This is a genomic window from Carboxylicivirga marina (genome assembly GCF_016612505.1).
Lineage (GTDB): Bacteria > Bacteroidota > Bacteroidia > Bacteroidales > Marinilabiliaceae > Carboxylicivirga > Carboxylicivirga marina.
This window is the reverse complement of record NZ_JAENRR010000004.1, coordinates 57,672-115,342: the sequence shown is the minus strand read 5'-3', so window position 1 is coordinate 115,342 and position 57,671 is coordinate 57,672. Positions and strand designations below refer to the sequence as shown.

The window sequence follows — 57,671 nt, the reverse complement described above, 5'->3', positions numbered from 1 at the left end:
GATAATTGAACTCTGCAAACCCTGCATAGGCTACTCTTTTAATTGTATAATAAGTATTGAATGTTTATCATTCCGTGTTGCCGCAAGCTTATTCTGCATCGTCGAATCGTCTGGCGACGTTGCCGAGCTTTTCGGCTTAATGGAATAGGTCTGCGGCTCTATTGAATTGTTATCATTCTTTGTTGCCGTGGCTATATTCTATGTCGCCGCATGTCGCGGCACTATGGAATAATGATTCGGCACTACTGCCGCAAAGCTATTCGGAGGAGCCGAAGCCTGCGGCTAAGTGGAATAATTGTTCGTCAGAGGTACCGCAAAGGATTTGTATTGTATTAATATTAAAAAAAGCACTGCCGAGACTCAGTGCCTTTAGATGATTAATTGCGGAATTTCCGCATCTTTTTTACAATTTCACTGTCTTTGCCTAACATGCCCGAAATCAGGTCGGCGGCATCAGAAGCTGCTTTATAGGCAATATTCAGTTTCTCATTGGACAGTTTAGTGGCATCTTTTGCAGCAGCTTGTGCTTTTTGTTGCTGTAATTCGGCCTGGTCGCATGCTGTTTTGTTATCGCTTAACTCACTTATTTTATTATCAGCTGTATAGCCTTTTGTTGCTAAGGTGTCTTTTTCCTCTGTTAGTAATTCAATCATTTGAGTAACAAAGTCTCTCTTTTTGGATTCGTTAATCATAGTCTTCGTTTTTAGTTTTTGTTTAAGTTAATTATGTCTCGGCTTGCGTTATTAATATTGAAGTAAACTAAAACAACGTCATGTTCAGATCCGTTAGTTGATGAATGATGTATTTAATATGATAAGCGTTTAATTATAGATGATTAAAGGATTGTATAATCAGGTCTCAGTTGCAATTGGCTAGTATGTAGTGCATTGTTGTTTTTGAGTTGCTTTGGATATTTACACTTCTCATATGCTTTGGTCTAGAAAATTTGGAGCTTAAACATGAATTGTTAATTTTGATTTTTTTATGAAAGGACTCATTTTAATTGCACTCTTCTCAGCCCTGTTTTGCTTAATTCAGGCACAGGAATCTAAAAAGCTAAAAATCATTAATGCCCATATTGGTGTTGGAGCTAATAATTTAATAAATGCAGAGGCTCCCCATAAAATTTTGAGATACGATAATTATAGACATTATCCATTTTATGAGGGTTCTGAGTTAAACTATGAAACCAATTTCTTGAGTGATATGAAGTTTAGTTTTGTAGGCGGGATTGGTTTTGAATATTACTTGAAACCCGGTATGTCATTTTCTGCATCAGTTAATTATGAAGGCAAAGGGCTCGAGATGAATTATCGATTTAATGATTCTGGAGGGAACGAACAATATATATGGGATTTACAAGAAGACTATTTATTTGATATCTCTAACCATTATATCACGTTGCCACTATCTCTTCGTAAATATCTCAATGCATCTTATACTTTTTATGTACAGGGAGGTGTTTATATGGCCTGTATGTTTGAATCGAGAGTTGATATTTCAATTGTTGAAAAGTTTAATCGCTGGAATATTGCAGAGGAGCATGAAGAACCCCGTTTAGTTGGTTATTATATAGAAGAATTTAATGCGAATCATTTTGATTTTGAAGATGAACTCACCCGCATGTTTGACTTTGGTCTTGTACTGGGAACGGGTTATATTTACCCATTATCCAAGAAGCTTTTCATTAATGCCGACTTGTTATTCAGTATTGGTTTAAAAGGCATTGATGGGGTAAATGACAATGAATATGATGAGTTATTATTGGCAAGGGGAACCATGGTTCGTTCAGGTAATTATTATGGTCTTAACTCCAATGCAAAAAATTTCAGTGGAGAGTTAACGGTTGGTATAGGGATAAAACTATAAGCAAAACAAAAGCCACCTTTCGGTGGCTTTCTTTTATCTTAACTGTTTTATATTCTTCTCAAAGTTCTATTTCTGCAAAGCTTCAGCTCCACCTACAATTTCCAATATTTCAGTTGTAATAGCTCCTTGTCGGGCTTTGTTGTATTGTAATTGTAATTCGCTGAGCATCTCCGTGGCATTGTCAGTGGCCTTGTGCATTGATGTCATACGTGCACCGTGTTCCGAGGCCAGGGACTCTAATATAACACGGTAAAACATCGTTTTTAAAGCGTCTGGTATTACCGTTTTGATAAAGGTTGGTACATCTGGTTCAATAATGTAATCAGCAGCCATTACGCCTGTTTCTTCTGCGCTTGGTAATTCCATTGGCAAAAACTGCTCTGAACGCATAATCTGTACCGCAGCATTTTTATATTCATTATATACCAATACTACCTTATCGTATTTTTTTGTACGGAAAGCCTCCATAATTTCATGGGCAATGCCAACAACATTATCAAACGTAACTTCTGAATACAAGTCGTTAAAGTCCTTTACCACGTTATATCCATGTGACTTTAGTAACTTCTGTGCTTGTTTACCAATCGTAAATATGTCAACGTTTCCTAAAGCATTCTGTAATTTAAAGTCAACTTTGCAAAGTCGCTCAGTTTCTTTTATCACATTGGCATTAAAGGCACCACACAATCCTCTGTTCGATGAAATCGGAACAATCAACACCTTATTAGGCTCACGTACTTCGGACCACTCTAACTCAAATCCTTCTTCTAAAGCACTTGATAATTTATACAGGATGCCTGCCAAACGATCAACATAGGGGCGAATGTATGAAATATCGTCCTGTGCCTTTTTAAACTTGGCAGCCGATACCATTTTCATGGCACTGGTAACCTGACGGGTGGTTTTAACCGAGTTAATGCGAATACGTATGTCCTTTAAATTTGGCATAAACTACTATTCTTCGGTTAGATATTTGTGTGCAACATCATTGGCAATAGCATCAAGCTTGCCAGTAATTTCATCGTTATAAGTACCTTTTTTAAGGGCTTGTAATAAATCGGGATGACTCACCTGAAGGCTTTCAATATATTCTTTCTGCCATTCTTTAACCTTGTCGGCCGGCACATCTTTTAATAAACCTTTGGTGCCACAATAAATTAAAGCGACTTGTTCTTCTACTTTTACCGGCTGATACTGTGGCTGCTTCAGTAGCTCCACGTTCTTACGTCCTTTGTCGAGTACCAGCATGGTTGCCGGGTCAAGGTCAGATCCAAACTTGGCGAAAGCTTCCAGTTCGCGATATTGTGCCTGGTCGAGCTTTAAAGTACCAGCTACCTTTTTCATTGGTTTAATCTGAGCACTACCTCCCACACGTGATACCGAAATACCCACGTTAATGGCCGGACGAACACCTGAGTTGAATAGGTCACTCTCCAGGAATATCTGTCCGTCAGTAATAGAAATCACATTGGTAGGAATATAGGCTGATACATCACCTGCCTGCGTTTCAATAATCGGCAGCGCTGTTAACGAACCACCACCTTTTACATGTGGACGAAGCGATTCCGGCAAATCATTCATCTGGGCAGCAATTTCATCTGATTCAATGATTTTTGCTGCACGCTCTAATAGGCGGCTATGTAAATAAAACACATCACCCGGATAAGCTTCACGCCCTGGCGGACGGCGTAACAATAAACTCACCTCGCGATATGAGACGGCCTGCTTTGATAAATCATCATATATGATTAATGCCGAACGCCCCGTGTCGCGGAAGAATTCGCCAATAGCTGTTCCTGAAAATGGAGCATAAAATTGCATTGCTGATGGGTCAGCAGCAGGTGCGGAAACAACTGTTGTGTATTCCATTGCTCCATGCTTCTCAAGTGTATTAACAATTTGAGCTACTGTACTTCCTTTTTGTCCAACAGCTACATAGATACAGTATACCGGTTCGCCATCATCGTAAAATGAGCGTTGGTTAATGATGGTATCTATGGCAATGGCTGTTTTACCAGTTTGACGGTCGCCAATAATCAACTCTCGCTGTCCACGACCAATGGGTGTCATGGCATCGACTGATAACAAGCCTGTTTGCAATGGCTCTTGTACTGGCTGACGATAAATTACCTGTGGTGCTTTACGCTCCAGTGGCATTTCATAGGTCTCACCCTGAATTGGGCCTTTACCATCGATGGGCTCGCCAAGTGCATTAATAACACGGCCTACCATGCCTTCGCCAACATCAATTGAAGCAATACGCCCGGTACGTTTAACTAAATCGCCTTCCTTAACGGCTTGTGATGAGCCAAATAATACCACCCCAACGTTATCTTGTTCAAGGTTAAGCACAACGCCCATGCACGAGTCCAACTCAACTAATTCGTTGGCTTTTACATTCGCGAGTCCAAAAACACGGGCAATACCATCACCCACCTGCAAAACAGTTCCTACTTCTTCAAGGTCGGTTGAGGTTTGGAAGCCTGCTATCTGTTTTTTTAATAAATCCGATACTTCAGCCGGTTTTATCGTATCCATCCGCTTATCAATTTAGTACGTTTAACTAAGCAATTGCTTTTTAATTTGTTTCAACTTTGAACTCATACTGGCATCCGCCATTTTTCCATCTACTTTTAAGATGAATCCACCTAGTAGTTCAGGTTTAACTTTAACAGTTAGTTCAATTGGTGCTTTAAACTGGTCTTTCAAAAACTGATTGAGCACTTCATGCTGCTTGTCGTCAAATTCAATGACTGTATATACAGTCACTTCTTTGATGCCTTTCTCGTTTTTATATAACCAGATAAAACGCCTGTTGATATCTTCAAGCAGAACTTCGCGATTATTAGCTATCAATAAATCTAAAAGATTAATAGTGCTTTTCGCTACTTTGCCATCTAACACCGAATGAAAAGCCTGTTTTTTTTGCGCAGGTTTTATAACCGGACTATTTAATAAGTCGGTAAATCCATCTGCATCCTTACAATAGGATAGTAATAGATTAACATCGTTATAAATGCGATCCAACTCCTTTTGCTCTTCAGCAAGTTTAAAAAGAGCTTTGGCATACCTGTCTGCTATCAAACTTCTATTCATTCTCTTTTGTTAGAATGGTGTTCAACTTATTTTTAAATAGTGATAGTCACTAATTAAAATTTACTTCCTGCAGATATTTGTCAATGATTGCTTTCTGCTTATCGGTTGATTGTAGTTCTTCTTCCAATAACTTACCTGCAATGTCAACAGAAAATTCTGCTACTTTTTCTTTCAATTGAAGGATGGCCTCATTTTTTTCGCGCTCAATTTGAACTCGTGCAGATTCAATAATTTTATCTGCTTCGTTCTGCGCTTTGTTTTTAGCGTCATCCAGCATTGACTGCTTTAATTCCCGAGCTTGCTTTATTAGCGTGTCACGCTCAGCCTTTGCATCATTCATAATCTGAACTTTGGTAGCATTTAAATCTTCCACCTCTGCTTTGGCTTTTTCGGCTGCTGCTAATGCATACTCTATAGTCTCTTCGCGAGATTTTACTGCATGCAAAATTGGTTTCCAGGCATAGCGCTTTAAAATGAAAACCAGCAGGCTAAACGTAAGGGCTGACCAAAAGACTAAACCGGGATCTGGCGTTAACAATCCCATAATCGCTTCCTTTTATCCTTTCATCAAAGCTACTACAATCGCAAATAAAGCAGCACCTTCAATAAGTGCAGCGGCAATAATCATTGCTGTCTGAATTTTTGAACTAATTTCTGGCTGACGACCCATCGCTTCCATTGCGCTTTGAGCAATTCGACCAATTCCATATCCGGCTCCGATAATGATTAAGCCTAATCCGATTGTGGTTAATGATAAACCTTCCATTGTATTACGTTTAAAAATATTAACTATTAATGTTCTTCATCGTGTACAGCCATGCCAATAAACAAGGCTGATAATAAGGTAAATATATAAGCTTGCAATACTGCAACTAATAATTCCAACATAAACATCATCAGTGCCATAAGTAACGAAACCGGTGCTATGGCAACAGATTTCATCACAAAGATGAGTGAGAATAAACTTAGGATGATAATGTGTCCGGCTGTAATGTTAGCCAGCAAACGAATCATTAGAGCAAATGGTTTTGTAAACAAACCGATAAACTCAATGACCGATAGTAATAAGCGAATTGGCACCGGCACACCAGGCATCCAGAATATGTGGCCCCAATAACTCTTTGTCCCGCTAAAATTGGTGACTAAAAAAGTGATAATTGCCAAAACCATGGTGAGTGAAATGTTACCGGTAAGGTTACTTCCCCCTGGGAAAAATGGCACTAAACCTATCAGGTTGTTAACCCAGATAAAAAAGAAAAGGGTTAATAAGAATGGCATAAACCGATCGGCTTTGTGCTTATCGATTTGAGCATAGGCTATATCATCGCGTACAAATAAGATCAAAGGCTCAAGAAAAGATTGAATGCCTTTGGGAGCCGAAGGAGCCCCTTTGTATTTACGGGCAGCTGCTGTAAACATCCAGATGATAATGATAATGCTTAACCACATGGATGCTACATTACGCGTAATCGATAAGTCAATTGGCTTGTCGTTCAATACCTCATGATGCTCGCCATAATTGATGGTACCTTCTGCATCTGTTTCGTATATTTTACCGTGATATAACTTGTAGTATTTATTCCCTTTCTCTACGAGCTCTTCACCATGATGAAATGCTGAAGACATAAATATATGCAAGCCTTCATCAATTAATATAATAGGTAACGGAAGTGTAATGTGTTTTTCTTCGCCATCGCTATTGTATGAAATAACGTGCCATTCATGAGAATCTGCAATATGATGCATAATCATCTCCATTGGGTCAAACTCATTTTCAGAGTTTTCGCCTTGTGTGTCGGCGGCAAACGTAAGTTGAGTAGAAGCCCAAACGGCCAGAAGTGCAATAGCTATTCTAAAATGTTGCATCAAATGAATATAGTGCTGTTTTACTTTTCTTATTTCATTAAGCGAACCTTAATGGCCATGTCTACGACCAAAAGCGCGAAATAGTTCATTAAAAACAATAGTATTTCTCTTTTGTTTTCGGTGGAGGTAGGATTTAGAAAAAGAAAAAGGTATCCGAAAATAAAACATAGCTTTAACATCATTAATATCAGGAATATAAAGCCGCCTTTTCCGTTGTGTTTTTTTTGTATGAAAACAAATAAATAATAAAAAAGAAGGTAGAGTCCGGTTAGAAAAACGATTCCAGAGCTTACCTTCTCAAAATTTATTTGTAGCCATTCGCGATAAAACCACATAATACTAGTCGATAAAAGACTGATGATTATGTAAGAGAATGATGCTTGTAAAGTATTAACTGCAGTATTACTTTTTGACATTACCACTACCTGCAATAGGTTGAGAAACCTTGTCATCCATTTTACATGTGCCAGTAAAAATAGCACCTGGTTCGATGGACAATTTGCTGGTTTTAACATCGCCATGTAATTTACTCGATGCTTTAAGTGAAAGAAGTTCACTAACTGTTAACTTCCCTTCAAAGGTGCCGTAGATATCACAATTAGTACATTTTACTTCGCCGGTTACTGTTCCGTTTTGTCCAATTAACACCTTGCCTTTTGAGGTAATATTTCCGTCAATGGTTCCGTCAATTTTAATATCGCCATTGGTTTCAATATCGCCTTTGATTTTTGTGCCCGGTCCAATCATGTTGGGTAACTTATTTTCAGGTTCGAAGTTTTTAGCCATTTTCCAAATGTTAGTTTTAAGAATAAAGCAAATATACAATAGTTCATTAGTTTTTAGGCAGAACTGATTGGTTTAATTTAAAACTTGATTCGAGCGTATAAGATTTATCGAAATGATAAGTAATACATTATGAGAAGTATGCGTGTTAGTTTATTCCTTAATGAGTACTTTTAACTTCTGCAATTGGCGTTCTTTGTTTACCTGTCTTAATTGTCGTGCAGTAGATGTATAATAAGTATGTTCCGAAATAAAATCAAATTGTAGTTTATTCCATTCTTCAATGGTCATTTTGCCATTATGAAAATTCAATTCCTTGAACAGATTATCTGATATCGAAATAAAGTCGGCGCGACCTAAATAATCCAAGTCAGCATCTTTAAGGATTTTTTCCAGGTAATTACGTGGTTTCTTGGCCACCCGGGTAACATTAATTAATTCTACAACCTGGTCGATCTGATAATCATGATAATGATATTGAGGTAATACCTCTTTGGCAAAGCTTATGCTATTGTCTTCGTGGTTTTTGTATTCAACAATAAAGCCGATGTCGTGTAAAAGTGCTGCAGTTTTAAGAACTAGCAAATCTTCAGATGTCACTTTCTCGCCTCGTGCAAGAATTTCAATTCGGGTTAAAACATCCTGCGTGTGGGCTTTATTGTGATAAAAAAGGCCTTCGGTTAATTCGGTATCAAGTTTATGGAGAATAAATTCTTCCAAATCACCAAAACGAATGTGTTGAAGTTTGATCTCAAATTTTTTGTTGGGGAAGATGCCATCTTCATCCTGCGATAATTCTTTTTTTATCCGCTTAACAAAATACATATCAGTTTCACCTTTGTACTTGATCGGCATTTTACCTCGATAATCGCAATCGAAGAAATCCTTAATCAATTCAAAGGTAACACCGGTAATATTAACCATGCCTGCTGTACCCGAGCTCTCCATTCGTGAAGCGATATTAACGGTATCTCCCCAGATGTCAAATGATACATTTTTTCGACCAATTTCGCCCGAAATTACAGGGCCAGTGTGTAGTCCAATTCTTAACTCCCAAAAGCCAAATTCGCTATTTTGCTGAACCTTACTGTCAATCATGAACTTTTGCATTTCAAGTGCAGCCAATGTAACTTCAACAGGATTGGTACGATTGATACTTGGAATACCGCCTGCACACATATAAGCGTCACCAATCGTCTTAATTTTTTCAATGTTATATTTGTCTACAACTCCATCAAAATAGAAAAAGAAACGATCAAGTTCATCAATCAGGGTTTCCGGGTTGATGTGTTCCACTATTTTTGTAAAGCCTTGAATATCGGCAAATAAAACTGTTACTTTTTTATATTTGCGTGAACGAATACGCGCTTGGGCTTTAACCGTCTTGGCATTCACACCTGTTGTTTTCTCTCGGGCTTTTTGCTTGATATTAAAGGCTTTTTTGAATTCTTCTTCTATGTTTTGCGTGATAATTCTAATTCGTTGGCGAAATAGCAAAATGATAGTCGCAAAAGCTAAGAAGCTAAGTAGGACAATACTTCCTATATAAAACAAAGTGTGATTCCATATAGGCAAATCAACTTGTATGCTCGCTTCTTTTATCTGCCCATTGGGTAACTCAAGTAAAAAAAGGTAAGAGCCTTCTTTTAATTCAAAAAATGCAGCTGAATTCCTCTCTGACCATTGGCTCCATTCCTGAGAGTATGGAATTAACCGATATCTATATTTTGTGAATGAGGAATTGTTACTAGACCAATGAAGAGAAAAAGATTTTTGTTGAATTTTTATAAAATTGTTTTCTACAATTATAGGCTCATTCTTTGGTGTTTCAGCAATTATCTCAATGGAATGAACTTGTGCATTTGCATTTTTCGCAAACAAAATTGCTGCTGCTACGTATACAACCGCGACAAAAAGATTTTTTTTAATAAGTATTGTGGTTGATTCAGTTATATTGACTGCTCGTTTCGGCATAATTATATCGGTATCGGCGCTTGCTTGCAATTAGAATCAAAAATACTATATTTATTCCGTTAATAAAGAACATTCAGGAGAGCTTTTTATGGACACGTCAAAGAACACAATTCTGGTTCCTTATGATTTTACCGAAGTAGCAAACAATGCTGTTCAGCATGCTATTAAGGTGGCGGGTGAGCTAGATGCCAATATTCATTTGCTGCATATTGCAAAGAAAGAAGAGCAAATTGCGGAATTGGAGGAGAAGATAACTAAGCAAGCGAAAGAAATTAAAGAAAAATGGGGCGCTTTACCATCTACTTCAGTTAAAGAAGGTACAATTTTTAAAACCATTAATTCTGTGGTTGAAGAGTTGGACTGTATGCTTGTTGTGATGGGTACCCACGGTATGAAAGGATTACAGAAGCTGACAGGAAGCTGGGCTTTAAAAGTTATAGTTGGCTCTAAAGTACCTTATTTAGTGGTGCAATCAGCTCCTAAACGCGCTGATTATCAAAAAATCGTTTTTCCGATTGATTATAAGGCTGAAAATAAAGAGAAACTTAAGTGGATACAATTTATGTATCAGTTCTCAAAGCCTAAGGTTTATATCTATGCTTCTGCCACCAAAGAAGGAATTATTGATAGCAGAACAAAAGCAAATGTAGTCTTCTCTAAAAAATACCTGGAGGAGAAAGGTGTAGATTATGAATTAGTATTGTCTGAAGGTGATGCTTCATTCTCGCAAGAAACAATACAGTTTTCGGAAAAGATTGATGCTGACTTAGTGTTGGTAATGACTACCCGCGACATAGCTTTTCATGATTATGTACTCGGAGCATATGAGCAGTATATTATTGCTAATAGTGCTAAAATGCCAGTTTTAGTGATTAATCCTCGTACTGACCTAATGAAATATGGTTACGGAGGTTTTGGTTGATTTCAATTACTTCGAAATATAATTTCAAAAGACGATCATTGCGATCGTCTTTTTTTGTTTTCAATGTTTTTTAAGTCAATTAAAATACTTTTGTATATAAATCGTTTAATCTTAAAAGTGCGATCCATGGAACTTGTTTTTGCAACAAATAACCTTAATAAGCTGGAAGAGATTCAAACTCTACTGGGAGATAAGATAAAGATACTTAGTTTAGAAGATATTAATTGCCACGAAGAAATACCAGAGACTGGTGATACTTTGGAAGTAAACGCTTTACAGAAATCTGATTACGTATACAGAAAATATGGGCTTAATTGTTTTGCTGATGATACAGGTTTAGAGATTGATGCATTGAATGGTGAGCCAGGTGTTTATTCGGCTCGATATGCAGGTATTGAAAAAGATGCCCAGGCAAATATGAACAAGGTGTTACAAAAGCTCCAAGGAATAGAAAATCGCAGGGCACGATTTAGAACGGTTATCTCCTTAATTATAAATGGAAAAGAGTTTCAGTTTGAAGGATATGTAAATGGTCATATTTTGCATCAACGCTCAGGGAAGAAAGGCTTTGGCTACGATCCAATTTTTAAACCAGATGGTTATGATGTTTCATTCGCCGAAATGGATATGGTGACGAAGAACAACATCAGTCATAGAGGTAGGGCAATTGTTAAATTGATTGAGTTTTTAAGAAAGAATTATGAATAAAGGGTGTTTAATTTTAATAGTTACGCTGCTATCAAATTTGCTGTCTGTGGCTCAAAGCTCAAAATGGAGCGATCATTTTTCGTATCGCAATGCATCGCATGTAGCTGAGACCGAGACTTACGTTGCTGTTTCGAGTGAGATGGGACTTATGCTTTTAAATAAGTTAAATCAGGATATACGTACTTTTAGTAAAGTTAATGGTTTAAGCGATGTTGACATTACTGCCCTCCAATCCATAAGTGACGATAGGTTTATCATTGGATATGCTAACGGAAATATTGATGTTGTTTCAACGGATTTGGTCTATAATATTCCCGACTTTAAACTAAAGCAAATTCAAGGAGCCAAGCAGATTAACCATTTTTATTCGTATAATGACAAGGTATATTGTAGTACTGATTATGCACTACTTGTAATTGATGTTAATAAGAGAGAGATTAGTGATACCTATTTTCTAGGTTATAATGCTGAGAGTTTGGCGATTTATCAAACAGTTATTGATAGTGGTGATTTATATGCCGCAACTGACAGGGGGCTTCTTAAAGCTGATTTATCTGACCCTTTAATCGTGTATGATGAGGGGTGGAACTTAATTTCTACTTCATCAGTTCCTCATTTTGCTGTTAACTTGCACGAAGGAAGTATTGTAAGTGTCTCAAAAATCAATAATAATTATCAATGTTCATACCTGGCCAATGGTCAATGGTCAAATATTAAAACCTCAAACAGATTTAGCAGCTTAAGTGTGTATGCAGGTAAAATGGTACTTTCATTACTAACAAGAGTGGAGGTTTATAATGAGAATTTCAATCTCGCACATTCTATTGACGATTATACATTTGATGATAATGTAGTGGCACAGTCAGTTATATATTCAAGTTTTGAAGAGGCTTATTTTATTGCAGATTCTAATTATGGAATAGTAATGAGTTCTAATGATGAGGATGTTCATTATCTGGCTAATGGGCCCTATTCAAATAATTGTTTCGATTTGCATGCCACTAGCACAGGCGTTTATTCAACAGCTGGGGGATTAACTGCTATTTATAATAATTTGAATAGGCCTATTGAATATTCTTATTTTAATAATGAATCATGGGATAGCTACAAGAGTACTACACCCGGTAATGGCTATACAAGTCGCGATTTAATCAGAATTACTTCAAGTAGTGTTAATGATACAGTTTATATGTGTTCATGGGGTGGAGGTATCTATGAAATAGAAGGCGTTAACTCAATTACACACTTCGATGAAACCAATAGTGGCTTGCAAGATATATATCCTGATACAAGAAAGTATGTGCGAGTTGGAGGTATTGCTTCTGATAGTAAAGGAAATATCTGGATGTCCAATGCAGAGGTTGATGCAGGTGTTGTGATTAAATCTGGTTCTGAATGGCATCGAATGAATTATGATACAACGGATGATGTTCATAGTACGGGACAGTTCCTAATCACTAAAGATGATATTGTTTGGATTCCAATACCAATGTCAGGTACAGGTGATAAACATGGGATAATGGTGATTAATCCCAATGGTACATTACTCGATGATAGTGATGATCAATATAAAAGTGGCCTTGTAACTAATGATCCAAGAAATGCTGGTCAGTTCCAATTATGGGATGAAGATCGGAATGTGATTACCAAACTGGTTCTTAGTATGGCAGAAGACAAGAATGGCTATGTCTGGTTTGGTACAGATAAAGGTGTTTTAGTAAATTATCGTCCCTGGGCCATTTTCTCAGAAGATTATCCTGTAACCAGTCGAATTAAAGTACCCCGGAATGATGGAAGTAACCTGGCCGATTATCTATTAGAAGAAGAAAGGGTTTCGTGCATTGCTGTAGATGGAGCCAATCGTAAATGGATAGGAACCGAGGCTTCTGGTATTTATCTGGTTTCTGAAGATGGTTTAAAGACCTATCAGTCTTTTAATGTAGATAATAGTCCGTTGCCATCGAATACTATCACTAGTATTGCTATCTCACCTGTTTCAGGAGAAGTATTTATTGGAACTGCCAAGGGTATTGTATCTTATAAAGCTAAAGCAACAGAAGGGGATGATAGCTTCAATAAAATATATGCATACCCAAATCCAGTACGAGAAGACTTTGCAGGCGATATAACCATAACGGGATTAATTGAAAATAGTAATGTCAAAATCACCACCGTAAGCGGTAAGTTAGTACATGAAACCAAATCGCTTGGCGGAAAGGCTTATTGGAATGGCACCAACCTGGTTGGAGAAAAAGTTAAAACAGGTGTGTATCTTGTATATGTAAGTGCGGAAGATGGAGGGCAATCTGCAGTAACAAAAATTTTAATCGTTAGATAAAAACTTCCTTTTTTTTTGCCCAATTAGCCATACAAAAGTAGTTTTGTAAGGTGTTTAAACACCTTACATTACATGTTTTAACCTATCTAATATATTATTATGAAGAGAGGCTGGGTATTAGTAACCGTCTTTGTTAGCTGTACATTATTAGTTTACATCGGTATTTTAGTTAATCGTGGCAAAAGCTACGACAATAATCATTCTCTCGCCGCAATTCCTTCCGATTTGGCAGTAATTGTCAAAGCCCAAAGTATTGGGCAACTTCGTAATTCATTGATTGAAGCGGTTGATTTTAAGAAGGAAATTAAGCAATTTTCTTTTATTGAAAATGGCTTGAAAGTATTGCAATCACTTGATTCTGTTTTGACAGATGACGATGTTAATGCGATGGAATTGTTAAATGATTTACCATTATACTTTTCATTGCATGCTCAAGGAAAAGAAAGGGTAAGCCCTCTAATAATGTTTGAGATACCCAACCGAAAAAAGGAATTGTCCATTGAGCGCTTTATCAATTATCTGCCAGAGATTGGGTACGAGGTTACTAGTAGAAAATACAACTCGAAATCGATTTTCGAAATTACTTTTCAAGGTGATGTATTTTATGGTCATATTAATAAAGGACTATTATTATTGAGTAGCTCAAATTTACTAATTGAATCATCCATCAGGCAGCAACAAAGAGATGAGAAGTGGACCGATAATGATGAGTTCAAGCAAATATACAAAACCATTGGGAGTGGTTCTCGCCTCAATGTATTTGTTAATTTTAGTCAATTGCCAAACGTTGTAAAGCCGCTGGTTGCAAAGTTAAGTAAGAACAAAGTCACAGCTTTAAAGGAGCAAAGTTATTGGGCCGAAATTGATGTTGATATCGATCAGGAATCCATTCTGATGAATGGTTTTATGAGCGCCAATAATAAGGGGATAACCAGTCAATTGTTGCGCAATTCACATGCACAACGATCACATATGCATGATGTACTACCACGAAATACAAGGTCATACATTGCTTTAACATTAGAAAGTGGCGATGAACTAAAAAGACGCATAGAACATTATCACGAGGTAAATGAGGATGGTGGCGATTTTGATAGAAAAATTAAAAGCGTTAATAATCAGTTTGGTTTTAACCCTAAAGACGAGTTTTTTAATGTTTTAAGTGGCGAATTAGCATTGGCTTATTATGATTACAACCATTTGCAAGCTGATGCAAATGGCATGTTGGTGTTGAAACTAAAAAGCCAATCGACGGGTCGTGAACTGATTTTGGAAATGTTGCGTAAAGTGCAAAAGCAAGGTAGTAGTTCAATGGTGTACAAAAAATACCAGCCTGATAATGAAGTGAGTTACTCGATTTATAAAGGCTTTCCTGATAATTTAATGTCACATTTTTTTGAGCCATTATTTCCTAAAGTGCCCCAAAAATACATAGGTTTTTATGAGGATAATATTATAATGGCAGATGCCTCGGTACTTATTGAGCAGTTTATTTATAGTAATATGCTTAGTAAAACCTTAAGTAAAAGTAGAACACATCAAAGCTTCTTAAGTAATTTTTCGAGTAGAGAAAATCTATTTATGTTTTGTGAAACTGCTCATCTTTCTACCTTATTAGGTTCGTTTTTTGAGCCTCTCCTTAAAGACATTACTGACAATCAGAAGGAAGCACTTAGCAATTTCTATGGTTTAGGTGTACAGATGAGTGGCACTGGTGATATGATTTATACAACAGGATTTTTACAATATTTGCCAGCACGCGAATCAGAACCTCGAACTATCTGGCAAAGTCTGCTGGATTCAACAGTTAGCCATAAGCCAATTTTGGTCAAAAATCATTATACCAAAGAACGAGAAGTTCTTGTGCAGGATGATGCTAATAACCTTTATTTACTGAGTAATGGTGGTCGTGTTTTATGGAAAAAACCGCTTGACAGCAAAGTTAAAGGTGAGATTGTACAGGTAGATTACTATCGTAATAATAAACTACAATACCTTTTTAATACAAGGAATTCAATATTCCTCTTAGATCGAAATGGTAACAATGTTGCTAACTTTCCGGTTAAGCTACCATCTAAGGCTAGTAATGGAATGGTTGTATTCGACTATGATAAGAATCGAAAGTATCGGATATTTATCGCTTGTGAAAACAGGCGTGTGTACTTATACGATGGTCAAGGTAACGTTATTAATGGCTGGAAGTTTGGTAAAACTGACGGAACGGTGACTTTGCCAGTGCAACACTTTCGTTCAAACGGGAAAGATTATATTGCTTTTGCCGATGATAAACGTAATTACATTTGTGATAGAAAAGGCAACATTCGAGTCAAGCTCAAGAAGCAATTTGTTAGAAATGAGAACTCACCATATTTTATTGAAAACAAAGATAATGCTAATGATTGCCTGGTTACCAGTGATAATAATGGATTGTTGAGTAAAATACATCTTGCAACAGGCGCAGTAACTCAGTCCGATAATTTTGATATTGAATTAGATCATGCTCTAAAAGTCTTTACAATGAATGGTGAAAAGCATTATCTTATAACAGAAAATAACCGGATAATATGCTTCAATAGTAAAATGAAAGAGGTATTCGATAAAGAGTTCGATGATGAAATAAATCTTGATGTCGATTTGTATCAGTTTTCGGCCCAGAATACAAAATTCGGAGTTTCAGAAAAGAATGGAGGCGATATTTTCCTTCTGAATAAAGATGGAAAAGTATATAAAGGATTCCCATTAAAAGGTAATTCACGATTTAGTATTGGCTTCCTTAAATCATCAGCCTCACGGTTTAATTTAATCGTTGGTGGTTCTGAGAATTATATTTATAACTATCAGGTAGAATAATTTTAGCATTATGGAGAAGTTGCGATTGGGAGTTTTAAGTGTTTCAAATCATTTTATAAAGCGTGTAGTACTGCCAGTCAAAGAGCTGGATAATGTTGAAATTACTGCAATTGCTTCACGCCATTTATCAAAAGCTACCGATGCTGCGCGTCGTTTTGGTATTAAGCAGGCTTACGGTAGTTACCAGGCTTTGCTCAACGACAAAAGCATTGATGCGGTATATATTCCATTGCCTAATCATATGCATACCGAGTGGACTAAAAAAGCAGCGGATGCAGGTAAGCACATTCTTTGTGAAAAGCCAATGTGTATGGATGCTGATGAAGCCCGCGAGCTTGTTGAGTATTGTCAAAAACGTAATGTAGTTTTGATGGAGGCGTTTATGTACAAGCATCATCCACAATGGATAAAAGTACATGATATTATTCGCACCAATAATATTGGAAGTGTGCAATATATAAATACTTCATTTTCCTATAATAATCCTTCTGCATCTAATATTAGAAACATTAAGGAATATGGTGGTGGCGGATTAAGAGATATCGGTTGTTATGCCATTTCTGTTCCTCGTTTTTTGCTCGATAGGGAACCTAATCGTGTGATTAGTTTATTAAATGAACACCCAGATTTTGGAACTGATGTATTAACATCGGCTATACTTGATTTTGGAAATGCCAGGGCAACGTTTAATGTTTCTACATGTGCCAGTAGTTTTCAGGTTGTTGATATTGTAGCTTCGGCAGGACGAATATGCTTGCATTTGCCTTTTAACACTTATGCCGATGTGCCTGCTAAGATTACTGTTGAAACGGCGCTTGGTCTTCGGGTGATTGAGATACCACCGGTTGATCAGTATGGCTTGATGGTGAATGATTTTGCTAATTTGATAATTAACAACGAACCACCTTCAGCCGACGAAGATGACGCCATTTGTAATCAAAAAGTATTAGACGCCGTTTTACGTTCTTCCCAAAGCCAATCGTGGGAAACAGTGAGTTAAGCAAAAATTTCACATTTTTAAAAAACTTTGGCACGAATAATGCGTAACAGCACTTGGATGTTATCAAGGGTGTTATGAAAAAACGTGTCAATTACAATATTCTGGAATTAACCAGTCGCAATCAATTTATTCCTGCTAAAGGTTACGAAAAGAAAATTGAGATTCTTCTTCTTAAGAAGAACGCTAATTTTAATTACGAAATGCCTTCTTCTGAGCAATTGAATACCGATTGGTGGGAGCATTTATCATGGAATAAAGATATACTCAGAAATTTTCTAGCATATCCCGAAGTGCATTTTTATTTAGCAATGCACGAAGGCGAAATTATTGGCTCGTTTGATCTTATTATCCTTCCCGACCGCCAGGTTGAAATTAAAAACTTCGGAATAGTTAATGATTTTATTGACTTTGAGATTAGAGCCATGCTGCTTTCTAAAGTCGTCGATCATTGTTTTCAGTATGAGCCAAAACGTATCTTTTTTCATGCCAGTGAATTTGAGCGTATGTCGGCCATTTCGAACTATCTTTCACAAGGTTTTAGCATTAGTACGCACGATAAGGAAATTGGCGCCGATGAGTGTATTAAAGAACAAACAAACCTTCAGTCAAACTTTTTGTTAAATCTTAACTAATGCCAATTGAAGTATTGATGTAATCGTTTGCTAGTATGCGAAGAACGAAAAGTTAATCATCGGTTTTTGACCATTCGATGCGACTTTCCATCAATTAACGTAAAATATCAAAACAATTCTCGTATTTTTCCGTAGTAGCACTGACATGAGACGTTAGAATTATTTCTATCTTGTCGAAATGTACAAGTGCTGTTGTTTCACACTTGTTCAGAACTGTAAAATTCATTTTAGAAAGCGCAGGATAATTTCCGTGTTCTTTCTAATTTTGCATTTTTATAGGATGAGATGTAAGAAATGGAAGTAGTAAGTTTAATACACTACATAATATGGATAAAAACATAGAGAATCAAGGGTTTTTAGATTTTGCATATCAGATGTATAAATCGATGAAGACCAATGAGATTAATTTGGTTTACGAAGGGGAAGTAACACAGGAGATTACTAAAACATTTACTTCACTTACCGAAAGAAGCCTAGAGAAAAGCCAGGAGTCAAACACTGTTCAACGAAAAGTGTTTAATGTAATGGTTGAATGCCTTCAGAACATTAGTAAGCATGCCGATTCGTTAGATGATAACGAAAGCGAGCGTCGTGGTATTGTTATGGTTAGCCATGGTGAAACCAGTTACAATATCATTACTGGTAATGTGATTAAAAATGAGAAGGTACCTGAATTAGAGGCAAGTCTTGCACACGTCAATAGTCTGGATAAAAAAGGATTATCTGATTTGTACAAGAAACAAATGCGTGAAGGTAAGATATCAGAAAAGGGAGGAGCAGGCCTTGGTTTTATCGATATTGCCAAAAAAACTGGTAGTAAATTAAACTATGAGTTTAAGAAGCTTAATGAAGACGTAAGCTTTTTTATCTTAACATCAACTGTAAAACGAAACTAATCTGACAAAATATGGAAGTAATTAATATTGCGGGTACTGATGATACTCCAAACGTGATTCTGGATAAAGACAATGCTAAGTTTGAAATTTCAGGACGTTCATTACCTGAGGATGTAAACATGTTTTATGAGCCAATTCTTGAATGGATTGACGGTTATGCTGAAGCACCAGCCGATAAAACAGAGTTTCATTTCAAATTAGAATATTTTAACACCGCTTCATCAAAGGTGATTCTTGATATTTTATTGAAGTTTGAAGAGATTGTTGAAAATGACAACGACGTTGTTATTAAATGGCATTATCACGAAGAAGAGGAAGACATGTTAGAAGCAGGCGAAGAATATGCCGACATTGTTGAAATTCCTTTCGATTATATTTCGTATACAGACTAGACCTTACAGACTGACCTATGAGTGAAGAGATTCTGAAAGCGCTGATGCAGCTGTTTGGCTTAATTGCCAAGCAGGATGGTGGAGTTGAAGCTAATGAGACTGAATATGTAAAAACGTTTTTGAAGCAACAGCTCAATGCAGAGGCTGTTGAAGAATATTATTCGCTCTTTCTAAGGTTTTCAAAAGATTCGAAGCTGGCAAAAGAAGGTGATGAAGGAAAGGTGAAGTTAACTTCCATGAAAGATTCCGTGAAGATTCTCGGAATTTGTAAGAAGATTAACAAAAAACTAAATAAAGAGCAAAAGGTTGTTGTACTACTGCGCCTTTATGAATTAGTAAATGCCGACCGAAAATTTACCGAGCAGCGCATGGCCATTATCAATACGGTGGCCGATGTATTTAAATTACCTAAAGAGGAAATTGAAGCCATTGAAACCTATACGGTGAATAATGAGCTTTCAAAACTAGACCTCGACGATGTTTTGGTTGTGAATCATAATCTGCCTCAACACGATAATGGTAAGCATATTGAGTCTGGAGAGTTAGATGGTCATGTTTTAATATTACGAGTTAATAGCGCTGGCCTGTATTTTGTCAGATATACAGGAGAGCAGGATATTTTTCTCAACGGTCTGTTAATTAATAATCGCCGTATATACTTGTTCCCAAAAGGTAGTTTTGTAAAATTACCGAAAGGGCAACCGGTTTATTATACCGATGTAGTTTCGAGATTTATGTCCGACTCATCGGTTTCAAAAATTACTTACGAGGTTAACAATGTAGGTTTCCAGTTTAAAACAGGAGGCATTGGTTTACGCGATGTCAATATTTCAGAAGAGCAGGGCAAATTAATTGGTATTATGGGCGCCAGCGGTGCAGGTAAAACCACCTTGCTTAATGTGCTGTGTGGCAATGAAACGCCCACAAGGGGAGAAGTATTGATTAATAGCTACAACCTTCATCACGAGCGTGATAAAGTAGAAGGAGTTATCGGTTACATCCCTCAGGATGACTTATTGATTGAGGAACTAACGGTGTACGAGAATCTTTATTACAACGCGAAGCTGTGTTTTAAAGATAAAGACGAAAAAGAGATTGAGGAGATGGTTAATAATACCCTCATGAGTCTGGGTCTTTATGAGCGTCGAAATCTTAAAGTCGGTTCACCCCTCAACAAAATGATTAGTGGTGGTCAGCGTAAGCGATTGAACATTGCTTTAGAGCTGATTCGTGAACCGGGAATTCTATTTGTTGATGAACCAACATCAGGTCTGTCATCACGTGATTCAGAGAATGTAATGAACCTGCTACGAGAGTTGGCTTTGAAAGGAAAGCTGATCTTCGTAGTTATTCACCAACCATCGTCAGACATCTATAAGATGTTTGATAAAATGTACATTCTCGACACTGGCGGTTATCCGGTTTATTATGGTAACCCTAGTGAGTCGCTTATTTATTTTAAGCAACTGGATGCACAAATAAACAGTGATCAGGGTGAGTGTGGAACATGTGGTAACCTTAATCCGGAGTTAATTTTCAACATCATCGATGCCAATGTGATTGATGAATATGGAAATTACACCAATAAGCGTAAAACATCACCTGAAGAATGGCATGAGCATTATAAAGAAAATATTGAGTTGCCGCAGGTTGAGCAGGTGACCTCAACGCCGCCTAAGTCATTAAATATCCCATCGTGGTTTAAGCAGTTCTTTATTTATACCCTCCGTGATTTTAAGTCGAAGATTAGTAATAAGCAATATATATTACTCAATTTACTAGAGACGCCATTTCTTGGTTTCGTACTGGCTTATTTGATTCGCTACATTGTCGATCCGGAGTCAGACGTTTATGTTTTTCGTGAGAATGAGAACATAGCGCCATATATTTTTATGGGTATTATCGTAGCACTCTTTTTTGGTCTTATTGTAAGTGCCGAGGAAATATTCAAAGATGCTAAGATCCTAAAACGTGAGAAGTTTTTGAACCTTAGTCGCTCGAGTTATCTGGCTTCTAAGATTCTAATATTATTTACTTTATCGGCCATTCAAATGGTTACCTTTGTCCTTGTTGCCAATGGCATCCTTGGTATTAAGGGTTTAAATTTCGAATTCTGGTTAGCGCTCTTCTCTGTTTCAGCATTTGCCAATATTTTAGGGCTGATTCTTTCAGCTTCGTTTAATTCGATTGTTACCATTTATGTGTTAATACCATTGGTAATGATTCCTCAAATGGTGCTGGGTGGTGCCATGTTTACCTTCGATAAGCTAAATAAAGACTTTACAAGTGTAGATAAAGTGCCTTTGGTGGCTGAAGTAATGCCATCGCGCTATATATATGAAGGATTAATTGTACATCAGTATAAGCATAACAATTATAAGAAGAACATATTTAATGTGGAGTTGCAACAGAGTAGCTCTGACTTTAAAAATGTCTATTACCTTCCTGAGCTTGAAGAAATATTAGATGCCTGTCGAATTGCAGATAAGACAAGCGAAGCATATGTGAATGATTTAGCTTTATTGCACAATGAATTGTCGAAAGAACTGAAGCGCGTGCCAGGTATTTCTTTTGAGGCTATCGACAAAATTTCGGTAGATGGTTTTAACGAAGATGTAGCTGCATTAGCGATAGCATACATTGCCAGATTGAAAGATCATTATCGTACCATTTTTAATGAGGCAGATAACACCATCAACCGTTTCTTATCAGAGAATATTAGAAACAATAAGGAAAAATTTAATGCGATTAAAGATGCGTATTATAACGAGAGTATGTCGGATATAGTGCGTAAAACCTTTGATAAGAATAAGATACTGCGCGATGGAGATAAGCTAATTCAAGTAGTTGACCCTATCTATCAGATTCCTGAACCAGAATCAACTGTATCTTTCAGAACGCATTTCTTTGCGCCACAAAAGCATTTTGCAGGTGTATTTTATGATACATTATGGTTTAATATAGCCATGGTATGGTTACTCACCATCATGCTGTATGGCGTGCTATATTTTGATTTACTAAAGAAAGGCATGAACTTCCTTGGTGAATTAAAACTGTTCAAAAAGTAACCTTTTACTAAATAATTGAGTATAATTGCTTCAATCGAAATTAAAAACGTACTAAAATGTTGAGAAAATTTAGTTACCTAACCTTGATGGTTGCCTCAATCTGCTTAATGACAGCTTGTTCGGGCTCATCGAAAAAAAGTGATGACTCTGACGAATTAACGCTTTCAGCGCCTGCCGAAAGTGGTGCTCTTGAATTGTCAGAAGAAGTAATGAGTGATGTTATACAAAATATTTCTTCGCCTGTTGAGATGGCCTCAATAATTAAGGCCACAGGAGTTGATTTCTCTCAAAAAATATTAAATAACACCGATAAAGTTGATGATTATAACACCAGTTATAAGCGTGCTTTAAACCTTGGTGTTTACAGTGCCGATTTAGGTTATATCAATACATTCAACAAAAATAGTATTGTTGTGTCGTATTTGGTATCGATTAAATCTTTGGCTGAAGGTATTAATGTAGGTCAGTTCTTCGATTTCAATTCATTGAAAAGAATGGCAACCAATAACAATAACCTGGATTCATTAATGCAAATTTCGATCTCAAGCTTTAACCAGATGGATTCATACCTGCGCAGTCAAAAGCGTAGCAATGTATCTTCATTAATTGTTACTGGTGCCTGGATTGAAGGTTTGTACATTACAGCAAATGTTATTGAAGAAACCAATAATGAAAGCCTAATCAATCGTGTGGCTGAGCAGAAAGATATCATCGACATCATCGAAATTATTCTTAAGAATTATGCTGGTGATCCTGACTTTGCCGAATTAGCACAACACATTGGCAAGCTTAAAAAGGCTTATGATGGTGTAAAGATTACAACCGAAATGGGAGAAGCTCAGACGGTAGAAAAAGATGGCATGTTAATCATTGTTCAGGATGAGGTAAGTCACGTTGAAGTTTCACCAGAAAGTGTTGCTGCTATAGTTGCTGAAATTAAGTCATTAAGAGAATTCATCGTGTCGTAAGTCTGAGTATTTGAAAAAAAGTTATTTTTGCAAATGTTCATACCCAGACCAATTAAAATTGATACCATGAAAAAATTAATTTATAGTTTCCTAATTCTTTTTGTAGCGAGTGCTTTTAGTGCATCTGCCCAATGTGGTGATGATTTGCTTAAAGCGGCATTAAAAGAAATGGGAACAAGTCAGTATATCAAGGATTTTACCGTTGAAATGGTAAAAGAGAAGAAAGATACTAAAACCGGATATGTTAAGTTCTCTGTCGTGTTAAACAGCAATACGCAGTATAAATTTAACATTGTAAACGGTGCTTCAAATCCTGAAAAAATGATTATGCAATTGAAGCAAAGCGAGAAGCTTATCAGTAGCAATTTCCATAATGGTAAAATGTATGATGAGTTCCAGTTTGTATGTCGTAAGACAGGCGTTTATCATTTGTATTTCTCATTTAAAGGTGGGCAAGAAGGATGTGCTAAGTCAGTATTGTCGCTTGTGAAGCAACTTTAGACAAAGTACTTTTATAATATACGAAGCCGTTCAATTCTTTTGAACGGCTTTTTTCATGTGGTAATCACAAGAGTTATTGAGTTTCAAAGATTTTATCAAGGTGCATATTACACTGCTTTTATTACCATTGCCTGATGAACTACTTGTATAGCCACCTTAGCTCTATTAATGATAAATCACTGTAATGAAGCGTGCAATATATCAGTTGATATATAGTTGAAATATCAATTGATATATACCATATCACATTACAAGCAATTACCATCCATTCAATGGTGGTGCGTTGTTATACCAAATGAATAACAAAATGATTGATAAAGCATTTTGCTTGTTACATGGGTTAATGCCGATACAGAATCACAGATTGATTTTTTATCAATCGTTTTTAATTCGTAATCGGTATCATTGGTGGTAAATACTAACGCTCACATAAAAAGAGATAAAAAAAACCGCCCCGTATATAAGGGCGGTATATTATTAACATTGATGGTATACGAATGTATCGAACATTCGCGTTAGTTGTAGAAGTGGATACTACTAAAATAATGAATATATTACAGTTAGGCCGGACATTACCACAGAAACCATCGTCATAAGTTTAATAAGGATATTTAATGATGGGCCTGATGTATCTTTAAAGGGGTCTCCAACGGTATCACCAACCACTCCAGCATGGTGTGCTTCACTGCCTTTGCCTCCATAATTACCTTTCTCAATATATTTTTTGGCATTGTCCCATGCACCACCTGCATTGTTTAGCATTACAGCGAGGGTAAAGCCAGTGACTAAACCACCCATTAGTAAACCTATAACCCCGGCAACACCGAATACAAGACCAACTATAATTGGTACAGCAATGGCTAAAATAGATGGAACCATCATCTCTCGTTGAGCTCCTTTTGTTGAAATGGCAACACATTTGGCATATTCAGGTGTTCCTGTGCCCTCTAATATGCCAGGTATTTCTTTAAACTGGCGACGTACTTCATCAACCATGGCTCCAGCAGCGCGACCTACAGCTTTCATTGTCATCGCACAGAATACAAAGGGCATCATGGCTCCAATAAATAATCCGGCTAATAATAGAGGATTAAACATGTTCAGTTCATAAAAATCAACGAAATCTTGTATGGAAGCTTTGGTTAAGCTTTCGGCGCCTGTTTTTTCCAGAAAGCTGGCTCCTAGCTCAGGTACTTTTTTTAGCCAAATACGCACTTCTTCCATGTATGCTACAAGTAAAGCCATGGCTGTTAATGCTGCCGATCCAATGGCAAAGCCCTTACCAGTTGCTGCCGTTGTATTACCGAGCATATCAAGCGCATCTGTTCGTTCGCGCACTTCTTTTGGTAATTCGGCCATTTCTGCATTTCCTCCTGCGTTGTCAGCGATGGGTCCAAAGGCGTCAGTTGCCAGCGTTATACCCAGGGTTGAAAGCATCCCTACAGCTGCAAAGCCAATACCATAAACACCTTCACTAAAATTGGTAAAGCCTCCGGCGAAGCCAAATGAGGCAATAATACCTGCTACAATCGTAAGCACTGGAATCCATGTTGAATACATTCCTACGGCAATACCATCAATAATGGTTGTTGCCGGTCCTTGCTGAGCCTGTCTTGCGATGCCTTGGGTTGGCTTATAACCATCTGATGTGTAGTATTCAGTTCCCTGGCCAATAACAATACCTGCTATCAAACCAGCTACAACAGAGCCAAATATGCCCCAACCAAACCAGCCTAAATAGGCCATTACAGCTATGGCAATGAGTATTAATACAGAAGAGCCAGCTGTTCCGACAAGTAAAGAATTTAATAAGCTTTTAGCGTTTGCATCTTCTTTAGTACGTACCATGAAGACACCTAAAATTGAAAAGATGATACCAATGGCTGCTACCACCATTGGGGCAATGATGGCTTTCTCATTAAACGAGCCTGAATTCATGGATATGGCCGCACCTAATGCCGCAGTGGCTAAGATGGAACCGCAATAGGATTCATAAAGGTCGGCACCCATTCCGGCTACATCACCTACGTTGTCACCAACATTATCAGCAATGGTTGCCGGGTTACGTGGGTCATCCTCAGGAATACCCGCTTCAACTTTACCAACTAAATCGGCTCCTACATCTGCTGCTTTAGTATAAATACCACCACCTACACGCGCGAATAAAGCTTGTGTTGATGCTCCCATTCCAAATGTTAGCATGGTTGTAGTGATATGAACCATTTTGGCGTGAGTCCATTCCGAATTGGCGATAAAGTCGCTTGTCCAGGCTCCCATTAAGCTGACTTCTTCAGCAACTTTTAACCCAAGACCAAATACGTTATTATCATAGATGTAGTTCAATAACCAATACCAAAGTGCTATATCTATTAGTCCAAAGCCAACAACCACCAATCCCATTACAGCACCACTTCTAAATGCCACTTTTAATCCTCTGTTAAGAGATATAGAAGCACCATGTGCCGTTCGGGCTGAAGCAAAGGTCGCTGTTTTCATTCCGAGGAATCCACATAATCCGGAAAAGAAACCACCCGTTAAGAATGCGATTGGCACAAATGGATTTTGTACACCAATAACGGCCAGCAAGGTTAAAATAACGAGTAAAACCAAAAATACGATACTGACTACCTTATATTGTCTCGAAAGGTAAGCCATTGCTCCGTCTCTTACGTGTTGGGCAATTTCTTTCATCTTATCGGTACCTTCCGATTCTTTCATCATGGATTTGAAGAATATCCATGCAAAAACCAATGCTAAAATTGACGCAAATGGGATAAACCAAAAAATTGAATTCATAGAAATATTGTTTTAGTTAGTAAATGTTCGAATGCTGATGACCGTGGAAGTGAAGCATGCACGCTCGCTCGATTATGCTTGATTAATCGATATTGGAGTGTTGTAAAATAAGTCGGTCGGTTCCGGCCTTGATATTTCATGAGTAGTGAATTTGAAGATTAACTTCGTTCATTCTTCCACACATATTATCTGTCCCCGCTTTTACAAGATAATGATTTTAAGATGTCTATTATACTAATCAGAAAAAATAATGGTGAATAGGATTACCATCCAGCGAAGATATTGATGCCAAATTCGCCTCTTTTTAAACGATTCTGATGGAATGGGAAGCCATAGTACGGTTCAAGAATCATAGCACCAAAAAGGTTGATTCGATAGGCAAGCCCTCCACTAAAAACAGGTATGCGCTGTGAATTATTATCGGTAGAAAGTCTGGCGACAGGATAGGAATGTTTGTTCCAGCTAACTCCTGCATCTATAAAAACAGCCATTTCGCTAAAGAGGAAATTTGATGGAAACCAGGCTATTTCTTTTGGACCGGTAAATGGGATGCGCCACTCTAAATTAGTAACTAATAGGCGTGTTCCTATTAATTGGTTCATGCTAATTGTATTGGCATTAACTGATTCATCACCATAAAACCCACCCATGTCGTAACCTCGCACAAACCAAGGTGAGCCAAGAAATAATTCGCTCATGCGTTCACTATCCGAATCTTTTCCGTACCGGCCGTAATGGTAAATTCGGAAAGCCAGGCTATAGGGTTTGACAAAGAAATAGCGACGAAAGTCTACCAATAATGTTTGCATTTGCATTTTATGAAGATAATGCTCCATTTGTATGCGAAGCCGTTTGCCTTCAACAGGTGATGCTAAGCCCATTTTGGCATTATCAATCACAAATGCTGCATCAATAATGCCTGTGCCAAAGCCATCAGGGGCTGGCATTTTTTCTTTCTCTGCCGAATATAATTGCGAGAAGGAGTTGATATTTTTTAGTTTCTCGATGCGATAATTGTAAAAAGCATAAGCTGCTCCAAATTCAAAACGTTTGGTTTTATTGATAGGGATGAAAGTGAATATGGATAATTTATCTTCAAAGGTTCTTCGAAAAAGGTAATTGAGAGAACGTGAGGTACTGCCATCTGGCAACGAATCGGTTTGGTATTGATAGGTGCCTGTCCGGTAGGGAATATGTGATAGCCCGACCCCTATTTTAACACGTTTGCGTTGGTTGATGTAGGCTATTTGTCCGCCAAAATCATAAATCTCACCATTAATGCTAAGGGCCGTATAAACCATGTTTTTTCCTAATATATCGCTAAACATGGCTTCAATGCTACCTGCCATTCCGGTTCCAAATCGCCCGGTCATTACGCCGGCAGATGCACCACCAATAAAGTCCAGTTTGAATTTATTCTGAATTTTATCGGTATAGAAACTATCTGTTTGCAATGCATAAGGTTGGCGCTTAAAATACAAGTTAGTTTCAACCTGCGATGGAATTGATGAATAGGGTACAATGCGCGATAAGGATAAATCAGTTTCTTTTATTTCAAGCTGAGTTCCACTCTCTTTTAGTTTATCAACCGACGTTCTGTAAATGGAATATTCGCCATCCCAAAGCATAGAATATAACAATGTATCTCCAGCGAGTGTAATAGCTGGCGAGTACTCAGTCATGCCTGTAATGCCGGTTGGGTAGTTAGATACTTGCTCTATGCTGCCATCATGTGTGTTAAGTAAATATAAGTTTCGCCGACCATCCCAATTCGATAAAAACAGTACTTCATGATTGTTTGTACTACTTTGTGGCGTAAAATTCTTGGCGCCATCAAATGTTTTGAAATAACGATGCTCTAATCCATCAGCTGAGATACGTGCAATGTTAAAACAATTCTGTGTATCGTATTGCTTTGATAAATTCTTGTCGCTTATGTAATATATGTATTTACCATCCCTGGTCCACGATGGCTGGATGCATGAATAATTATTATTGGTAATGTTATTTACAGTGTTGGAATCAATGTGGTAAGTGATAATATCTGAAACGCCTTCTTTAAGTGCTGCAAAAGCAATAATATTTTCTGTGGGGCTCCAGGCAGGCCAGCTTATTTCATCATATTCGTCAATGGTAATTTCTTTTGTAATCTGCTTTTTTTGAATGTCAAAAATCTGACAAGTGGACTTGCCCTGCTTAAAGGCGATGAATGCGAAATATCGACTGTTGGCCGACCAGGCACCTGCAGTTTCCAGGTAGCTTAAGGCATCAATTTCATCGTGACTAGTTGCTGTGTATAGTCTTGAAACAACCTTACCTGTTTTGCTATCGGCAAGGAATAAGTCGATATCGTATAAGTCACGCTCTGATAAATAAACGAGATGCTTTCCATTGGGACTAATGGATGGATTTAAATTATATCGTCCACTATTCTTTTTTGAAATTATGCGGTCGCCCACAATTGAAAAAGTAGAATCGATAGATGAGCATAACAGGTGTTGTCGTAGTGTTTCTTGCCAAAGTACAGAAAGCGAATCATCAGACATCATGAGTACATCGCCAATGGCCTGTTCGTACCCATCGTGTGCAGCGGCTTTAAATAAACGTGGAATGTATTGTTCGCCATACTGATAGGCAATAAAAGCCCAAAAAGCATGTCCATAACGATAGGGTGAGTATCGATAACTGCGTGTCATATCTTCCAATGTGGGGAAGCTGTTGTTTATTAGGGCGTCGCGCATCCACAAGGTTGTATGGCTGTTTACACTCCCTAGTGACAGGTATTCTGCCATGCCTTCAATCATCCAAAGCGGTACATTGTTAATGGCCATGAGGTTAATGTCCTCATCATGCGTAAGAATATTGTATTGAAAGGCATGCACAAGCTCATGGCCAAGCACATGGTCGGTTTGCTGCTTAGTAAATGTTACGGGCATCACCACACGACGCTTCATGCCTTCTGTTACACCTCCTGTACCTACATCTATGCGACTACTGACGGCTGTGGTCTGCTGAAAATCGGCGTGGTTGGAATAAAAGATGATTGGATTTCGTGTTTGAAACGTGTCAAGCAAAACCTGCTGATGGTAATAATACCATTTCTCGGATTGCTTGCTTAAGTTCTTTATTAGCTCTTCATTTTTGAAATAGTGATAAAGTTCGAAATTAGGTGTTTTATATAATTTAAACTCAAACTCTTCATACGATGGTTTGTTTTGTCCAAAGTATTGTGCATGAAGTGATAAAACACTCCATCCAAGCAATAACGCTATGGTGAATATGATGCGCATGAAGCAAGTGGTTGAATAGATGCATTTAAATACGTAAATCGCTAATAATAGTTATAATTTAATGCATTATTACCGTTTTGAAAAGAGGTAATTTGATTAATCGCCTTTTTTCCTTAGTAAACGTAGACCTCCAAAACCTGCAATGATAGACATGTAAAATCCAAAGTCGTACCACCATCCGGTATTAAATGATTCGTAAATACTGATGTCTTTGTTGAATAAACCAAGTATTAGTGAGATGGGAGCAATCCATCCGTGCCATATGCCGGTAAAGAATCCGGCTGGTTCAAGTGGTGAATAATTACCACCACCCGGTAAGCATGAACTTAAAATGATAGCAAATAAGATGATTGTTGTAGTGAAAAATACTTTTTGTTGAGTTTTCATAGTATAGTATTGATTGTTGTATTGTTCTAAATTACAGAAGTGTAATCAATTTTACAATTGAATTTGACTCTGGTATCATACTGCTAATGCGGAAAATATTGAATTATCTGTTTGATAATATAAAATTGTTAACTATTTTTGCATCCGCTGAAAAGGTAATACACCTTATAAAGCCGGGCCTATAGCTCAGTTGGTTAGAGCACCTGACTCATAATCAGGGGGTCCCTGGTTCAAGCCCAGGTGGGCCCACTTCATTATCAAGAGGTTACAGTCGAGAGATTGTAACCTTTTTTTGATTTGCACTTAATTTGCACTTAACACTTGTAAGTGTCAGATTTAATGAATTTTAACATGATTTGAGTGCTTTTGAATCGTGTTTTTGGCAAGTTTTCATAGATTTTACTTTTGCCAATAGTCAGAGCTCCCTCCCAAAAGAAAAAATACACGGCGCATGCCATGTTTTTCTTCATCTTTTTAATGATTTCTGCCGTATAGTGTATCGCCCCTCCGAAAGAATTGGAAATAGAACTTTCGCTCAATGCAAGGGCGACATATCTGGATGTCGTTTATACACCCTTGCAAGAGAAGAAAGGACTATTAAATTTTGAAGGAGGAGAGAGGAATGGACGGTAGAAATTTGATGTTTCTCACTTCAGTTTTTTTAGAAAATAATTTTCATTTTTCTTCGTGCGGTTTGCGAAAAATGACGTCCAAATTCGGAAAATAGTACCATTTGATTCGATTTGATGGATTTTGCTTATTGTTTAGTAATAAATGAGTTGGTAATTTAATAAGGCAGAATTATACCCAAAAAATACCAACATGAAGATCAGAGAAATTTTTAAGAGCCATGCTTTTTTATACATGCTTCAGCAAAGATGTGAACGCTCATGGTTTGATGCAAAAGTGTTCGGCATAAACGCGCCAGAATCATTCAAACACATTTTCTTTCCCAGCGCTCATGCCCAACAGCAAAAAGCTTGTTATTATTGCGTACCGCAAAATACAAGCCCTTTGCTCTGTCCGCTCAAAATATGTTTGAACTGATTCTTCTTTCCATCGCTCGGGCTTTTTATTCCGCTTCCTTTTGCCAAACCATGACCTTTAAAAATGGGTGGCTTACGCATGTAAAAAAGCCCCAATGTATGTATTGGAAAAGAGAAATAGTCAAATGATATGAGTTTCGAAATATCTAAAGAGATATTAATCTCTGTCTCTTAAGCGAAGCTATTAGCAAGTTTATGTTTTGGTGCGACCAAAACCCTGAAAAAGCATCCCGTTGGTCTAAAAAAAGCAAAGCTGAAAATGACAAATAAAGGTGGACGACCTCGATTAAGTGCTTCTCAGAAGAAGAAGTATAAAGTGGATGTGAAAATGTCTACTGAGGATTATTATACCCTTAAGTCAAAGGCCATGAAAGCCGGCATGACCAAGAGCGAATATATGCGGCGATGCATTCATGACAGTTCTGTGCGCGAACGTCTCAGTCCAGAACATCAAAAACAGATTCGCCAATTATGTGGTATGGCCAATAACCTGAATCAAATTGCAAGAAAAGCCAATGCTCAAGGTTATAGCAATGCAAGAAGTGAATACTTGCATTTGGCCAAGCAAATAGACCAACTTTTAAACCAACTCTAGTATGATAGCCAAAATTGTGAAAGGCAAATGTTTTCGAGGAGTCGTCAACTATGTTCTGGATGAAAAGAAGGGAACAGAGTTGCTAAGCTCAGATGGTTTGCGCTTGAAAGATACCGAATCCATTATTCAGAGTTTTCAAAGTCAGGTTGAACTCAATCAACGCATCACTAAGCCCGTCTATCATATTTCACTGGACTTTTCGGCCAATGATAAAGCCAAACTCACCAATGAGTTAATGGTAGAAATCGGCAAATCCTATATGGAGAAAATGAATATTGATGAAACCCAATACCTGATTGCCAGACATTACGACAAAGAGCACCCGCATATTCATCTAATAATTAACCGTGTAGATTTCAATGGCAAAACCATTTCTGATAAAAACGACCGAATAAAAAGTGAGCGTATCTGCAAGGAAATAACCCGGCAACATCAACTCTATTGGGCTAAAGGAAAAGAACAGGTTAAAACACATCGATTAAAAGGAGCTGATAAGATCAAATATGAAATCTATGAAGCGCTGAAGCAATCCATCCCAGAATGCAAGGATTGGAAGGGGCTAGAAAATCAGTTAAGTGAAAAAGGAATAACGATTATCTACAAATACAAAGGTAAAACGAATGAAATTCAAGGAGTAACTTTTCGAAAGGATGAATTAAGCTTTAATGGTTCCAAGGTTGACCGACTGTTTAGTTATTCCAAAATTAATTACCAGCTCTATTGCAATGCACATAAGGTCTCACATTCAAACATGGAGAAGCTGGATTATAGAACCTTCAATGCCTTGAAGATTGGTGCAGAATTGCTCCATCCTGATTATGTACACAGTCTACATGAACAGCAACAGAATAAATTCAAATACAAGAAACGCCGATTTGGCCCTAAATTTTAAATTGAAAAACTATGACGAAGAATAGTGAAATGACAGCCGCCATGTTTGAAGAAATCAGAGAAAAGCTGGTGAAAATGAATGAGAAGTTGGATGATGTCAATTACAATCATGAACTGACAAAAAGTGAAATTCTTTCCAATATTGAGAAACAAAATGATAGGTCAATAAATATTGACAGTGTCGTCAATTATTTGCTGAAATCAATAAGCGGAATCATTAATGCATCAGCATGTAATCTATCCAATCAAATTGACAAGATATTTCCAGTGTTAGATAACCAAACATCTGTTAGCCAAAGTTTCCATGCTGAAGTTCTGCAGGGCCTTAAGAAGCGAAAGCAATTAATGGTTAAAGTTATTGGTTTTCAGATTCTAGCTATTGTGTCAATTTTATTCAATGTTTATTTTATGAATGAGAACCAAAGATTGAAAGATATTGAACTACAATTGAACTACCTAAAAGCCACCAACAATATTAATGAAGAAGTAGCTAGTAGACTTGATACTATTTTTAATATGTATAGGGATGAGGAGGTGATAGATTTTATCAAGCAGTCTCTTAGTGGCAATTAGTTTAGGGTCACCACCGATTGTTGAGACAACATTTTCTCCTACATCATGAATAGGCTTTGAGAGTCTCATAAACTGGTTTTATAAATGTGTTTCAAGGTTTAACCTTAAAAGATACTGTTGTGTTGTTCCTATTGCCCAAATTCTATACCAATTAGATATTATTTTAGAGGCTGACATTCTAAAAAAGAGCATTTAGTGCATTTTCATGTTTGTAACTCATATTGTATAAAGGTGATATGTCATTGAAAATCTAAATAATCAAAGAAATATTATGAGATTAATAATATTAGTAATCAATGACATAGGGTAAGTGAACAACATTTAAAACTCCTTGACCAATAATAAAACCACCTCTTCTTTAATGACCGATATATTTGAATATTGAAATTGGTGTACTATCGCCAATCGATAAGAGAAAATAACAATTAAAGAAGATAAAGATGAAGCTGAAGAAATTTGAAGGAAATCCAATTTTATCACCGAATCCAGAGAATGAGTGGGAAAGCTTAGTAGCAACAAATCCTGCTGCTTGGTACGAAGACGGGACTTTTTATTTATTGTACAGAGCTGCTGGTGATGTTAAGGAACACCATATACATATTGGTTTGGCAACAAGTAAGGATGGCTTTAACTTCAAGCGGGTTCAGGATAAACCTGTTCTGACACCTGATCCGAATGGTTACGATGCCGGTTCTGTTGAGGATCCAAGAGTTGTTAAGTTTGGTGATGAGTATTATATGACCTATGCTTTTCGTCCTTATCCTCCGGGACAGTATTGGAAGAATGAGTATGACCAGATAGAAGCACCTCAATTAAGTGAATTTGCGCCAAAGTGTCTGCGCGAGAATGTTGGAAACACAGCTCTTGCCATTTCTAAAGATCTTGTGAACTTTAAAAAAGTAGGCCGATTAACAGAACCAAGTCTTGATGACCGTGATGTGATATTATTCCCTGAAAAGATTAACGGTAAATTTTACATGCTCCACCGTCCTAAGAATTATGTGGGAGAAGAATATGGAACCGATGCACCGGCTATCTGGATTAAATCATCTGACGATATGATGTCGTGGAATGTGGAAAGCAAGCTATTATTGAAAGGCGAGGAACGGTGGGAGCCAAAAGTAGGTGGCAATACGCCTCCGCTTAAAACCGATGAAGGCTGGTTGATGCTCTACCATGGTGTGGATAAGGATTTTACTTACCGCCTTGGTGCTTGCTTGTTAGATCTTGAAGACCCAACCAAGATTCTTTACCGCACTAAGGACTTTATCTTAGAACCTGAAACCGACATTGAAAAGAACGGCTTGTATAAATGGGGTGTTGTGTTTCCGACCGGTAATGTGATTGTTGACGATACTTTATATGTGTACTATGGTGCTTCAGACCAATGGTGCTGTGCGGCTACAGCTAATATTAATGAGTTGGTGCAATTTATCAAAGAGAATACCAAGTAAGCGTTTCTTCAATAACTAATTCAAAAACTGAAAAATGAATATTAGTACAATAGATATTGTTATTCTGGCTACCTTCTTGGTGGGCATCATTTGGTGGGCGCTCAAGAATGGCAAGAGTCAGGATTCGGACTCCTATTTTTTGGCAGGTCGAAGCATGACCTGGCCGGTGATAGGCCTTTCACTCTTTGCAGCCAGCGTTTCCAGCTCTACTCTTATGGGCCACTCTGGTGAGGGTTTCATTAGCGGTATAGCCGTTTTTAACTACAACTGGATTTCGGTATTGGTCATGGTGTTTTTCGCCCTGTTCTTTTTACCGTTTTATATCAAGTCAGGTATTTTTACCATGCCTGAATTTTTGGAGAGGCGATTTGATAAGAAATCCAGATATTACTTCTCATTCATCACCATTTTTGGTAATGTATTCCTCGATGCTGCTGCTACTTTGTACACAGGAGCCTTAATCATCAGGTTGATATTTCCGGAAATGGAGCTGTTTACAATCATCATCATCATGGCAGCAGTGGCTGGTAGTTACACCATTATAGGTGGTTTGTCTTCAGCAATTAATGCTGATATGATTCAAGCAGCCGTATTAATTATTGGCTCGGCCATATTATACTTTTTTGCCCTTGATGCCATTGGAGGTTGGGAAGAATTGTACACACGTTTCAATGAAGGCGTGTGGTTAAAATTAACACGTCCGATGAGTGATCCGACAGTGCCTTGGTTAGGCATGTGGATAGGTATCCCCATCTTAGGTTTTTATTTCTGGGCTAACAACCAGGTGATGGTGCAGCGTGTACTTTCGGCTAAAACCATCGACCATGGCCGTAAAGGTGTGTTATTTGTAGGTTTCCTTTACCTGTTCACTATCTTTATTTTCATCTTGCCGGGCTTGATTGCCCGCGGCATCGACCTGTTTGGTGTAGAGAATTTGCCTTATGATATGATTGATGGCAGCATACTAAAATCCAGCTTCGGCATTAATACCGATCAGGTATATCCGCGTATGATAGTGAAATTATTGCCGGTTGGTTTGATTGGTATTATACTGGCAGCAATGATTTCGGCTTTGACATCGACATTGAGTGCTACGCTCAGTTCAGTTTCAACGCTGTTCACCATGGACTTTTACAAGCGCTTTCATCCCAATGCCAATGGCAAACGCTTAGTTTGGGTGGGACGTATCACCTCATTCCTTGTATTGGTATTTGCCGTATTCTGGGCTCCAATCATTCAGCAGTTCGATTCTTTGGTGTCGTATTACCAGGAAGTGACTTCTTACCTGGCACCACCAATTGTTGGTACTTTCTTTATGGGCTTGTTTTGGAAACGATCCAATGAAAAAGGAGCCTTTGCTGGCTTGATGTCAGGCTTATTATTAGCTGCCATTATCATGATAACCAAATATGTATTGGGTATGGATATTCAGCTTCACTTTTTATTGTTAGCACCAATTATTTTAGTGTTGAGTGTATTGGTTAATGTTATTGTTAGTTTGATGAGTCACATGCCTGATGAGGATAAGGTCAAGCAAAACACCTGGACACTTGATATCTGGAAACAGGAAACAGAGGAACTCAAAAATGTAGTGTTTTACAAGAACTTTAGAGTATTGTCCTTACTACTAGTTATGGCCTGTTTCACGATGTACTTCATTTTCTTTTAAATAATGAAAAACCTAATAATTTATTTATTAATAGGTCTTTCTGCTATTGCCTGCAATAAAGAGGAGCCTTTTGTTGAAAAAGTTTATAGTGGATACATTTTTTTAGAGTCCCAACAGGAAGTTGATGCAATGGCAGACAGTAGTTATACTGAAATTTTTGAGCTAGGTATAGGTATGTGTCAGGAATCCAGTGATATCACTAATATAGATGGACTAAAAAGTCTACGTATTGTTCATCACCTTAGCATTTGTAATAATGATGGTTTAAAGTTACTTGAAGGTTTGCAGAGACTTAAAACGATTACGGGTAGTGCAGAAATTTATAAGAATAAAAATCTGAGTAGTTTAAGTGGTTTAAGAAACCTAACTTCCGTAGGTAGTGATTTTAGGATTGTTGAAAATAACGCTTTGACCAACTTGGAAGGACTCGAACGCCTTCATTCCATAGGCAAACGACTAGGGATATATAATAACAAGGCATTAGTTAGTATAGCTGGTTTAAAGGGCCTTAAATCTTTGGAACACTCTCTTAGCATTTCGCAAAATGAGATGTTGGCCAACATTAATGGGCTAAACGGGATTTCTTCTATTGATTATATAACGATTGATGATAATGGATCGCTACAGAATTTAAGTGGATTAAATAATCTTGAAGATATAAAAGCATGTTTTACGATAACTAATAATGTTGCATTAACTGATTTTTGTGCGATTAAAGAACTTACCTTCAATGGAGGTTGGCCTGTGTGTTATACAGTTTATGGAAATGCCTACAACCCGACTTATGAACAAATACAAACCAGTGGAGGTGGAGGTTGTAGTTTATGATGTCTTTGTAATGCTTAATACTAGTAAAAGTTATCAGTTGAAATAAATCAAATAGTGTAATTAATTTACATAGTTTAAAATGAAATAGAATGAAGAATCTAATAATAATATTATCTGCAGCTTTACTTCTGGGTTCTTGCACAAGCATGACGGAGAAGGAAGTTAAGCAACCCAACTTCCTGTTTATATTGGTCGATGACCAGCCATACGATGCATTGGGCGTTAACGGACGTTATCCGTTCTTACAAACACCTAATATGGATCGGTTAGCCAAAGAGGGTGCGTTGTTTGAGAACTACTTTTGTACACAATCCATCTGCTCACCTTCGCGTGCCAGTTTTTTAACAGGTACTTATGCACATATTCATGGTGTAAACCAGAATAATAAGCATGTGGATCCAGACTGGAATCAATTCAGGCCTTACACACAATTGTTGCAGGAGGCAGGTTACCAAACAGCGCATATGGGTAAAATACACATGGCACACAAAAAAGGGCCTGAGCACATTCGCCCTGGTTTTGACTATTGGTTCAGCTTTAACGGGCAAGGTGATTATTTCGATCCAAAAGTGAATGATAATGGTCGTGAATACCAGGAAAAAGGATATATGACCGATATTTTAACGGATAAGGCTATTGCCTGGTTAAAAGAGAAGCGTGATAAAGACAAGCCTTTTAGCCTTAACCTTTGGCATAAAGCAGTGCATGAGGATCATTCACCAGCACCTCGCCATGATAGTTTATACGATGGAGAGGCATTGCCAGAACCACCTCATGGCATGCTTAACGAGACTTTTGCAGGTAAGCCGGAGTGGCAGCGCATTAAGGCAGCTGATGCCAAGTGGAAGGAGTATGTACCGGTTGATTCATTACCAATTAAAGAATGGCCGGTGAAAGGCGATAAGTTTATGCGCCTGTTGAAAACCTTAAAAGCAGTTGATGAGTCATTAGGTGAAGTAATGGCTACGCTTGAGGAGTTGGGAGAGTTGGAGAATACGGTTATCATTTATAGTAGTGACAATGGTTATTTTATGGGTGAACACGGTTACTGGGATAAACGTATTGCCTACGAAGCTTCTATGCGCATACCGATGTTGATTCGTTATCCAAAGTTGATTCAGGCTGAAACACAGATTGAGGAGATATGCCTGAATGTGGATATGGCACCGACCATTCTGGAATTAGCCGGTGTTCAGCAGCCTGATTATATGCAAGGGGAATCAATGGTGAATCTGTTGAAACACCAAAAGGATGCAGAGTGGCGTAAATCTATGCTCTTCCAGTATTATGTGGATGATGAATATCCCTATGCCGGACCTGATATGCTCGCTGTTCGCACAGATAAGTACAAGCTGGTGGATTGTTTCTTAGACCATGATATTGATGAACTGTATGACTTGGAAAACGATCCGGGAGAGATGATTAACCTGATTGGCCTTAAGGAATATGCCGAAGTGGAAGCTCAGTTACGCCAGGAAATCGAGCAATTGAAAGTACATTATAACTATAACCATGACCGCGACTGGTGGTTAAGGCAAGTTAAGCCGGCTAAAAAAAGCAAGTAACATTAGTTGTAGAGGTATGAATAGGCTAAATTAAGTTGACGTTTAAAGTACTTAGATATGAATAAGGACCATATAAATAAAAATGAAATAGAGCATTTGTCAATTCATTTTAAGGACGGTGAGGCAATTAGCTGCTCAATTGACGAGTGCATCAATCTTATTAAAAAAGAGTCGCTTAAATCGCTAATCGCACTTATGGTTGTTAATCTGACATCAAAGCAAATGCCTGTTATTTTTAAACCCTTAATTAATGCTGGTTGTCTGGAAGAGTTTGTTAGTCTGAACTAGACATTTTAATAAATTAAAAGAAAGCCGTGTCAAATGATCTTGTCACGGCTTTTTCATTCGTAGCATTAAGTTGTTTCATTCTTCTTATACCTGAAAGACTAATCGTAGATATGAATATCAAAAACCAGTAGTATCCGACTAAAAATCACATTCAACTCCTCTGGCGATGTTCAATTAACTTCGGAGAAGTTTAATGTCTATAGAAGATTGAAAAGCGACCCCATAACCAACAATCCCAGAGGGATTGCATATCTATATTAAAATTCAAATATTTCTTAATAGGCATAAAAAAGCCAGACTGTTTGATGTCTGACTTTGATATTTAAGGTGTTATTAAGATTTGTACATGTACTCGACTTTCTTTCCTTTCCAGCCTGTCTCATCTAACCAATTCTGCAAGGCATTCTCCAGCTCAAGAATTTGCTCTTTATAAGCGCTGTCATTTATAATATTTTCCGTTTCATGCGGGTCATTATTCAAATCATATAAGTAGCGATCTCCATCATGGTAAATGATTAATTTGAATTGCTCATTACGAACCATAAACGACCCTTTGGCGTCTTCCAGCACCTCGCGACTACCTTGTGGATTAGGTTTTATTCGCTCACAAAATGAGTATTTAGGAGCCAATGATTTATCCTTTTCTCCAGTTAGGAAAGGAATCAGATTCACTCCAGCTACATTTTGTTCATATTTGGTTCCGGTCGCCGATAATATGGTTGGTTTCATGTCAATAAGGCTGACAGGAATGTCTGACACTGCAGCTTGTAGTAGCTTAGGGTAACGGATCATGAAAGGGATGGCCGCCTGTTCTTCGTAAAACGATTCGTTGACCTTCCATACCATGCCGTGGCCTCCCATCATATCACCATGGTCTGAAGTGAAGATGATAAGGGTTTCATCCAATACGCCTTGTTTCTCCAGTTCCGCCAATATCCTACCTACTCTGTCATCAAGGTATTTGACTGCACCATAATAAATACGAAGGAATTCTTTGAGGCCTTCATCGCCATAGCCTTTCACCATTCTTCTCGACCATGACTTTTCAAATTTCAGTTCGGGTGTTTTGCTTGAGGGGATATCCATCGAATCCGGGCTAATCTGGCTATAATAAGGATCAGGCAGAAAGTTCGGATCATGTGGCCAGATGAAAGATGTTGTAATCATAAATGGTGTGTTTTGGGTAGCCGCATCTCTTATTTGCTCAACTGTCAGGTTGGTCAATTTATCATCAATCCACTCTTCAGGCTTTAACCTCAAACGTCCCATCTTAATTGGAAAGTCCTTGTTGGTATGGTCACTCCATATTTTTTCCAGATAGCTCCTTTTTTCTTTCATGTAAGGCGTTACCTCAACTGGCCAGAACTGATTATAAAAATTCATCCAATCCTGACCATCTTCTTTTCGAAGCGTAATGCCCAGGTCTTCCATTTCTTTTCTGTATTGGTAGCCATAGTCATACTGGTCGGTATAGTAAGGCAAATAATTTAGTGAATCACTCTCCACATGCCATTTCCCATATTGATGGGTAGAATACCCTTTACTACTCAACAGTTTCCCTGTTGTCTCATCATTTATAGAGATGCCTTCTTTTTGCTTGAAACCCATATTATGAACGACGCCATGCTGATGTGGATAAAGTCCGGTTACAATAGAGGCACGTGAAGGTGAGCAAAACGGAGTAGTGCTATAAGCTCTGGTAAACCTGACTCCTTCAGCTGCAATGCGATCGATATTTGGTGTTGACACAGGGCCACCATAGCAACTTAATGCTTTATAGTTCAACTGATCGCACATAATTACCAATACATTAGCTTGCTTTTGTTGTTCCTTTGGGGAATGACAGGCAGTAATCAGAACCAATAGGATTAGTGCTATACTGGTTGTTGATTTGTTATTCATAGAATTATCATTAAGTGTTTTTATTGAAACGGTTTAAATAAATTTTATCATCCTGCTTGGGTATCGGTATCTATTTGCTCTTTTTATACCTGAACAACCAATCGTAAATGCTCATGTCAAAAGCATCAAAGTTCGGATTACCCTGTCCCATGCCGGAGCCATCGTAAGTCATTGTCCAGCAATCGTGCCCTACATTAGGATAGAGCGTTAATTTGGGCGTATAGGTGATGTCAGCTTCTAGGGCTTTTATCGCTTTTACCATATTAATACTGCCATAAACATCCACTGTTTTGTCATCCACACCATGAAAAGCCCATACGGGGATATTGGTAAACTGATGAGCTAAATCAGGGTTACCCTTACCGCAAATAGGCACGATAGCCGCTACCAAGGCGTCCTCACCATATTCCTGAATATAGCTCCAGGTGCCGAAGCCTCCCATGCTATTGCCGGTTAGGTAGATGCGTTGCTCATTTACCCTGTAGGTATCTATTAAATATTGAATGAACGTCTGTACTTTATTAGGTTCCCAGTTCGTTGATGTTATTGGTGCAATTACAATGGCTGGATAGGATGGTGACCATTCACCTTTCTTTATCAAGTTGCCCGGCCCCAGCCACAATACTTTTTTCAGGTCATCAAGATTAGTGCCATCACCTCGTTTCCCGGCTCCATGCAGGGATATTATCAATGGGTATTGCTCTGTTCCCTGATGATAGGCTGATGGTGTATAGGCATAGTAGCCATAGCTTGCTGCTGTGCTACCTTTTAGATGGGCAATTTGTTCGCCCCCGATATCCTTAGGGAGGTTTTCAATGTCTGCATAGTCAGCGATTTTATCTTTGTTTTCATTATTGGGAGGTACCACAGGTACTTCCGCTTCAGTATTTGCTTGGTCTGCATTTTTATCACAGGCATTGAGGGTGAAGATAAACGTCAGGCCAATGCACGTGAAATAAATAGGTAAATACTTCATGATAGATTGTTTTTTCCAATGTAAATTGATAGATGCAAAATATGAAGACAGTCAATGATAAAGGTTTGCATGCCTGTCAATAAGGTCGGTATTAGAGGCATTACTCGTTTATAGAGCTTGAATTGACCAGAAATTACACCTTTATGGATATCTAATAAACAAAGCTTAAAGAAGTGTGTAGTAGTTTTATTGGCAAAAAATAAATATGCAGCGAATCTATATTATCACAGTTCTTTTATGCGCATTTAGTTTAATAACCAATGCGTCGTCTAAAATCAAACCTAATGTTTTGTTCATCACTGTGGACGATATGAACTGGAACTCGATTGGAGCCTATGGCTGTGATATTCCGGATATAACACCCAATATTGACCGATTGGCAGAGAGTGGATTGCGCTTTGAACATGCTTACGTACAAGCTTCAAACTGTTCACCTTCACGTAGTGTATTCCAAACTAGTCGCTATCCGCATCAAAGTGGGATGCGTGGATTCTTTTATGTGGATGCGGGTTTTAAGACCTTACCTGAACTACTAAAAGAGAATGGCTACACCACTGGTGTTATCAATAAGGCAGCTGATAGCAGTCTGAGTCCTGATTTTGCTAAATACTGGGATGTCAATCTTAAGTTTAAGGATGCCGAAAAACGTTCGGCCGCATCCTATGGACAACAGTTAGAAGATTTTTTTATAGCTGTTAAAAATGCGAAACAACCCTTTTATTGTGTGGTAAACGTAGCTGACCCACACAAACCTTTTTTTAACGACCTCAAATCAAAAAAGCAGGGCTTCGATGCGTTTAAACCTTCCAAAATATACAAGGAAGAAGAGGTGGATGTGCCAGCTTTTTTACCAGATGCACCCATGGTTAAAAATGAAGTGCTTAATTATTTCAACTCAGTGAAGCGTGGAGATGATTGTGTTGGTGCAATTCTCAAGGTTTTGGCAAAGAGTGAATACAAAGAAAATACCATTGTGATTTTCGTATCGGACCATGGTATGCCGCTACCTTTTGCCAAGTCATCTGTTTATCCCAATGGTATTCGGACTCCATGGATTGTATCATGGCCAAATCATATAGAAGCCGGTTCTGTCAATACGGATAACCTTATTTCGGCTGTTGACTTTATGCCAACCGTATTAGATATGTCAGGGGTGAAAATGCCTTCTGGTATGGAGGGATTATCTTTTCACAAAGCTCTGCAAGGCAAGGCGGTGTCAAGCTCGGAATATGTATTCGGTCAGTTTGATGAAAACGCAGGGGGAATACCTCGACCGTCTCGTACGGTTTTGAGTAAGAAATATGGCTATGTTTTTAATGCATGGGCCACCGGTCAATATCCTTTTAAGTGTTCGGCCGATTCCTATGCAACACACAAGTACATGAAAGCTCAGTCTGCTTCTAAACCAGCTGTAAAAGAACGTCTTGAGCATTGGGTATATCGTAGTGTGGAAGAGCTGTATGATTATGAAAAAGACCCGGATGCCTTAAATAACCTGATTAACGATCCCAATTATCAGACTGTTGCAGAGCAATTGAGAAAAGAATTGATGAAGCAAATGCAGGCAACAAATGATTACGTGTTGCCGGCTTTTAGGGTCCGACATGATAAGGATGCACTGAATAAATGGATGCAAGAGGAAGAACAAAAATCAATTCATCGTTCGGAGAAGTTACAATGGAAACGCCATAAAAATCGAAGTGGAGCAACCAAAGGTCATACACAATTGTTTTTGCTGTAATCAAGCAATTAATGTTATATTTTTGTCGTTGAAATAACCAAAGAATAAAGTAATGAGAGTAGTAGTTGGGAAGTGTTTTACGATGTTATTTTTTGCATTGTTTCTCTTGGGTCAGACAGCTGATGCTTATGAAATCAAGCACCTGGGTATTGAAGATGGCTTGAGTAATGGTTATGTCAACGACTTTGAAACGGATTCATTGGGGTATATGTGGATTGCCACATCCAATGGTTTGAACAGGCATTCTGGTTATGAGATTCGTAACTATTCATTCAGTCAAACCACTAATAAGTGGGGAAACAGAGTTATTGAACTCATTAAATACCAGGGCGAATTGTTTGTTATTAACCAGGGGGGGAGTATTTATCAATATCGCTACGAATACGATGATTTTGTGATTTTAGGGGAGGCCTATGAGCATGAGTTTATGTCGGCTTGCCTGGTAGATAACTACATGATAATTGGCATGCTCAATGGCTTGCTTGTTTTTGATATGGCAACAAAGCGCTTTAGCGAAGTCCTTTATCCTGAGTTAAGCTATAATCGTCACCTGAAAGCAAAAGACGGACAAGTTTATCTGGCCACATCCAAAGGTATTCACACTTTTCGCTTCCTAAATGGAAAACTGACTGACAGAGATGTTCAATTGGAGCAAATGGATATTATTCACTTTGATGTAGATGCTGAAAAGAGGCTGTGGGTAGGTACTGAGAATAAGGGCTTAATCATTATTGATGACAAGGATAATTTATATCCGCTAGAATTATTTAAGTCATCCAGCACTTATAATACGGTAAGAAGCATTGCCTTTAATGAACAAGGAGAAGCAGTGGTCGCTGTAGACAGACTAGGTTTATTTGTTATTGATAAGTCAATGAGTGTGAAATATCAGTTTCGTCATAACCCTGATAATATCAATAGTATCAGGCAGAATAGTGTTCATGATATTTACATTGATGACGCTAATACCTACTGGCTTGCATCAGGAGAAACCGGTATTGACATACTCTACAATTCTAATAAACCATTCCGGAATATCGCACATGTGTTGAACAAGAAAAACAGTTTACACAATAACAGTGTTCGGTCTATTTTTGAAGATAAGAATGGTCATATATGGTTTGGCACCGAGGATGGTTTAAGCCGTGTCAAAAAGGATGAGCATTGGCAGGTTTTTAATCAGGCCAATGACTTGTCGGGTATTCCTGTTCTTTCACTTTCAGATTACCAGGGGCATTTGTTACTGGGCACATACGGAGAAGGAATTATTGAACTCAACCTGGCCAATGGCCTACCTGTTTCGCAGCAAATGCTTGACAAGCCACCACATAAATTGGTATTTACAACTTTTGCAAATGGTGATGAGCTGTGGATTGGTGGTACAGATGGCCCTGTTATGTGTTATGTTGCAGGCAAGCTCAATCAAACCTATCCGGTCGGAAGTGCCAAATGTTTCGTGAAAGGTGGAGACGAAATTATTTATGTTGGCGGCATGAATGGGGTATTTGAATTGAACAAGCGCAACGGAAGTCATCGAAAATTAACATACTCAACAGAAACAGCAAACAATGTGCTGACAGGTGTTAATGGACTCTACTATGATGGCCTGCATAATTTATGGATTGGTAATGACAAAGGTTTGTTTGTGTACGATTTAGATAACAACTATGTTGAACAGCATAGTTCCGTTAGTAATAAGCAACTTGGCATTGTTTATTCTTTGTTGGATGATGTTGACAATAATCTTTGGCTGGCCGCTAGTACCGGACTTTGGAAATTGGATATCGATAAGAAACACTTCAGGCATTACGATTCAAAAGACGGCGTTGATGCCAATGAATTTGGTTTCGGTGCATCCGCTAAATTGAAAAATGGAGAGTTGGCTTTTGGAGGTCCTGATGGGGCAGTTGTTTTTCATCCTGATAGTGTAAGTGAATATAATAATATGGGGCGCTTAAGAGTGTCAGAGTTTCTAATCAATGGCTTACTTCCTGACTCATCTACCATTTTGAAAGATATTAACTACATCGATGAGGTCGAATTAACTTATAACCAAAATTCTCTGGCCTTTACATTTGAGGTGGTTGAGTTGCATGGACCGCGAAAAAGTAACTTTGAATGGCAACTGGTTGGCTATGATGAGCAGGCGCTATTGTCATCCGACCAACGAAAAGTCAGATATAGTAAACTAAGTCCCGGCGATTACCAACTGCTTGTGAAAGCCATTTCGCCTGATGGGAAATATCTGAATTCCGAGTATCGATTAGATATTACCATTTTACAACCTGTTTGGCTGCGATGGTGGGCATTTGTGCTTTACGCATTCCTCGCATTTGGTCTGTTACTATTGTTGATTGTTACCACCAGGGCTAAGCAACAACAACGTTTTAGCGATGAGAAAATACGTTTCTTTGTAAACGTGGCACACGATATCCGAACGCCAATATCACTGATACAATTACTGGTTGAGCAACTGCCTAAAAACGGAAAGAGTAAAGATGCAGTAGGGCTAATTATGCGCAATGCCGGCAACCTCAATGAATATGTCTCTCAACTGTTAGAGTTTCAAAAAGCGGAACGACAAAAGCTGAAGCTGAAGGTGCAGGAGGTTGATTTGCAAAAGCTACTAAAGTCAATAAGCAATGATTTTCAGCCTTTACTTGAGAAAAAATCGATGGATTTGGAAGTGTCGTCTCATGATGTTAACCTGTGGGTGGATAAAGTGAAGATGAGTCGCGTATTCAATAATTTAATATCCAATGCCATTAAATATGGCGAAGAAGGAGGTCATGTTAAAATTGAGACAAAGCTACTGGACGGAAAGCTTAGAATAGACTTTATTGATAATGGCCTTGGGGTGCCAGAGAAGCAGCAAAAGCAAATTTTTTCAAGGTTTTCGAGAGGTGAGAATGTGCGGCTAAGTGGTATATCAGGTACGGGCATTGGTTTGATGTTAGCCAAGCGAATTGTGGAATTACACCATGGCAAAATCTATCTGGAAAGTAAAGAAAACATTGGTTCTACCTTTTCAGTGGAGTTGTTATTGGGTTCCAGTCATTACAAAGGCGATGAGATAATCATTGAAGAGAGCCACGACGACAGTACCAGTGTATCCGATATTATTGGTGAAAATAAATTAGTGTTGTTAGTAGAGGATAACGACGATTTAAGAGCGACTATTAAAGCCGAGTTAGAAAAGAGCTATCGGGTTATTGAAGCGCCCAACGGAAAAGAGGGTTTAGTGCTGGCCGTTGAGAAAAATCCTGACCTAATCATTACCGATGTTATGATGCCACAAATGAATGGTAAAGAATTGTGCCAGGTTATCAAAAGCAACTTCAAAACAAGTCACATACCGGTGGTGATGATTACCGCTTTAATAGGTGTTGACGACAAGGTTGAAGGATTGGAAGTGGGTGCTGACGCCTACGTAGAGAAGCCTTTTAGCATTGATGTATTAAAGGCGACCATCAACAATCTATTGCGCACTCGTCAGGCATTAGGACAAGTAACTAATATAGAAGAAGAAAAGAAGACGACAGCTGTTTCGCCCGATGAAGAATTCCTTTCAAATGCGGTGCAGCTCATTAAAAAAAACATGACGGACAGGGACTTTACAATCGATGTGCTTTGTGAGCGCCTAGGTTTAAGCCGTTCTAACCTGTTCAGGAAATTAAAAGGGCTGACAGGCATGACGCCGTCTGACCTGATGATTAAGATTAAACTTAACCATGCTGTTGAGTTATTTAAATCGGGTAAGAATATGCGCATTGCTGATATTGCTTACGAATCTGGATTTCACGACCCAAAGTATTTTAGTACGGTATTCAAAAAATTCCATGGCAAAACCCCAAAGGAGTTTATGGAGAGTCAAGGCTGATACCAGATCTCTGAAATTTATTATATGAATGCGGAAGGCCCATGCCTTTTCCGCATTTTTTTTAAGCTACCTCTTGATATAAAACTTGATTAAGTATTAAAACTTGAACATTAAGCTATGGTTTATTAAGTTTTTAAAATTCGCAAGTGCAAGTATATCAAGCCTATGTGGTTGTAGATTGAAGATTCAACCTATCTGCACAGTTATCAAACCCTTGTTGTGTTATTGTTTTTCATATTGCAATCGTGTTAATGCATCCAATTAGAATCAATGGATTTCAGTGAAGTGATGTATCGCCACAAATTAAGTTGTCAATAACAGTTAAGAAAAATAAAGCATATGAAGATTATCTATTTTATTATCCCTCTGGTAATGTTGCTTAGCGCATGGGCATTTGCTGGTCAGTTAAAGGATGATGTACCGCAAAAAGAGATTACGGATTACAATTATGTAATCAGCACACAAACGGTTGGATCGAAATACAAATTCACCGACGAGTCAATGTTGGTGGAAACCGCTCGTCAAATAAAAGACATGGGCTCTAATTTATTGAAGTTCTCCATGCACCCACGTTACTGTACCGAGAATTACGGTTTGCCGGAAAACAAGGAGATTACATCTTTGACTAAACTGGCGCAGCTGGAACCATCTGTGAAAGAAGTGTTGAACATGGATTTTAAATACTATCACATCTGGGTATATGGTTTTTCACAGTACTTGCCAGAACCTCCTGGAAAGAAAAATGATACGACTCAAATTAAGTTCATAGGCGGTTACGAAGAATGTTATGCCAATGCTTTGTATGATGAATTATACGAGCTCACTACTTACATGCTTAAAGAATTTAACAATTCAGGAAAGGTCTTCTACCTGGGTAACTGGGAAGGCGACTGGCATTTGCGCTGGCATTACGACCGCACCAAGCCGGCTGATGAAGCTACATTGGCAGGTATTGAGAAGTGGTTTAAAATACGTCAGAAAGCCATTGATGATGCCAAGCGCGATACAGAGTATGAGAATGTTGAAATCTATCACTACATGGAGGTTAACCTGATACAGCGCGGCATTGATTTAGGCGATAAAGTATTAACCAATACAGTGCTTAAAGAGGTGAACCCTGATTATGTATCTTATTCAACCTACGATGTGACTAATCCTCCTAAGACAGAAGAAGAGTTAAATACAAAGCTGAAAAAAGCATTGGATTACATCGAATCTTATTTACCAGAAAAAGAAGGATTGCCGGAAGGTAAGCGTGTGTGGATTGGCGAATATGGTAATCCATTTATCAGCCATGGTGAGGACAAACAGGATGAGCGTGCCAAGTGGGTGATAAAAGCCGGATTGGAATGGGAGTCGCCTTTTATTCTGTTTTGGGAAATGTATAACAACGAGATTAAAAAAGAAACAGGCGAGCAAGTTGGTTATTGGATGATTGATGATGAGAATAAGAAGCAAAAAATATGGCATACTCATAATCAATTTTATAAAGAAAGTCAGCGTTTTGTCGAGAAGTACTACAAAAAGCATAATGAGGCACCATCCTTTACAGCATTTAAGGAAGCGGCATTAAACTTTAAATCACTAAAATAAAGCGCTATGAGAATTTTAGTTGTTTTAGTCATTGCTTTTGCGTTAATAGGTCAGCTTGCCGCCCAAAAGGTGGAAGGCGAAGTGTTTGATAAAGCACCTAAATTGGAGGACTACAACTTTGTTGTGGGAACACAGATGATTGGTGCCAAATACAAGTTTACCAAAGAGTCGTATATTATTGAACAGGCCAAACATGTTCGTGGCATGGGCTCCAATATTCTGAAGATCTCAATGGGTAAAAACTATGCCAAATCTTATGGCATGAAACCGGCTCAGGGTATTCATACAACACTTGATCTCATTAAGAAGAAGAAGGATTACCAGGCGGTGATGGACATGGATTTTAAATACATCTTCGCCTGGGTGCATACCTTTACTGAGGCCAAATGGCAGGATGGCTTGACATCTGAAGAGAAGATGATGCTATACCGTGAGATGTACGATTTAACTGCCTATGTATTGAAAAAATACAGTGGTTCCGGTAAAACATTCTTATGGGGTAACTGGGAAGGCGATTGGCTATTGCATTCGGGCTACGACAGGAAAAGCATTCCTGCTGACGAGCGCATTCAGGGCATGATTGACTGGTTTAATATTCGTCAGATTGCTGTGGATGATGCTAAAAGAGATACGCCTCACGAAGATGTGGAGCTGTGGCACTATATCGAGTTAAACCTGGTGCTGAAAGGCATTCAGGATGAAAAGTGCATTGTTAATAGCGTACTGCCGCACACCAATCCGGATTTGGTGTCTTACTCCAGTTATGAAATCATCAAAAAGAAAGAAACCTACGAGGATTTGAAAAAGGCAGTTAGTGAGACGATGGATTATATTGAAAGTAAGTTGCCGGCCAAAGAAGGCATCCCATTTAAACGTCGTGTGTATATTGGCGAGTATGGTTATCAGACTAATAAAAAGCAAGATGATGATAAGCAGCACTTCCTGACTAAGCGAATGATGCGTGTCAGTCTGGATTTGGATTTACCTTTTGCCTTGCATTGGGAGATGTATAATAATGAATATACCAAAGCAGGTGTATCCAAAGGCATGTCATTGATTAGTGAAGAAGGTAAGAAAAAGCCGGTTTACTATCTGCACCAGAATTTCTATGCAGAGATGAATGAGTTCCTGAAAGTCTATAAAAAGGAACACAAAGTATATCCAGAATATGAGGTTTTCAAAAAGAAAGGGATTGAAGTGCTGGGTAAGCTTTAAACACCAGAAAGGTTTATGAAGAAGATTTTATACATAATAATAGGTTTATTCTGTGCGCTAAATATTAGTGCGCAGATAGACTTTTCCGGTGCTATCTACTCTGTTAAGAGTGGAAATTGGTCCGACCCTAGTCTTTGGTCTACAGGACGTGTGCCAACTGGTTCTGATGATGTCAGAATTGAGAATAACCATTCGGTTTACATCGATGTGCAGGGAAGTGTATCCGGAGAACGAGTGGTACTGTGTCGTCATCTGAAAGTGAAACAGACTGCTCGATTGAGTATAGGGCATAACACCGATAACTTTGCCAAAGATTTGGTAATCAATGGTAGTATTGAGTGCCAGGGAACCTTCTCGGCTGGCCGTGTGCAACCGGGTAGTTCGGGCGACGGTTCATTGTATACCTACAACAGTCGCATCTATTTGAACCTGCAGGATGCCACAACTTACATAACCGGTAAGGGTTATTTTCATCCCCAAACATTAAATATATTCAGCGACAGTGGTGAGAAAAATGTGATGATTGACTTGTATAATCTGGTAACTGATGAGAATCTGGTGGTGAAGTCGGATGACCGAGTAACTGTTACTACGTATCGATACTCCTATATCAATGTTAAAGGGACGCTTGGTTTAACAGGTAGTACCTACCAATGGAGCTCTGTTAGTGGAAAAGCTGATTTACAGGTAAATGGTTTAATTGTTTGTAAGGACTTGAGTTTATTTACTAAGAATACAACGGCTGGAGAAAGTTCTTCTATCACCATTAATGATGGGGGTAGCATTTACACTCAAATGATTAATAATGGTAATCTGAATAAAAAGGCCGAAGCAGCTGGATTTACACTCAATATTCAAGAGAACGGTTTGTTGCGTTTGGGCGAAGGGGTTAATTTTACTAACCTGACGCTGGATAACCCGAATTTTAGTCTTCAGAACAATGGAGAAGTCCGTTATCACTACAGTGAAACATTGACACCTGCATCTGAAATAGTGAACCTGGTCAATCAGTACAAGCCATCTGTGAACAACGAAAAGGCTAAGCTGCGCGATATATTTGGTGCTTCGCACATTGCCGGGTGGTATCATTTCACCGATAAGCCTTTTATGACCGAAGGCTTGGATTACTATGAAGAGTTTGGTTCAACGGCTATTAAAACAACTTTGAGCGCTATTAATGGTAAGATGAGCTCTGCCTACCCCTTTAATCATAGCTGGAGCAATGTCAACCGGGTGGTGGAATTGTTAGATGTGCCGGAGATAAAGGATTTATATAGTCGCTCGAATATCAAGACGCATACTTTCTGGGTAACCTCAAAAAATAAAGGGGACTATAAAGATGGACCCGATTTTCAGCATGCTTCTTATGTGGATGAGGAACAACAATGGTACGAATTAACAGCCAAGCTATTGGAAAACTATGGGCATTTAGATAAAACCTTCGTCTATCAGAATTGGGAAGGCGACTGGATGTTACGTGGGCAGGGAGTTCTATGGGAGAAAGATCCAACATTGATACCTGATGATGTAGAATGGACGATTGCAGGAATGGCACGTATGTTCAGGGCTCGTCAACGAGGAACAGAACGTGCACGTAATGAATTTCCGGATGCCACAGCAAGGGTGATGCATGGGATTGAGTTTAATAAGTTATGGATGAAAGATGATAACGGTAATCGCTTAACCATGATGGATAATAACACTCCTTGCCTGGCAGCGGATGTGATACCGCATTGCCGTATTGATCTGGCATCCTGGTCGGCCTACGACGGTGGATGGGAAAACAACGATTATCCGTTTCCGTCTGCAATGTGGACAGGGCTTGAGATGGTTAATTACTATACGACAGAAACCGGGCAGTATGGTGACTTATCGGTTCAGATAGGTGAATTTGCCATTAATGAAAATGCTCCCTTTTCAAGCCATAGTCGTTCACAGATTCGCACCAAGTATGATAAACTGTGTGGTTTGGCTTTAGCCATGGATTTGCCATACTTCTACCTGTGGAATTTATATTGTTCTGGTCAGCAGGGTGCACCCGATGGTTTTACCTGGCAAAAAGGTGTGGAGTATGAAACCGACTTCCTCTATGAATGGATGGACGGAAAGTGGCTTATTGAACCGGATGGTTCATGGGGGCATGCAGCCGAATTTTTAATGGAACAATTTGATACAACAACTAACGTTATTAATTTTGAGCCGGATAAATTATCCTATCAAATTACTCCTAACCCGGTAAGTGATTTAGCAAAGGTGAATGGGCTAAAAAATGCCAGCCTGAGCATATACTCACTTAGGGGACAATTAATAGAATCTTATACGAATTATAATAGTGAGTTAATTGACCTGAGTCGATTGCCTGTTGGTACCTATGTAATGAGAGTTACAGATGGGCAGAAGTCGGCAGTGTTAAAATTTATAAAACAGTAACTAAAGCATAATCAGATGAAAAAATTTCTAATGTTATTACTATTCTTGGTGCCAATAAGTCTAATGGCTCAAGAACTTAGTATTACAGGAAAGGTATTGGACAAGGAAACCAATGAACCGCTTCCTGGTGTAACAGTTTACATCAAGGGCACCACCAATGGAACCATTAGTGGTAACTCAGGAGAGTTTAATATCAGGGTAAAAAAGGCAGATGTATTGGTATTCTCATTTATTGGGATGAAAACCAAAGAAGTTGTCGTTGGAGATGAAACAAATTTGACTATTCATATCGAACCTGAGATATCAGAACTAGATGAAGTGGTGGTGAGTGTTGGTTATTTTAATGTCAAGAAGAGTGACTTAACGGGTTCTGTAGCTCAGGTGACTTCTCATCAAATGGAGAAAGTACGTACTAACTCTGTAGAGCGTATGTTGCAAGGACAGGTAGCTGGTGTGGTCGTTAATGAAAACTCAGAGCCCGGTGGTGGTGTTAGTATTTCCATTCGTGGTACCAACTCCATGTTAGGTGGTACACAACCATTATACGTTGTTGATGGTATTCCTATTGACCCCATCCAGGATGCACAGGGAAATAGTAACTCAGGACAATCGCAGAGTTCATTAAGCTTCCTAAACCCGAATGATATCGAGAAGATGGAAGTACTCAAAGATGCAGCAGCAACAGCTATCTATGGAGCACGTGGTGCCAACGGTGTGGTTGTGATTACGACTAAACAGGCCGATGGTAAGGCAGGTCGTGACCAATTGTCGGTAACAGCTGATTTTGCCATGTCGGAGTTGAATCAACAGATTGATGTTTTAAACGGACCTCAGTTTGAAGGTTATATGAATCAGCGTACGATTAATCAGTTATACATCGACATTACCAATCCAAGTCGTGATGGGATGGTATTTGATGGAACACAGGATTTAACACCCGAAAATTTTGAAGAGTTAGATGGTTATACAATGCCTTATCCAACTTCAATTGGCATTAATACTAACTGGCAAGATGAAGTATATCGCAAAGCCTATTCCAAAATGTTTAATGTTGCATATCGAGGAGGTGACCAAAATAGTAACCTATCGGTTAGTTTAGGTTTGTCTGATAATCAAGGGGTGATTATTAATACTGATTATAAGCGCGCTACCTTCAATATGAATGGCATGCGTAAAGCCTTTGATAAAAAGGTGTCTGTTTTTACAAAGACTAATGCATCATATGGAAAAGGAAGAGCATCATCGGTTGGTAATGGTCAAATGTACCAGGATAGAAGTGTCGTATCTAATGCTCTACGTTTTCAGCCAATATTTGATATGTTGGAGCCAGGGCAGGATGATGATGTTTATGCTGAACTAAATGAAGGCCAGATTTTATCTAATCCTTACACTTTGGCTAAGTATGTAGAAGATGATAAAACAGCCATCACCTTCAACCAGGCATTATCAGTTGTTGGAAAAATTACACCTCATTTAAGTGCAACCGCTAAAGGAGCATTTAACTATCAAAAAAGTTTACGTGATAGCTACTACCCGACTTTTACAACGCGTGGTCGTCGTAATAACGGAGAAGCAACACAATCATACAATCAGAATATTAAGACATATGCCGAAGGAAACCTGCACTATGTTCGAAAATTTGGTCAGCACAAATTGGATGCAATTGTGGTAGGAACCTATGAGGTAAATAATATCAGAGCCACATTTAACAAAGCTTATGGCTATGGAAGTGATATAACGAGTTACTATACTTTTGAATCGGCAACCGATATCGTGGTGCCTGTTACAAGGTTTACCAGAGTCGGTTTGTTGTCAGGACTGTTTAGAGTCGGTTATAACTACAAGGGCAAGTATTATGTGGATGTAAATGCACGTATGGATAGCTCCTCAAAGTTTGCTGAAAACAAGAAGAGCGCTTTCTTCCCTTCAGTTGCTTTAGCCTGGAGGGCCTCGGAAGAACCATTCTTAAAAGGTGTTGAGTCCATTTCTAACCTGAAATTAAGAGCATCTTACGGTAAAACAGGTAGTAACCCTATTGCGGCTTTCCAGTCTTTGGGTGTTATGTCACCAATACGTTACAACTTCAATAACAAGGTAACAGTGGGTTATTTTGAGCAAAACCTGGCGAATCCTAATCTTACTTGGGAAACAACCGACCAGTACAATGCAGGTGTTGACTTCAGCATGTTTAACTCTCGTTTAAATCTTACTTTCGATGCTTATTACAAATTGACTCATGACTTATTACAGTTAGTAAACCTTCCTGCTTCAAACGGTTATGCCACCAAGGTTGATAACTTTGGAGAAGTAGAGAATAAAGGTATTGAGCTAACTTTAGGAGGCGATATTATTCGTAATAAAGACTGGCAATGGAACATCTTAGGAACATTCAGTGTGAACCGCAACCAATTGGTAAAGCTGAATTCAAATCTTGAATACCAACTTGGACCTGCTGTAGGTTATGATAAAACCTATCCATCGATGTTTATGGAAGGCCAGCCATTAGGTATTTTCTGGGGTGCTGAAACAGATGGTGTATATGCTAACTGGGATGAAGCTGCAGCCAGTGGTATAAATGATGCTGCTGCCGGTGAAATTAAGTACATTAACCACTCGGTTGATTATGATGAAAATGGAGAACCTTTGGATGTTCAAACCATCAATTTCGATGATTATGTGCAGATTGGCGATCCAAACCCGGATTTTACAGCGTCTATCAATAATTCATTAAGCTTTAGAAACTGGGATTTAAGCATTTTGTTTACCGGGCAGAAAGGTGGCGATATTCTATGGGTAGACTCATGGCCTCTGAACGCATTGAAGAAAAGTACCAATGTAGCTACTGATGCTTACAATGATTCATGGAAAGCACCATTGATTGTCACACCTGTATATGATGAGGTATTGGAAGACTATACTTATGAAGTAGCTTATAATCCTGCTGTTGGTCAGACAACAGGTGTAACTAATCCTGCTGCTGCAACCGATGGAGGGCAGCGTGCGATAGTATCCGATCGTCAGATTTACGATGGTTCGTTCATCAAACTGAAAAACGTTAACATAGGTTATACATTCCGTTTTAAAAGCAAGAAAAGCCTGAGATTATATGCTTCAGGGCAAAATCTGTTTACCTGGACGAACTACCCAGGTTATGACCCAGAGGTACAGGCTTTCAATAAAGACCCACAGCGACGTAGCATTGACTTCGGAGCTTTCCCGGGGACTAGGAACTATGTATTTGGTGTTAAACTTGATTTTTAATCAGCAAAAATGTTAGCAATGAATAATTTAAAATATATTACACTATTACTACTGGGTATTGTTGTTTTTTCTTCGTGCGAAAGCTGGTTGGAAGAAGAACCAAAGACCCAAATTGGAACTGATTACTTCTATCAGGATAAGGATCAGGCCTTAATGGCTCTGACAGCAGCTTATGCACAACTTAAATCAGGACCTGGTTATTATAATCAACAGTTTTTATCCAATGTGTATGCTTCATCAGACCAGGGAACATCCAGTTGGAAGCATGGCGATTTTAACAAAGGTATCTTAACATCCACCAACGGCACTCTGCCAACTACATGGAATGAAATCTATGTAGCCATTCGCGATGCCAATAATGTGATTTTTAATGTGGCCGATGTAGAAATGGATGAGGAGATTAAGGCACGCATCATTGGTGAAGCTAAATTTCTGCGTGCATTACATTATTTCAACCTGGTACGTTGCTGGGGGGAAGTGCCATTGCGCACAGAGCCTGTTAAACCTGGTGAAGAAGGAGGTTTACCTGTTTCATCCAGAACGGATATTTATACCGTTATTATCAATGATTTGGTATATGCAAGCGAATATTGCTGGGGACGTAATGAAACCCGAAATGGAGAAACCAATGATTTAGGTCGTGCAACCAATGCATCCGCTATGGCTTTATTGGCTCGTGTGTATTTACATATTGGTTCATCAATGCGTGCCGCAGCAGAAGGTAGTGAAGGCTGTGCACCATATGCTGAATTTGGTTCTGATTACAAAACTTATTATGAAGCATGTCGCTTAATGTGTGAAGAAGCGTTGGCTCAGTCTGGTTATGCATTAACAACTTCTTTAGAAGAATGGCAAACCATCTTCGATGCCGATAAAGGTAACAATCCAGAGATGCTGTTTGATATTCAAGGCTCATCAGCTACTGGACAAGGTACTGCTGTTTCCAACCTCTTTAGCCCACGTAATGCCGGATTAAGTGGCGGTGGTTGGGGCGGTACCAATAAAATGGTGGCCGGCTTTACACAGAATAGTGTGGATGCCACAGATGTTCGCTTCGATAAAGGCATCATTCATTATTACGAAGACAATACCTATCGTTATGAGTTGTTGCCAGGTTATAATGGTTATGCGCGATATTTTCTTGACTCAGGAAACAGAAAAGGGGCTTTATATAATGTTTTTACTTCTAAGTTTATCGATAGCGATGCGACAACAGAATACACCAGTCAGCAGAACTGGCATGTGATTCGTTTGGCTGATGTATACATGATGCGTGCTGAAGTTTTAGCAGAGCTTAATGAAGTTCCTGCCTTGGCGAATGCTGATGTAAATATGCTTCGCTCAAGAGTTGGAATGAGTGATTTGGATTTTACAGGCATGACCATGGCTGAATTCCGCGAAGCTTTATTACGTGAAAGAGCTGCTGAA

At 38.4% G+C, this 57,671-nt stretch carries 41 protein-coding genes and 1 tRNA gene (1 of these 42 only partly in view); 28 read left to right on the top strand and 14 right to left on the bottom strand.

The genetic code is table 11. The features are described 5' to 3' along the window. Positions 1-377: 377 nt before the first annotated feature. Positions 378-692 (bottom strand): hypothetical protein, encoded by a 315-nt coding sequence (locus tag JIV24_RS02770; RefSeq protein WP_200463477.1) that lies wholly within the window; start codon positions 690-692, stop codon positions 378-380. 292 nt (positions 693-984) lie between these two features. Here JIV24_RS02770 and JIV24_RS02765 point away from each other — a divergent pair, with 292 nt between their 5' ends. Beyond that, a complete protein-coding gene (locus JIV24_RS02765) occupies positions 985-1,869 on the top strand; it encodes an outer membrane beta-barrel protein (RefSeq protein ID WP_200463476.1) in 885 nt (294 codons plus the stop codon). Between the two features lie 66 nt (positions 1,870-1,935). Here JIV24_RS02765 and atpG read toward each other — a convergent pair whose 3' ends face one another. From atpG to JIV24_RS02725, 8 genes are all read right to left on the bottom strand, one after another. Beyond that, positions 1,936-2,817 (bottom strand): ATP synthase F1 subunit gamma, encoded by an 882-nt coding sequence (gene atpG / locus JIV24_RS02760; RefSeq protein ID WP_200463475.1) that lies wholly within the window; start codon positions 2,815-2,817, stop codon positions 1,936-1,938. 6 nt (positions 2,818-2,823) lie between these two features. After that, the gene (gene atpA, locus JIV24_RS02755; RefSeq protein ID WP_200463474.1) at positions 2,824-4,407 is read right to left on the bottom strand and encodes a F0F1 ATP synthase subunit alpha; all 1,584 of its coding nucleotides are present in this window, start codon (positions 4,405-4,407) and stop codon (positions 2,824-2,826) included. 21 nt (positions 4,408-4,428) lie between these two features. Further along, complete coding sequence (gene atpH, locus JIV24_RS02750; protein WP_200463473.1) at positions 4,429-4,965, bottom strand: ATP synthase F1 subunit delta; 537 nt, start codon at positions 4,963-4,965, stop codon at positions 4,429-4,431. A gap of 49 nt (positions 4,966-5,014) precedes the next feature. Next, on the bottom strand, positions 5,015-5,509 hold the full coding sequence (atpF, locus tag JIV24_RS02745; protein WP_200463472.1) for a F0F1 ATP synthase subunit B: 495 nt from the start codon (positions 5,507-5,509) through the stop codon (positions 5,015-5,017). 12 nt (positions 5,510-5,521) lie between these two features. Beyond that, on the bottom strand, positions 5,522-5,731 hold the full coding sequence (gene atpE, locus JIV24_RS02740; protein ID WP_143301005.1) for an ATP synthase F0 subunit C: 210 nt from the start codon (positions 5,729-5,731) through the stop codon (positions 5,522-5,524). A gap of 26 nt (positions 5,732-5,757) precedes the next feature. Continuing rightward, entirely contained in the window at positions 5,758-6,831 is a 1,074-nt protein-coding gene (gene atpB, locus JIV24_RS02735) for a F0F1 ATP synthase subunit A (RefSeq protein WP_234445679.1), read from the bottom strand. Positions 6,832-7,233: 402 nt separating this feature from the next. Further along, positions 7,234-7,617: a bactofilin family protein gene (locus JIV24_RS02730; protein ID WP_200463471.1), complete on the bottom strand. Its 384-nt coding sequence runs from the start codon at positions 7,615-7,617 to the stop codon at positions 7,234-7,236. 150 nt (positions 7,618-7,767) lie between these two features. Then, positions 7,768-9,588 (bottom strand): adenylate/guanylate cyclase domain-containing protein, encoded by a 1,821-nt coding sequence (locus JIV24_RS02725; RefSeq protein ID WP_200463470.1) that lies wholly within the window; start codon positions 9,586-9,588, stop codon positions 7,768-7,770. 88 nt (positions 9,589-9,676) lie between these two features. Here JIV24_RS02725 and JIV24_RS02720 point away from each other — a divergent pair, with 88 nt between their 5' ends. From JIV24_RS02720 to JIV24_RS02670, 11 genes are all read left to right on the top strand, one after another. Continuing rightward, positions 9,677-10,510: a universal stress protein gene (locus JIV24_RS02720; protein WP_200463469.1), complete on the top strand. Its 834-nt coding sequence runs from the start codon at positions 9,677-9,679 to the stop codon at positions 10,508-10,510. Positions 10,511-10,636: 126 nt separating this feature from the next. Further along, positions 10,637-11,218, top strand: a complete 582-nt coding sequence (locus JIV24_RS02715; RefSeq protein WP_200463468.1) for a non-canonical purine NTP diphosphatase — start codon at positions 10,637-10,639, stop codon at positions 11,216-11,218. A gap of 46 nt (positions 11,219-11,264) precedes the next feature. After that, a complete protein-coding gene (gene porZ / locus JIV24_RS22740; protein WP_200463467.1) occupies positions 11,265-13,556 on the top strand; it encodes a type IX secretion system anionic LPS delivery protein PorZ in 2,292 nt (763 codons plus the stop codon). Positions 13,557-13,655: 99 nt separating this feature from the next. Continuing rightward, on the top strand, positions 13,656-16,406 hold the full coding sequence (locus JIV24_RS02705; RefSeq protein ID WP_200463466.1) for a DUF3352 domain-containing protein: 2,751 nt from the start codon (positions 13,656-13,658) through the stop codon (positions 16,404-16,406). Between the two features lie 10 nt (positions 16,407-16,416). After that, on the top strand, positions 16,417-17,406 hold the full coding sequence (locus JIV24_RS02700; protein WP_200463465.1) for a Gfo/Idh/MocA family protein: 990 nt from the start codon (positions 16,417-16,419) through the stop codon (positions 17,404-17,406). Between the two features lie 74 nt (positions 17,407-17,480). Then, a complete protein-coding gene (locus JIV24_RS02695; RefSeq protein WP_200463464.1) occupies positions 17,481-18,038 on the top strand; it encodes a GNAT family N-acetyltransferase in 558 nt (185 codons plus the stop codon). 326 nt (positions 18,039-18,364) lie between these two features. Continuing rightward, entirely contained in the window at positions 18,365-18,934 is a 570-nt protein-coding gene (locus JIV24_RS02690) for a SiaB family protein kinase (RefSeq protein ID WP_200463463.1), read from the top strand. 11 nt (positions 18,935-18,945) lie between these two features. Next, on the top strand, positions 18,946-19,326 hold the full coding sequence (locus JIV24_RS02685) for a DUF1987 domain-containing protein (protein WP_200463462.1): 381 nt from the start codon (positions 18,946-18,948) through the stop codon (positions 19,324-19,326). Between the two features lie 17 nt (positions 19,327-19,343). Next, complete coding sequence (locus JIV24_RS02680) at positions 19,344-22,394, top strand: ATP-binding cassette domain-containing protein (RefSeq protein ID WP_234445678.1); 3,051 nt, start codon at positions 19,344-19,346, stop codon at positions 22,392-22,394. Positions 22,395-22,450: 56 nt separating this feature from the next. Beyond that, positions 22,451-23,362, top strand: a complete 912-nt coding sequence (locus JIV24_RS02675) for a hypothetical protein (protein WP_200463461.1) — start codon at positions 22,451-22,453, stop codon at positions 23,360-23,362. A gap of 66 nt (positions 23,363-23,428) precedes the next feature. After that, entirely contained in the window at positions 23,429-23,863 is a 435-nt protein-coding gene (locus tag JIV24_RS02670; protein ID WP_200463460.1) for a hypothetical protein, read from the top strand. Between the two features lie 537 nt (positions 23,864-24,400). Here JIV24_RS02670 and JIV24_RS02665 read toward each other — a convergent pair. The 3 genes from JIV24_RS02665 to JIV24_RS02655 form a co-directional block, all read right to left on the bottom strand. Beyond that, positions 24,401-26,659 carry a sodium-translocating pyrophosphatase gene (locus tag JIV24_RS02665; protein ID WP_200463459.1) on the bottom strand — a complete coding sequence of 753 codons (2,259 nt, stop codon included), beginning with the start codon at positions 26,657-26,659 and terminating at the stop codon, positions 24,401-24,403. Positions 26,660-26,922: 263 nt separating this feature from the next. Further along, positions 26,923-29,949, bottom strand: a complete 3,027-nt coding sequence (locus JIV24_RS02660; RefSeq protein ID WP_200463458.1) for a basic secretory protein-like protein — start codon at positions 29,947-29,949, stop codon at positions 26,923-26,925. A 96-nt stretch (positions 29,950-30,045) separates the two neighbouring features. Next, the gene (locus JIV24_RS02655) at positions 30,046-30,336 is read right to left on the bottom strand and encodes a hypothetical protein (protein WP_200463457.1); all 291 of its coding nucleotides are present in this window, start codon (positions 30,334-30,336) and stop codon (positions 30,046-30,048) included. 175 nt (positions 30,337-30,511) lie between these two features. Here JIV24_RS02655 and JIV24_RS02650 point away from each other — a divergent pair. The 9 genes from JIV24_RS02650 (at position 30,512) to JIV24_RS02610 (ending at position 39,245) form a co-directional block, all read left to right on the top strand. After that, a tRNA-Ile gene (locus JIV24_RS02650) sits at positions 30,512-30,585 on the top strand. 1,056 nt (positions 30,586-31,641) lie between these two features. Next, the gene (locus JIV24_RS02645; protein WP_200463456.1) at positions 31,642-31,977 is read left to right on the top strand and encodes a MobC family plasmid mobilization relaxosome protein; all 336 of its coding nucleotides are present in this window, start codon (positions 31,642-31,644) and stop codon (positions 31,975-31,977) included. A 1-nt stretch (position 31,978) separates the two neighbouring features. Further along, positions 31,979-32,869: a relaxase/mobilization nuclease domain-containing protein gene (locus JIV24_RS02640; RefSeq protein ID WP_200463455.1), complete on the top strand. Its 891-nt coding sequence runs from the start codon at positions 31,979-31,981 to the stop codon at positions 32,867-32,869. Between the two features lie 11 nt (positions 32,870-32,880). Continuing rightward, positions 32,881-33,441, top strand: coding sequence for a hypothetical protein (locus JIV24_RS02635; protein ID WP_200463454.1), 561 nt, complete (start codon positions 32,881-32,883; stop codon positions 33,439-33,441). Positions 33,442-33,881: 440 nt separating this feature from the next. After that, complete coding sequence (locus JIV24_RS02630; RefSeq protein WP_200463453.1) at positions 33,882-34,895, top strand: glycoside hydrolase family 130 protein; 1,014 nt, start codon at positions 33,882-33,884, stop codon at positions 34,893-34,895. A gap of 34 nt (positions 34,896-34,929) precedes the next feature. Next, positions 34,930-36,564 carry a sodium:solute symporter gene (locus JIV24_RS02625; protein WP_200463452.1) on the top strand — a complete coding sequence of 545 codons (1,635 nt, stop codon included), beginning with the start codon at positions 34,930-34,932 and terminating at the stop codon, positions 36,562-36,564. A gap of 3 nt (positions 36,565-36,567) precedes the next feature. Continuing rightward, complete coding sequence (locus JIV24_RS02620; RefSeq protein WP_200463451.1) at positions 36,568-37,392, top strand: hypothetical protein; 825 nt, start codon at positions 36,568-36,570, stop codon at positions 37,390-37,392. An 89-nt stretch (positions 37,393-37,481) separates the two neighbouring features. After that, positions 37,482-38,957 carry a sulfatase family protein gene (locus JIV24_RS02615; RefSeq protein WP_200463450.1) on the top strand — a complete coding sequence of 492 codons (1,476 nt, stop codon included), beginning with the start codon at positions 37,482-37,484 and terminating at the stop codon, positions 38,955-38,957. A gap of 57 nt (positions 38,958-39,014) precedes the next feature. Continuing rightward, positions 39,015-39,245, top strand: coding sequence for a hypothetical protein (locus JIV24_RS02610; protein ID WP_200463449.1), 231 nt, complete (start codon positions 39,015-39,017; stop codon positions 39,243-39,245). Positions 39,246-39,578: 333 nt separating this feature from the next. Here the strand turns inward: JIV24_RS02610 and JIV24_RS02605 are convergent, their stop codons facing one another. Together JIV24_RS02605 and JIV24_RS02600 are read right to left on the bottom strand one after the other, a co-directional pair. Continuing rightward, positions 39,579-41,147, bottom strand: coding sequence for a sulfatase family protein (locus JIV24_RS02605; protein WP_200463448.1), 1,569 nt, complete (start codon positions 41,145-41,147; stop codon positions 39,579-39,581). A 70-nt stretch (positions 41,148-41,217) separates the two neighbouring features. After that, entirely contained in the window at positions 41,218-42,123 is a 906-nt protein-coding gene (locus tag JIV24_RS02600; RefSeq protein ID WP_200463447.1) for a carboxylesterase family protein, read from the bottom strand. 205 nt (positions 42,124-42,328) lie between these two features. Between JIV24_RS02600 and JIV24_RS02595 the strand changes: the two genes are divergently transcribed. The 7 genes from JIV24_RS02595 to JIV24_RS02565 all read left to right on the top strand — a co-directional run. Next, positions 42,329-43,864: a sulfatase family protein gene (locus JIV24_RS02595; protein ID WP_200463446.1), complete on the top strand. Its 1,536-nt coding sequence runs from the start codon at positions 42,329-42,331 to the stop codon at positions 43,862-43,864. A 52-nt stretch (positions 43,865-43,916) separates the two neighbouring features. Continuing rightward, complete coding sequence (locus JIV24_RS02590) at positions 43,917-47,744, top strand: hybrid sensor histidine kinase/response regulator transcription factor (protein ID WP_200463445.1); 3,828 nt, start codon at positions 43,917-43,919, stop codon at positions 47,742-47,744. Between the two features lie 339 nt (positions 47,745-48,083). Beyond that, positions 48,084-49,337 (top strand): hypothetical protein, encoded by a 1,254-nt coding sequence (locus JIV24_RS02585; protein WP_200463444.1) that lies wholly within the window; start codon positions 48,084-48,086, stop codon positions 49,335-49,337. 6 nt (positions 49,338-49,343) lie between these two features. Next, entirely contained in the window at positions 49,344-50,552 is a 1,209-nt protein-coding gene (locus JIV24_RS02580) for a hypothetical protein (protein ID WP_200463443.1), read from the top strand. A gap of 15 nt (positions 50,553-50,567) precedes the next feature. After that, positions 50,568-52,982, top strand: a complete 2,415-nt coding sequence (locus JIV24_RS02575; protein WP_200463442.1) for a T9SS type A sorting domain-containing protein — start codon at positions 50,568-50,570, stop codon at positions 52,980-52,982. 15 nt (positions 52,983-52,997) lie between these two features. Next, entirely contained in the window at positions 52,998-56,243 is a 3,246-nt protein-coding gene (locus JIV24_RS02570; protein WP_200463441.1) for a SusC/RagA family TonB-linked outer membrane protein, read from the top strand. Between the two features lie 18 nt (positions 56,244-56,261). Continuing rightward, positions 56,262-57,671, top strand: the 5' portion of a protein-coding gene (locus JIV24_RS02565; protein ID WP_200463440.1) for a RagB/SusD family nutrient uptake outer membrane protein. The gene runs 180 nt beyond the window's last position; 1,410 of the gene's 1,590 nt are visible here — the first part of the coding sequence; it begins with the start codon at positions 56,262-56,264; the stop codon falls past the right edge of the window.

Coding starts and splice junctions, on each gene's coding strand:
- JIV24_RS02685 (WP_200463462.1), top strand. CDS start 18,946: ATGGAAGTAATTAATATTGCGGGTACTGATGATACTCCAAACGTGATT.
- JIV24_RS02765 (WP_200463476.1), top strand. CDS start 985: ATGAAAGGACTCATTTTAATTGCACTCTTCTCAGCCCTGTTTTGCTTA.
- JIV24_RS02575 (WP_200463442.1), top strand. CDS start 50,568: ATGAAGAAGATTTTATACATAATAATAGGTTTATTCTGTGCGCTAAAT.
- JIV24_RS02630 (WP_200463453.1), top strand. CDS start 33,882: ATGAAGCTGAAGAAATTTGAAGGAAATCCAATTTTATCACCGAATCCA.
- JIV24_RS02660 (WP_200463458.1), bottom strand. CDS start 29,949: ATGCGCATCATATTCACCATAGCGTTATTGCTTGGATGGAGTGTTTTA.
- JIV24_RS02580 (WP_200463443.1), top strand. CDS start 49,344: ATGAGAATTTTAGTTGTTTTAGTCATTGCTTTTGCGTTAATAGGTCAG.
- JIV24_RS02600 (WP_200463447.1), bottom strand. CDS start 42,123: ATGAAGTATTTACCTATTTATTTCACGTGCATTGGCCTGACGTTTATC.
- JIV24_RS02770 (WP_200463477.1), bottom strand. CDS start 692: ATGATTAACGAATCCAAAAAGAGAGACTTTGTTACTCAAATGATTGAA.
- JIV24_RS02720 (WP_200463469.1), top strand. CDS start 9,677: ATGGACACGTCAAAGAACACAATTCTGGTTCCTTATGATTTTACCGAA.
- JIV24_RS02655 (WP_200463457.1), bottom strand. CDS start 30,336: ATGAAAACTCAACAAAAAGTATTTTTCACTACAACAATCATCTTATTT.
- JIV24_RS02680 (WP_234445678.1), top strand. CDS start 19,344: ATGAGTGAAGAGATTCTGAAAGCGCTGATGCAGCTGTTTGGCTTAATT.
- JIV24_RS02615 (WP_200463450.1), top strand. CDS start 37,482: ATGAAGAATCTAATAATAATATTATCTGCAGCTTTACTTCTGGGTTCT.
- JIV24_RS02610 (WP_200463449.1), top strand. CDS start 39,015: ATGAATAAGGACCATATAAATAAAAATGAAATAGAGCATTTGTCAATT.
- JIV24_RS02635 (WP_200463454.1), top strand. CDS start 32,881: ATGACGAAGAATAGTGAAATGACAGCCGCCATGTTTGAAGAAATCAGA.
- JIV24_RS02700 (WP_200463465.1), top strand. CDS start 16,417: ATGGAGAAGTTGCGATTGGGAGTTTTAAGTGTTTCAAATCATTTTATA.
- JIV24_RS02705 (WP_200463466.1), top strand. CDS start 13,656: ATGAAGAGAGGCTGGGTATTAGTAACCGTCTTTGTTAGCTGTACATTA.
- JIV24_RS02665 (WP_200463459.1), bottom strand. CDS start 26,659: ATGAATTCAATTTTTTGGTTTATCCCATTTGCGTCAATTTTAGCATTG.
- atpB (WP_234445679.1), bottom strand. CDS start 6,831: ATGCAACATTTTAGAATAGCTATTGCACTTCTGGCCGTTTGGGCTTCT.
- JIV24_RS02590 (WP_200463445.1), top strand. CDS start 43,917: ATGAGAGTAGTAGTTGGGAAGTGTTTTACGATGTTATTTTTTGCATTG.
- JIV24_RS02730 (WP_200463471.1), bottom strand. CDS start 7,617: ATGGCTAAAAACTTCGAACCTGAAAATAAGTTACCCAACATGATTGGA.
- JIV24_RS02625 (WP_200463452.1), top strand. CDS start 34,930: ATGAATATTAGTACAATAGATATTGTTATTCTGGCTACCTTCTTGGTG.
- atpF (WP_200463472.1), bottom strand. CDS start 5,509: ATGGGATTGTTAACGCCAGATCCCGGTTTAGTCTTTTGGTCAGCCCTT.
- JIV24_RS02715 (WP_200463468.1), top strand. CDS start 10,637: ATGGAACTTGTTTTTGCAACAAATAACCTTAATAAGCTGGAAGAGATT.
- JIV24_RS02670 (WP_200463460.1), top strand. CDS start 23,429: ATGAAAAAATTAATTTATAGTTTCCTAATTCTTTTTGTAGCGAGTGCT.
- JIV24_RS02690 (WP_200463463.1), top strand. CDS start 18,365: ATGGATAAAAACATAGAGAATCAAGGGTTTTTAGATTTTGCATATCAG.
- atpE (WP_143301005.1), bottom strand. CDS start 5,731: ATGGAAGGTTTATCATTAACCACAATCGGATTAGGCTTAATCATTATC.
- JIV24_RS02725 (WP_200463470.1), bottom strand. CDS start 9,588: ATGCCGAAACGAGCAGTCAATATAACTGAATCAACCACAATACTTATT.
- JIV24_RS02675 (WP_200463461.1), top strand. CDS start 22,451: ATGTTGAGAAAATTTAGTTACCTAACCTTGATGGTTGCCTCAATCTGC.
- JIV24_RS02620 (WP_200463451.1), top strand. CDS start 36,568: ATGAAAAACCTAATAATTTATTTATTAATAGGTCTTTCTGCTATTGCC.
- JIV24_RS02605 (WP_200463448.1), bottom strand. CDS start 41,147: ATGAATAACAAATCAACAACCAGTATAGCACTAATCCTATTGGTTCTG.
- atpA (WP_200463474.1), bottom strand. CDS start 4,407: ATGGATACGATAAAACCGGCTGAAGTATCGGATTTATTAAAAAAACAG.
- JIV24_RS02640 (WP_200463455.1), top strand. CDS start 31,979: ATGATAGCCAAAATTGTGAAAGGCAAATGTTTTCGAGGAGTCGTCAAC.
- JIV24_RS02595 (WP_200463446.1), top strand. CDS start 42,329: ATGCAGCGAATCTATATTATCACAGTTCTTTTATGCGCATTTAGTTTA.
- JIV24_RS02585 (WP_200463444.1), top strand. CDS start 48,084: ATGAAGATTATCTATTTTATTATCCCTCTGGTAATGTTGCTTAGCGCA.
- JIV24_RS02695 (WP_200463464.1), top strand. CDS start 17,481: ATGAAAAAACGTGTCAATTACAATATTCTGGAATTAACCAGTCGCAAT.
- atpG (WP_200463475.1), bottom strand. CDS start 2,817: ATGCCAAATTTAAAGGACATACGTATTCGCATTAACTCGGTTAAAACC.
- JIV24_RS02645 (WP_200463456.1), top strand. CDS start 31,642: ATGACAAATAAAGGTGGACGACCTCGATTAAGTGCTTCTCAGAAGAAG.
- JIV24_RS02570 (WP_200463441.1), top strand. CDS start 52,998: ATGAAAAAATTTCTAATGTTATTACTATTCTTGGTGCCAATAAGTCTA.
- atpH (WP_200463473.1), bottom strand. CDS start 4,965: ATGAATAGAAGTTTGATAGCAGACAGGTATGCCAAAGCTCTTTTTAAA.